Annotated in this window: 39 protein-coding genes (1 of these 39 cut by a window edge); 25 read left to right on the top strand and 14 right to left on the bottom strand. The window is 47.8% G+C overall.

Translation table 11 applies throughout. The features are described from left to right. Positions 1-103: 103 nt before the first annotated feature. Positions 104-1,279, bottom strand: a complete 1,176-nt coding sequence (locus H3001_RS00550; RefSeq protein WP_181213760.1) for a site-specific integrase — start codon at positions 1,277-1,279, stop codon at positions 104-106. A gap of 231 nt (positions 1,280-1,510) precedes the next feature. Here H3001_RS00550 and H3001_RS00545 point away from each other — a divergent pair, with 231 nt between their 5' ends. From H3001_RS00545 to H3001_RS00520, 6 genes are all read left to right on the top strand, one after another. Beyond that, on the top strand, positions 1,511-2,722 hold the full coding sequence (locus H3001_RS00545; RefSeq protein ID WP_181213759.1) for a site-specific integrase: 1,212 nt from the start codon (positions 1,511-1,513) through the stop codon (positions 2,720-2,722). Between the two features lie 16 nt (positions 2,723-2,738). Then, positions 2,739-3,122, top strand: a complete 384-nt coding sequence (locus H3001_RS00540) for a hypothetical protein (RefSeq protein WP_138273186.1) — start codon at positions 2,739-2,741, stop codon at positions 3,120-3,122. A gap of 341 nt (positions 3,123-3,463) precedes the next feature. Continuing rightward, positions 3,464-4,669 carry a primase-helicase family protein gene (locus H3001_RS00535; RefSeq protein ID WP_138273187.1) on the top strand — a complete coding sequence of 402 codons (1,206 nt, stop codon included), beginning with the start codon at positions 3,464-3,466 and terminating at the stop codon, positions 4,667-4,669. 259 nt (positions 4,670-4,928) lie between these two features. Then, positions 4,929-5,867 carry a toprim domain-containing protein gene (locus H3001_RS00530; protein ID WP_181213758.1) on the top strand — a complete coding sequence of 313 codons (939 nt, stop codon included), beginning with the start codon at positions 4,929-4,931 and terminating at the stop codon, positions 5,865-5,867. 175 nt (positions 5,868-6,042) lie between these two features. Beyond that, positions 6,043-6,408, top strand: a complete 366-nt coding sequence (locus H3001_RS00525; protein WP_138273189.1) for a MobC family plasmid mobilization relaxosome protein — start codon at positions 6,043-6,045, stop codon at positions 6,406-6,408. Further along, the gene (locus H3001_RS00520; protein WP_181213757.1) at positions 6,405-7,346 is read left to right on the top strand and encodes a relaxase/mobilization nuclease domain-containing protein; all 942 of its coding nucleotides are present in this window, start codon (positions 6,405-6,407) and stop codon (positions 7,344-7,346) included. Before H3001_RS00525 ends, H3001_RS00520 begins: the two co-directional genes overlap by 4 nt. Positions 7,347-7,379: 33 nt before the next feature. On the opposite strand, the gene H3001_RS00515 is transcribed toward H3001_RS00520, so the two are convergent. From H3001_RS00515 to H3001_RS00495, 5 genes are read right to left on the bottom strand one after another with little or no spacing between them, the layout of a single operon-like run. Then, complete coding sequence (locus H3001_RS00515; RefSeq protein WP_171030138.1) at positions 7,380-7,898, bottom strand: restriction endonuclease subunit S; 519 nt, start codon at positions 7,896-7,898, stop codon at positions 7,380-7,382. Then, positions 7,895-8,479 carry a restriction endonuclease subunit S gene (locus H3001_RS00510; protein WP_181213756.1) on the bottom strand — a complete coding sequence of 195 codons (585 nt, stop codon included), beginning with the start codon at positions 8,477-8,479 and terminating at the stop codon, positions 7,895-7,897. The genes H3001_RS00515 and H3001_RS00510 overlap by 4 nt, the downstream gene beginning before the upstream one ends. Then, the gene (locus H3001_RS00505; RefSeq protein WP_181213755.1) at positions 8,365-8,988 is read right to left on the bottom strand and encodes a restriction endonuclease subunit S; all 624 of its coding nucleotides are present in this window, start codon (positions 8,986-8,988) and stop codon (positions 8,365-8,367) included. The genes H3001_RS00510 and H3001_RS00505 overlap by 115 nt, the downstream gene beginning before the upstream one ends. Beyond that, the gene (locus H3001_RS00500; protein WP_181213754.1) at positions 8,981-10,909 is read right to left on the bottom strand and encodes an HsdM family class I SAM-dependent methyltransferase; all 1,929 of its coding nucleotides are present in this window, start codon (positions 10,907-10,909) and stop codon (positions 8,981-8,983) included. Before H3001_RS00500 ends, H3001_RS00505 begins: the two co-directional genes overlap by 8 nt. Positions 10,910-10,916: 7 nt before the next feature. Next, complete coding sequence (locus H3001_RS00495) at positions 10,917-11,117, bottom strand: helix-turn-helix domain-containing protein (protein WP_138273195.1); 201 nt, start codon at positions 11,115-11,117, stop codon at positions 10,917-10,919. Between the two features lie 624 nt (positions 11,118-11,741). On the opposite strand from H3001_RS00495, the gene H3001_RS00490 reads away from it, so the two are divergent. Next, the gene (locus tag H3001_RS00490) at positions 11,742-12,446 is read left to right on the top strand and encodes a TapB family protein (protein ID WP_178245865.1); all 705 of its coding nucleotides are present in this window, start codon (positions 11,742-11,744) and stop codon (positions 12,444-12,446) included. Positions 12,447-12,559: 113 nt separating this feature from the next. On the opposite strand, the gene H3001_RS00485 is transcribed toward H3001_RS00490, so the two are convergent. From H3001_RS00485 to H3001_RS00470, 4 genes are all read right to left on the bottom strand, one after another. Further along, positions 12,560-14,212 carry an AMP-binding protein gene (locus H3001_RS00485; RefSeq protein WP_181213753.1) on the bottom strand — a complete coding sequence of 551 codons (1,653 nt, stop codon included), beginning with the start codon at positions 14,210-14,212 and terminating at the stop codon, positions 12,560-12,562. 11 nt (positions 14,213-14,223) lie between these two features. Further along, the gene (locus H3001_RS00480) at positions 14,224-14,802 is read right to left on the bottom strand and encodes a helix-turn-helix domain-containing protein (protein ID WP_181213752.1); all 579 of its coding nucleotides are present in this window, start codon (positions 14,800-14,802) and stop codon (positions 14,224-14,226) included. A 313-nt stretch (positions 14,803-15,115) separates the two neighbouring features. Continuing rightward, positions 15,116-17,581, bottom strand: a complete 2,466-nt coding sequence (locus tag H3001_RS00475) for a bifunctional UDP-N-acetylmuramoyl-tripeptide:D-alanyl-D-alanine ligase/alanine racemase (protein ID WP_178245859.1) — start codon at positions 17,579-17,581, stop codon at positions 15,116-15,118. Beyond that, entirely contained in the window at positions 17,557-18,543 is a 987-nt protein-coding gene (locus H3001_RS00470) for a GSCFA domain-containing protein (RefSeq protein WP_181213751.1), read from the bottom strand. Before H3001_RS00470 ends, H3001_RS00475 begins: the two co-directional genes overlap by 25 nt. A gap of 90 nt (positions 18,544-18,633) precedes the next feature. Here H3001_RS00470 and dxs point away from each other — a divergent pair, with 90 nt between their 5' ends. From dxs to H3001_RS00405, 13 genes are all read left to right on the top strand, one after another. Further along, on the top strand, positions 18,634-20,541 hold the full coding sequence (dxs, locus tag H3001_RS00465; protein WP_178245854.1) for a 1-deoxy-D-xylulose-5-phosphate synthase: 1,908 nt from the start codon (positions 18,634-18,636) through the stop codon (positions 20,539-20,541). Further along, the gene (trkA, locus tag H3001_RS00460) at positions 20,538-21,878 is read left to right on the top strand and encodes a Trk system potassium transporter TrkA (protein WP_178245852.1); all 1,341 of its coding nucleotides are present in this window, start codon (positions 20,538-20,540) and stop codon (positions 21,876-21,878) included. The genes dxs and trkA overlap by 4 nt, the downstream gene beginning before the upstream one ends. A 147-nt stretch (positions 21,879-22,025) precedes the next feature. Next, positions 22,026-22,421: a hypothetical protein gene (locus H3001_RS00455; protein ID WP_181213750.1), complete on the top strand. Its 396-nt coding sequence runs from the start codon at positions 22,026-22,028 to the stop codon at positions 22,419-22,421. 113 nt (positions 22,422-22,534) lie between these two features. Then, positions 22,535-22,885 carry an NADH-quinone oxidoreductase subunit A gene (locus tag H3001_RS00450; protein WP_178245847.1) on the top strand — a complete coding sequence of 117 codons (351 nt, stop codon included), beginning with the start codon at positions 22,535-22,537 and terminating at the stop codon, positions 22,883-22,885. Further along, positions 22,876-23,487 carry an NADH-quinone oxidoreductase subunit B gene (locus H3001_RS00445; RefSeq protein ID WP_178245844.1) on the top strand — a complete coding sequence of 204 codons (612 nt, stop codon included), beginning with the start codon at positions 22,876-22,878 and terminating at the stop codon, positions 23,485-23,487. The genes H3001_RS00450 and H3001_RS00445 overlap by 10 nt, the downstream gene beginning before the upstream one ends. A 100-nt stretch (positions 23,488-23,587) precedes the next feature. After that, positions 23,588-25,129 (top strand): NADH-quinone oxidoreductase subunit D-related protein, encoded by a 1,542-nt coding sequence (locus H3001_RS00440; protein ID WP_394367778.1) that lies wholly within the window; start codon positions 23,588-23,590, stop codon positions 25,127-25,129. 23 nt (positions 25,130-25,152) lie between these two features. Further along, a complete protein-coding gene (gene nuoH, locus H3001_RS00435; protein ID WP_178245840.1) occupies positions 25,153-26,244 on the top strand; it encodes an NADH-quinone oxidoreductase subunit NuoH in 1,092 nt (363 codons plus the stop codon). Between the two features lie 25 nt (positions 26,245-26,269). After that, the gene (locus tag H3001_RS00430; RefSeq protein ID WP_178245837.1) at positions 26,270-26,737 is read left to right on the top strand and encodes a 4Fe-4S binding protein; all 468 of its coding nucleotides are present in this window, start codon (positions 26,270-26,272) and stop codon (positions 26,735-26,737) included. A gap of 8 nt (positions 26,738-26,745) precedes the next feature. Further along, positions 26,746-27,261, top strand: coding sequence for an NADH-quinone oxidoreductase subunit J family protein (locus tag H3001_RS00425; RefSeq protein WP_178245835.1), 516 nt, complete (start codon positions 26,746-26,748; stop codon positions 27,259-27,261). 13 nt (positions 27,262-27,274) lie between these two features. Next, positions 27,275-27,592 carry an NADH-quinone oxidoreductase subunit NuoK gene (gene nuoK / locus H3001_RS00420; protein ID WP_178245833.1) on the top strand — a complete coding sequence of 106 codons (318 nt, stop codon included), beginning with the start codon at positions 27,275-27,277 and terminating at the stop codon, positions 27,590-27,592. A gap of 29 nt (positions 27,593-27,621) precedes the next feature. Beyond that, the gene (nuoL, locus tag H3001_RS00415) at positions 27,622-29,511 is read left to right on the top strand and encodes an NADH-quinone oxidoreductase subunit L (protein WP_178245831.1); all 1,890 of its coding nucleotides are present in this window, start codon (positions 27,622-27,624) and stop codon (positions 29,509-29,511) included. A gap of 18 nt (positions 29,512-29,529) precedes the next feature. After that, positions 29,530-31,011, top strand: a complete 1,482-nt coding sequence (locus H3001_RS00410) for a complex I subunit 4 family protein (protein ID WP_178245829.1) — start codon at positions 29,530-29,532, stop codon at positions 31,009-31,011. 33 nt (positions 31,012-31,044) lie between these two features. Further along, positions 31,045-32,463, top strand: a complete 1,419-nt coding sequence (locus tag H3001_RS00405) for an NADH-quinone oxidoreductase subunit N (protein ID WP_181213748.1) — start codon at positions 31,045-31,047, stop codon at positions 32,461-32,463. A 101-nt stretch (positions 32,464-32,564) separates the two neighbouring features. Here H3001_RS00405 and H3001_RS00400 read toward each other — a convergent pair whose 3' ends face one another. From H3001_RS00400 to H3001_RS00390, 3 genes are all read right to left on the bottom strand, one after another. Further along, the gene (locus tag H3001_RS00400) at positions 32,565-34,043 is read right to left on the bottom strand and encodes an arylsulfatase (protein WP_394367777.1); all 1,479 of its coding nucleotides are present in this window, start codon (positions 34,041-34,043) and stop codon (positions 32,565-32,567) included. A gap of 220 nt (positions 34,044-34,263) precedes the next feature. Next, positions 34,264-35,724 (bottom strand): aminoacyl-histidine dipeptidase, encoded by a 1,461-nt coding sequence (locus H3001_RS00395; protein WP_181213746.1) that lies wholly within the window; start codon positions 35,722-35,724, stop codon positions 34,264-34,266. Positions 35,725-35,860: 136 nt separating this feature from the next. Next, on the bottom strand, positions 35,861-36,868 hold the full coding sequence (locus H3001_RS00390) for a lysylphosphatidylglycerol synthase transmembrane domain-containing protein (RefSeq protein WP_181213745.1): 1,008 nt from the start codon (positions 36,866-36,868) through the stop codon (positions 35,861-35,863). Between the two features lie 102 nt (positions 36,869-36,970). Here H3001_RS00390 and rsmA point away from each other — a divergent pair, with 102 nt between their 5' ends. From rsmA to H3001_RS00370, 4 genes are all read left to right on the top strand, one after another. Beyond that, a complete protein-coding gene (gene rsmA, locus H3001_RS00385; RefSeq protein WP_178245821.1) occupies positions 36,971-37,777 on the top strand; it encodes a 16S rRNA (adenine(1518)-N(6)/adenine(1519)-N(6))-dimethyltransferase RsmA in 807 nt (268 codons plus the stop codon). Between the two features lie 70 nt (positions 37,778-37,847). Continuing rightward, the gene (gene mgtE, locus H3001_RS00380) at positions 37,848-39,188 is read left to right on the top strand and encodes a magnesium transporter (protein WP_178245819.1); all 1,341 of its coding nucleotides are present in this window, start codon (positions 37,848-37,850) and stop codon (positions 39,186-39,188) included. Between the two features lie 440 nt (positions 39,189-39,628). Continuing rightward, positions 39,629-41,434 carry a DUF349 domain-containing protein gene (locus H3001_RS00375; protein ID WP_181213744.1) on the top strand — a complete coding sequence of 602 codons (1,806 nt, stop codon included), beginning with the start codon at positions 39,629-39,631 and terminating at the stop codon, positions 41,432-41,434. A gap of 119 nt (positions 41,435-41,553) precedes the next feature. Then, entirely contained in the window at positions 41,554-42,054 is a 501-nt protein-coding gene (locus H3001_RS00370; protein WP_178245815.1) for an NUDIX hydrolase, read from the top strand. 203 nt (positions 42,055-42,257) lie between these two features. On the opposite strand, the gene H3001_RS00365 is transcribed toward H3001_RS00370, so the two are convergent. Next, on the bottom strand, positions 42,258-42,725 hold the full coding sequence (locus H3001_RS00365; protein ID WP_178245813.1) for a nucleoside deaminase: 468 nt from the start codon (positions 42,723-42,725) through the stop codon (positions 42,258-42,260). A gap of 268 nt (positions 42,726-42,993) precedes the next feature. Here H3001_RS00365 and H3001_RS00360 point away from each other — a divergent pair, with 268 nt between their 5' ends. Continuing rightward, positions 42,994-43,160, top strand: partial view of an efflux RND transporter periplasmic adaptor subunit gene (locus tag H3001_RS00360; RefSeq protein ID WP_181213743.1) — the 5' portion only. Its footprint extends 865 nt past the window's final position; only the first 167 of its 1,032 coding nucleotides appear in the window; it begins with the start codon at positions 42,994-42,996; its stop codon lies off the right edge, out of view.

Raw genomic sequence — 43,160 nt, 5'->3', positions numbered from 1 at the left:
AATCAGTATGCTACACTCCCCATCGGGTTTCCCCTTTGGATAAACTGATTGACGATAGGATTATATCGAACCCAATCCTAACTTCTTGCTAAAGAAGTATTTATTAAGCGACCATTCTGGGCGCACTTGCGTAAATCTGCGTCGTCTTTATGCTCTTGTGTCCGAGCATGGAGCTGACCGTTTCGATGGGAACACCGTTGGAGAGGAATATCGTCGTGGCTGCCGTGTGGCGGCTCTGATGCCACGTGATATGCTTGGTGATGCCGCAACGCTTGGCGACGGCACGGATACCGGCAAGGCACGTGTTATAATGCGGAACGGGAAATATCCTGCCGTCCCCGCACAGTCCCCGGTATTTGCCGATTATGCGGTTGGCGATGTCGAGCAGGCGGATGTTGGACACCACGCCCGTTTTCTGGCGGTTGATGTTTATCCACTCGTGTTCGTCGAAGTAGGTGCGGATATTCTCTTCCGTAAGGTTGCGCATATCCGCGAACGACAGCCCCGTGAAGGCGCAGAACAGGTAGAGGTCGCGGTACAATTCCTGTTTGGCGTTTTTCAGTTTCCCCTCCATCAGCAGGCGGATCTCATCTTTGGTCAGGAAACTGCGTGTTGTTTCCTCCTTCTTGATTTCATACTCGCGGAACGGGTCGCGCGTCAGCCACTCGTTGTTGATGGCGATGAATACCATCGTCCGTAACGGGCAGACGTACAGCCACACGGTATTGGTGCAGCAGTGCTTGTCCGTGCGCAGGAACATCTCGAAGTCGGAGATGAAAGCCGGGGTAAGCTCTTTTAGGGCGATGTCCTTCACATGGTAGCGGATGTCGAGGAACTCTTGCATGTGCTTGTAAACGGTGCGGTACTTCAGCAGCGTGCCTTTGGCTTTCATGCCTGCCTCCACCTGCTTCTCGTAGTCCTCGTTGTGCTGGCGGAACACCTGCATCAGCGTGTGGTAGCGGTGTTCCAGTCCGAGAAAGGCGTTCTTCACCTTCTCCGCCGTGACGAAGTTGTCACGCTCCATGATTTCCTGATAATGCCTGTTGATGCGTACCCGCATCTTGTCAAGCATACGGTTCGTTTCGAGTGCCGCCGTGCTTCTGCCCGTGACACGTCCACCTTTGGTGTCCCACAGTTTCGGATCGACAGTCAGTTTGCAGCTGAACTGTGTCTGGCTGCCGTCCACCGTGATGCGTCCCATGACGGGAACTGTCCCGTCCTTTTTCACTACCTGACGCTTGAGGTAGAATAAACTCCGATTTACGCCACTTGAAGACACACAAGGACAAATGTTTGTGTACCAGTGATTTTATCTATGTTTCTCTTAGCTTTGCAGAATAGCAAAAATGCAAAATTACGCAGATTACAGAAACAGTTGAGTTTCCAAATCGTAACCCCGAAAAATCTGCAATTTTACAGACAGATGTAAATTTTGCGCCGTTCTGCTGAGGTTTGCTTACAGCCATTTAGCGCAGGTGAAACTAATTTTGCAACCAAAAAGCAGACGAGTATGAGAGCAACATTCAAGGTGCTGTTCTTCGTGAACAGAAGTAAAGAGAAAAACGGTATTGTCCCAATCATGGGACGAGTGACAATCAACGGAACGCAGGCACAGTTCAGTTGTAAGTATTCCATTGCTGTGGAACAATGGGACACTAAAGCCAACAAAGTAAAAGGTAAGAGCAAAGAGGCGCGGGACATCAATTTTGCGCTTGACAACATCAGGGCACAAATTATCAAACATTACCAACGAATTTCCGACCGCGAGGCATACGTGACAGCAGAAATGGTACGTAATGCCTATCAGGGTATCGGCACGGAATATGAAACATTGCTACGTGCTTTCGATAAGCATAATGCGGACTTTGCCAAACGTGTAGGCAAGGACAGAACAAAAGAGACCTTATACAAGCACTCCATTTCCCGTACCCATGTGGCAAATTTCATCAAGTATTATTATAAGCGGAACGACATCAGCATGAACGAGCTTACAGGGGACTTTCTCGACCAGTTCTGCATCTACCTTCGCAATGAGGTAGGTGTGCAGCAGTCCACAATCAGATTGTATTGTACCCCGTTGAGGTCTATTGTGACTCATGCACACAAAAACGGACTGATACCGAGAGACCCTTTTGCAAACTGCTATGTCAGCGGTGGCACGAAGGAACGGGAGTTTCTCACGGAGGAAGAAGTGCGGACACTCATGGCGCATCGTTTTGATGACCCGGCAATGACGGTGGTTCGAGACCTGTTTGTTTTTGGATGCCTGACGGGTATATCGTTCATTGACATCAAGAATCTTACCACAGATAACCTTGTCACTATAAACGGTAGTTTGTGGATTTCATCGGTACGGCAAAAGACGAATATCCCGTTCCGTGTGAAGTTGATGGAAAGTGCCTGTAAAATCATTGACCGTTACGAACCGTTTCGCAGAGGAAACCGTTTGTTCAATGTTTACAGAAATGGTTGGACGAATGTCCTGCTGAAACAGATTGCTGCAGAGTGTGGAATAAACAAGAATCTGACGTTTCACATGAGCCGCCACTCGTATGCGGTGATGGCTATCTCAAACGGTATGCCGATAGAAAGCGTAAGTAAAGTATTGGGGCATACAAAAATTACCACCACGCAACATTACGCCAAGATAACCACGGAGAAGTTGGACAAGGATTTTTCCATGCTGGAAAGTAAAATCAGTGACAGAATGAAACTTGTATAAACTTGAAAGCGCAGACATGAAAAGAAATATCATAACAATAGGCAAATCCGGCAATATCGCCATGCCGGAGAATGTCGCCAGCATTTGGATGAGCGAACCGGAATTGGTGGAGTTGTTCGGGATAATCGCCCCGACACTCCGTTCTGCCATCAGAGCCATATATAAAAGTGGAGCATTAAAAGAGTATGAGGTGCAGAAATATGTCCGGCTGGAGAACGGCTATAATGCTGATGTATTCAGTTTCCCGATGATAGTCGCGCTTGCTTTCCGTATTGACAGTTTCGGAGCGGAGCAGGTGCGTAATGCCTTACTTAAAAGGCTGTACTTGCGAAAAGAGAAAACAAGTATCTTCTTTTCGCTGGGCAGTAACGGTGCGAAAGTATTTAATTATCAGGCATGAGGGCTAATCATGTGCAGTGAAACTGACAATTCTTTATATATCAAGCCATTGCCGATAAAACGTATTGCTGATAAAACGTATTGGTGGTCAGTTGAACAAACGTATTACTGTTTTATCAACAATACGAATGACCACGACAAGCCCGAAGGAGCAAACCTATAATGGATGCTTTTTCGGGCTTGTTTTTATTTGCTCCATTCTTGTTTCCCGCGCAATTCACAGCAAGTTTTTCCTGCCGTGTAAATTTTGCGCCGTTCTGCTGCGATTTGCTTATCAGGCTTTCGCGTCACTTGCCGTAGCTTTGCACACGGTTAATTATTAACGGTTTAAGCAAAATGTAAATGGCAAAGACAAAGAATGAGAAGGAGGAGTTTATCCGGGTGGGTACGACCCTCTACAAGTTAGTGAACCAGCCCCGTCTGAACGGCGGCTATGTGAAAAAGCGCATCGTGTGGAACAACGAGACACTTCGGCAGGACTATGGCAAGGACTATCTCGCCACCGTGCCGAAGTATGACGGTTTCTGCACCATTCCCGACCATGTGGAATACCGTCCCGTGGTGGACAAGTTCCTGAACCTCTACGAGCCGATAGGCCATGTACCAAAGGAGGGCGATTTCCCGCATATCCAATCATTGGTACGCCACATCTTCGGGGAACAGTACGAGTTGGGAATGGACTATCTGCAACTGCTTTACCTGCAACCCGTTCAGAAACTACCTATCCTGCTATTGGTATCGGAAGAACGCAACACGGGCAAGAGCACGTTCCTGAACTTCCTGAAAGCCGTGTTTCAGAACAATGTAACCTTCAATACCAACGAGGACTTCCGAAGCCAGTTCAATTCCGATTGGGCTGGCAAGCTGCTCATCGTGGTGGACGAGGTGCTGCTCAACCGCAGGGAGGACAGCGAGAGGTTGAAGAACCTCAGCACCACACTCTCCTACAAGGTTGAAGCCAAAGGCAAAGACCGTGACGAGATAGCGTTCTTCGCCAAGTTCGTGCTATGCTCCAACAACGAGTATCTACCCGTAATCATAGACGCGGGGGAAACACGCTATTGGGTGCGCAAGATAGACCGCCTGCAATCCGATGATACCGACTTCCTGCAAAAGCTGAAGACGGAAATCCCGGCTTTCCTGTATCACTTGCAGCACAGGACGATGGCAACGAAAAAAGAAAGCCGTATGTGGTTTGCTCCCTCGTTGCTGCATACCGAAGCCTTGCGGAAGATTATCCGCAGCAACCGTAACCGGTTGGAGATAGATATGCACGAGCTTATACTTGATATCATGGAGAGTGTAGGCACGGACACCTTCTCGTTCTGTTATAACGACATTCTTCTTTTGCTGGTACACTCGCAGGTAAAGGTGGAGAAGCATCAGGTACGGAAAGTCTTGCAGGAGTGTTGGAAACTCACTCCTGCCTCCAATGGGCTGACCTATACCACCTACCAGTTCAACTACAATCGGGAGTGCAGGTATGAGCCTATCAAAAGGGTCGGGCGTTTCTATACCGTCACAAGGGAGCAGCTTGATTCCCTATAATATCTTTCTCTTTTTGTTGAATTGTTGAACAGGTATATAACCATGCTGAAAACAAACAACATACGCTCTCAACAAATGCTCAACAATCGAAAAATGATGTTGAGGGAGGAACGGCAACCGTTTGTTGGATTCCCTATTTGTGAGTGATTTGTTGAGAAGATGTTGAGCGGTCATAATATTGAATATAAACAGATTACACCAATTATTCATCAAATCAACGTTTTTACAGTCATCATCAAATCCGTAGAAACAATATATCATGAACATCCAAGAAGCAACACAAATCAGAATCGCAGACTATCTGCAAAGTCTGGGCTACACGCCCGTAAAGCAACAAGGCAACTGCCTTTGGTACAAATCCCCGTTCCGTCAGGAAACGGAAGCCTCGTTCAAGGTGAACACCAACCGTAACCTGTGGTTCGATTACGGGCTGGGCAGAGGTGGCAACATCATCGCGCTGGCAGGGGAACTATATGCCTCCGACTATGTGCCTTATCTGCTCAATAAGATAGCGGAACAGGCTCCACACATCCGTCCCGTATCTTTCTCTTTTCGCCAGCAAGCATCCGAACCGAGTTTCCAACAGTTGGAGATTGGAGAACTTACCCATCCTGCATTACTCCATTACTTGCAGGAACGGGGCATAAACACCGATTTGGCGAGGTCGGAATGTAAGGAACTGCACTTCATCCATAACGGCAAGCCCTATTTCGCCATCGGCTTCCCGAATGTGGCGGGAGGATATGAAGTGCGCAACCGTTTCTTCAAGGGCTGCATTGCTCCGAAAGACATCAGCCATATCCTTCAGCAGGGAGAGCCGAGAGAGAAATGCCTCGTGTTCGAGGGCATGATGGACTACCTGTCCTTCCTCACGTTGCGGATGAGGAACTGCCCGACCATGCCGAACCTTGACGGTCAGGATTACATCATCCTCAATTCGGTTGCCAATGTTCCAAAAGCCATAGATGCGCTGCACGGGTACGGGCGCATCCACTGCCTGCTCGACAATGACGGGGCAGGAAGAAAGGCGTATTGGGAGTTGGCAAGGGAGTTCAGCGGACGCATCCGCGACTTCTCCGATAACTACAGCGGACACAAAGACCTGAACGATTACCTCTGCGGAATCCGTCGGAATTTAACAGTTAATCCACCTCCAAGAACTATCGTAAGACCCAAGAAGAAAGGGATTGGATTATGACTTCCCGAATGGGAAAAACGGGAGTTGCTCAAAACTCATTCCCTAAGGATTTGGAGGTAGCAAGTTTGTGTTTCGGGTGTACCGAAACCGCCTGCTACCCACCATCCATGTTGAAGGAGGTGGCATCCCGTTGGTCTATACAGTATAATCACTAACGTAATGGAATAAATGAAATATGGAACAAGATAAGGAACACAAGGAACGTAATAAGGGAGGTCGCCCCAAGAAGGAAGCGACCGAGAAACTGAAATACCGTGTCGCGGTGAAGATGGCGGCTGCCGATTACTTTCGTCTGCTGACACGGGCGTATGAGGCAGGCGTACCGCCGAGCGAGTACATGAGGGAATGTTTCCGCAACGGTCATGTGAAGGAACGGCTGTCGGAGGAACACGCCGGATTCATCCGCCAGCTCTGCGGCATGGCGAACAATCTCAACCAGCTTGCGCACAAGGCAAATGCCGGAGGTTTCCATGATGAAAAGTGGGATTGCAAGGTGGCGGTGGCAAGGATTCACGAACTGATAACCAAGATAGGGATATGATGGCGAAAATCGTAAAGGGAAGCGACTTCAAGGGTGTGGTGGACTACATCCTTGACAAAGGCAAAAATGCCCAATTTGTCGCATACAAGGATTTGTTCATGGAAAACAGGGAAACCATCGCTATGAGTTTCAATGCGCAGTCGCAGATGAACGGCAAGGTAGCCAAACCTGTCGGGCATATCGCTTTGAGCTTTTCCAAAGAGGATGAGCCACGACTGACGAACCGTGTCATGGCAGGGATTGCACTTGAATACATGGAACGGATGAGGATTAAGAACACGCAATTCTTTATCGCCCGGCACTTTGACAAGGAACATCCGCACGTGCATATCGCCTTCAACCGCATAGACAACAACGGCAATACCATTTCGGACAGGCACGAGCGTCTGCGCAGTACCCGTATCTGCAAGGAACTGACCTTGAAATACGGCTTGCACATGGCAAATGGCAAGGATAATGTCAAGCGCAACCGCCTGAAAGAGCCGGACAAGACGAAGTACGAGCTTTACGACATTCTCAAAGCCGAAGTCGGTAGGTGCGGCAACTGGGACGTGCTTGTCGCCAACCTGAAACGGCAAGGTGTGGAAGTGCATTTCAGCCACAGAGGACAGACCAATGAGATACAGGGCGTTGTCTTCACCAAGAACGGCTATCGCTTCAACGGCTCCAAAGTGGACAGACGTTTCAGCTATTCCAAAATAGACAATGCTTTGCAGCACAACAGATGCAAGGAACGTATGGGAATGACTGCCAAAGCACATGAAGCGGTTATACCAAGTGCACCATCCGGCACGGCACAAAGCGAGTTGTTCAACGGTTCATTGGGACTGCTGAATGGCAGTGGCTCATCTTACAATGCCGCTGATGCGGAAGCCAATCAGGAAATGGCGGAGATACTTCGCAGAAAGAAGAAATGCAAACGGGGTATGAGGTTATAAAGCATTTAACTCATTGATACGGAATCCTAATCTCTAAATTTGAGAAAAGTCATTCCGTATCATTTTTAGATACGATAATATTTGTTCGCTTTCGATATTACGCATATAGTTCTCCATATATTCCCAATCGGGAGAGCCATTATTATCAACAGGAAGCGTAATGATTTCTTTGGATAAACGATTGGCACTTCGTTTGTATCCAAAATTATATTTCCCCCTGACACGGTCTGCAATGGTTGTAATGAATGTACCTGTATATCTATTAAGGTGGTTGTTATAGCCTAATGTCATATCGGAGGTTGCTATGAAATCTTCAGCTTTGTACACAGAATAGCCCATTGACCCCTCTCCGTTACGAATAAAGGCTATACAGTTGCCTTTTTGAATTGTCGCTTTATCTCTGCTTACAAAACATAGTACACCATTATTCTGATTGGTTGCACCAAGATAACTAATACCTCTATCTGATTTTTCAATATGGTTAAGTCCTTTCGATTTTCCTGCAATGAGAGTAGGGAATAGTTCACACAAGAGGAAGTTCTTCCAAATCACCCCCCCGATTTGGATTTATTAACACTTATTCTGTCCTTGAAGACATTAAGCGTGGTGTTGAGTATATTGTACTCAACATCTTTCATGAATGCTGACATGAAATCAAAATCTATTTCGCCTTTATCGGTGGCAGGTAAATATACGCGACTTTTCCTTAATCTCGTAAGTGTTGCTCCATAACTTCCCCAGCTGAACTTTTCCACGAGTTTCTTTATTGCAACAATCAAGAACATCGCATTGTATCTGTCCAGCTTCGCGTGTCTGATAATCTGTATGTTCTGCCCTGTATAAAAAGAAGTGGGCTGATAGAATACTGTTTGTGTGTCCAGACCGATGGTTATTACGTTACCTTCATCAACTTTATAGCGAGATGACTGTTCTGTTACAAACATATCCATTCCGTTATTCAAGTCAGACCGAGTAATATACGGAATAACTCCTTCCTTTTGGTTAAGTTTATTCTTGTCTATGCCGCTATTAGTGGATTGAATAGAAAATTCTTCACCAAAGACAAACTCTTTCCAATTGGAGTGTAGCGATTTACCCCCCCCAGTATATTGTTGATTATCAGTTGTTTGCATAATCTTTCTATTGTAGGTTTCAATATCTGCTGTTCTTTTTGCTTCATGTAGGCTTCCATAAAAGCCCAATCCGGTGCTGTACCATCTTGGTTTAATGGCAACATTAGTTTGAACGACCTTAACCTGTTGCTGTTCAATGAATATCCATGCCCGAACCGCTCACGTTGTTTGGTGATGCACATTGCCACGAATAAGAGTATATGCCTGTTCATCGGCACTAATGGAATAAGCGCAGTTACATGACTATCTAAAGCCATTTGGTATGGTTGATAGTATGCGATACCAGCTCCACCATCTCCGTCATTGTTCAAGGTAATAATATCTCCCTGAAATTGTTTTTTCCCGTTAGGAGCTACAAAATCTTTATATCCGTTATCACATTTTTTTGCTGAAACCAAAGGTATGTCGCCTGTCTGCAATGATGCCATATTGTTTTGATTTCCTTTCTCACAGCAGAAAAACTCTGACAGATAAAAGTCTTTCCAATTCTTATCTTCAAACTTATTCATGCTCGTTTACGGTTGGATTTACAGAATTTTCAAACAAATACCCCCTGCCGTGAGTTATCATATTGAACTCAAAGGTCAGATAGTCGGCCATAGTATTCTCAAAATCCTTTTCCGAGGGTATCTCGTCATTAAAGTAGTAGAAAGCATGAAGCCACTCGTCCTCCGCTTCAATAGTAGTTTCCACGCAGAACTTGGTTTCTGCTTCAATCCGTCCAAACCATACATCAAGCAAATGCTGACGCTTGTCTTTGGCACTTGCGGTCTCTTCCAAGCCGATATGCTTGCTCACTACAAATCCGTCATCTTCAAAATTGATGAATCTGCAGAGATGTTTCTTGTCGTGCGGTATTCCTGCCGTAAATACTGCTATACATGGGTTTGTTCCAACTCCATAGAAAGTGTTTTTATTCAAGGTAATAACACCTTCCAAGGTATGATGCTTCAGTATGCTGTTCTTGATATTTTGTTCTTCTTTGCTTTTGCCGGTAACAGAAGATTGTGGTACAATGACAATAGCCCTCGCACCCTCTGTCAATGAGTCGAGCAAATGCTCGGTAAAGCTAATCTCATACAAATCAGGATTAGCTTTAGAGCCTTGGGAATAGGGAGGGTTCATCATGCCGACTGTACATCCTTTCAGTTGTAGCTGTTTGGGATTCTCTTTCAAAAAATCTTTATTGTGCAGGTTGCTTTTTCCATCGCCACGCAAAATCATATTGGTTGTCGCTATCGTGAACATATACGGCTGTAGCTCAATGCCAAATAGTTGGTCACGTTTAATGCTTTTTTGTTGGTTTGTATCCTCTGTCATCTTCACCATTTTGTGCATTGCAGCAATGAGGAATCCTGCCGTTCCGCAACAGGGGTCAAATACCTTATCTGTCGGTTCGAGTTGTGCCAATTCACAAAACAATTCCGTTATATGCTTTGGCGTAAGCACTATACCCAATGTCTGCCCATCCCCACCCGAATAGGACATAAACTCGCCATAAAACCGTCCTAAATAGTCTTCTGACGAATTATGGTACCTGATGTTCTTGAATATGCTGTTATACAGGAACTCGGCATAATGTCTCAATGGCGTTTTACCCAATGTGGCATCTTTCTCGTTTATTTTTGTTGTGTCTCTTATGACAGAGAATTGGCTGAGTAGTTTATCTCGTTTGGTATCAGGCGTAACATTAACCCTCTTCAAATTGCTTTCAATAGCTTCATATATCTTCTGGCCGTCTGTTTTTATCGGGTCGCCAATCAGGGATTCGATGGAGAATGTTTTTTCCTCTATTTCCCTCAATGCCAGCATTATTCCTGACACGACCAGCGGTTTTTGTTCTGTTGTCAGATTTCCATAGTTACGCAAGTCGTTATGCAGCTTCTCGGCATCTTTTAGAATTTCAGCCGTTGTTTTTTCTACATCGGTTTCTTCTTGCAGTATTTCTTTCAAGTAGTATTCATTGATGTTGGCTTCATTGAAAGAAATGAATGTTTCCACATCGGGCAACTCTTGATAATCGCCGCGCTCATTCACAAAAAGGGGTGTGATTTTATGATGCTTTTCATTCCCCGACACGCCAAAGGCTAAGACTTTGTTGTATGAAGTGTTGGCTGCTAAATGCAAAGCATAATACAGAGCACCATTGACAGCATAATCCTTAACAAACTTTACATCTTGGGAGAGCAAGCCATTTTCATCCTTGTAGGCGTGTTTATCAAGAGATGCCTTATCCTCAATCACAAGAACAAAATCCTTGACCACCCCACAGTATTCGGGATAGCCTGCATGACCTGTTTTTGATTTTGAAGCTGTTTTTAAAGCTTCGTCTATTTCTTTTATATCACACCCTTGTGGCGTTAAATAAATATCTGCTTCTTGCAATAATTCATAAACCCAAAGGTCTGTCTTAACCTCTTTCTTCGCCATATAGTGATTACTCTTCGATTTTGTTGGGAACGAGTAAAACTCGCACATCAATATTCAAAATGTCTGCAATTTGATATAGCACAGGAATAGGAGGTTGTACTTTGTTTGTGGCATATAAATTGACCATATTAAAAGTCTTTCCAAGCCTGTTCGCCAATTCTGTTTGGCTAATACCCTTGGCTTCCAATTCCTCTTTTATCCGATTCATGCACACATCATTCTTGATTAACGACTGCAAAAATACAAAATTTTATTTGGTAATGCGCTATATATTCAGCAGAAAGTAGTACCTTTGCCCAAAATACAAGCGTTATTTGAAAAGCAAATTTGAGAAATACGATGAAGTCTGCAAGTTGGCAAATCGTAACCTGTTAAAATGTAAAATCCGTGTAAGTTATTCTATATCAGAATGTAATTTGATATAAAAATCTTTTGAGGTAGTAGATTACTGAAAATGTACTCTTCATTGTCCTTAATTTTTGGGTTTCAAAATTAGTTGGTGAAGAGTCCGGTGTTGGTACGCAAAACGGGGAGGAACGGCGCAATCTTTTTCCGTAACCTGATTTTTCGCATGAGTTATGGATAACTCACTATTCCTTAGAGCCTTGTTTCGCTATTCGTACCCGTTTGTCGCATTTTCGGGCATGGTTACGAACAAGTAACGTAGCGGCGTCAGGATTTGGCTTCGGCAGGGATTGTAATGGCTTCACGGATTATCGCCACTTCAACCAAAACCCTTGTAACTCAATTCTATCACTATATCTTTCCGCATTTCACTTTTTTGTAGTAACTTTGCAGCGTGAATAAGAAAATAAATAAACAAAATAGCACAATGAAAAAGAGCCTTTTCTTAGTCGCAGCCCTGTTGCTGTGCACTGCCGTACGGGCACAATACTTCTGTACGGCCAACAAAACGGAACTTCATTATGTAAATTACGATGAAGCCGGACAGAGTATCTCCAACGAAACCACTACTGTATACAATGCCGGAAACAAAGACGGAGTCACTGTGGCACAATATCTGACCAAGATTGTGACCAACAAGACCAAAAACAATACTTCTTATACGCTGCACAACTGGAGCTATGACGGCAGTCAGACGGTTTGCCAGGAGGACCTGATGTACGGACCGTACATCAAATCGGATTCCGACCCTGCCAAATACGATGCCAAGACCCGTGAAGCAATGGCCGAAGAAATCAAGTTCAAGGGTGACAACACCTTCATCATCAAAGACGGTGCACGTGCCGGAGTCACCATTCCCGACTATTCATACTCATACATCAACAACATGCTGAAGAATGAGGTAAATATATCGGGAGCTGCTTACATGGGAGAAGAACGTATCAGCACAACTGCCGGTAAATTTGACTGTACCAAGATCTCTTACCTGAAACGTACCAAGATTCTGCTGAAAACAGAAACGTTGCGGATTACCGAATGGTATGCTAAAGAGGTAGGACTGATCAAATCGGAAGCATTTGATACTAAAGGAAAGCTTCACGGAAAGAAACTGCTGGTGAAAATCATTAAATAAAAGACAAAACCACACAACGGGAAAAGCAAGTCTATCCCCTTGCCTGAAGACGAGAGGGTTGGTCCGATATCCACAGACCAACCCTCTCGTTCTTATATATATAAGCATCAGGCTCAGATAATTTCAATTCCCTGTTCCAGGCACATCTCCAGTCCGATATCCTTCAGCTTGAACTTCTGGATTTTTCCACTACCTGTCATCGGGAATTCCTTGACAAAGAAGATGTATTTCGGGATCTTATAGCGCGCAATCTTTCCCTGGCAGAAATCACGCACATCAAAATCGCTCATCGACACACCTTCGTGCAGAATGATAAAGGCTCCCACCGCCTCCCCGTATTTCTTGGACGGGATTCCGGCCACCTGTACATCCTTGATTCCAGGCATCTGATACAAGAACTCCTCTATCTCACGCGGATAGATATTCTCTCCACCGCGGATAATCATGTCCTTGATACGTCCCGTAATCCGGTAATTACCGTTTTCATCCTTCACACCCAGGTCACCGGAATGCAGGAAACCGTTGGCATCAATCACTTCGGCAGTCGCCTCCGGATTCTTATAATACCCCTTCATGGTATTATATCCCCGGTTGCACATCTCTCCCTGTACCCCCACCGGACACTCCTCACCGGTTTCGGGGTCAATGACCCGGACTTCCGTAAACTCAAAATCACGGCCTACGGTTGTAAAACGCACCTCCTCAGGGTCATCAATGCGCGTATGCGTCATGCCCGGAGATGCCTCCGTCAGCCCGTACACGCTGGTTACCTTCATAAACATCTTCTCCTCCACCTGTTTCATCAGTTCCACCGGACACAAGGCACCGGCCATGATACCGGTCCGCAGACTTGACAGGTCGAAAAGGTCAAACATCGGATGATGCAATTCGGCAATAAACATGGTAGGCACCCCATAAAGTGCAGTACACCGTTCCTTATGCACCGATGCCAATACTACCAACGGGTCGAACCGTTCTACCATTACCTGAGTACAACCGTGTGTCAGACAGTTCATCGTAGCCAGTACAATACCGAAACAATGGAACAGAGGTACACAGACACAGAGTTTGTCGTCGGCAGTGAACTTCATGTGCTCACCCGTCAAAAAGCCGTTGTTGGCAATGTTATAATGCGTCAGCATCACTCCCTTCGGGAAACCGGTGGTACCTGAGGTGTATTGCATATTGACAGTATCGTGACAACTAACCTTCTTCTTGGCTTCGAGCAGTGCCTCATCCTCCACATGATTGCCCAGCAATAAAATCTCTGCCGTATTGTACATTCCACGGAATTTCTCCTGACCGATATAAATCACGTTGCGCATCTTCGGGAAGCGCTTGCTCTTCATATAGCCACGCTCAAAGGTCTTCAGTTCGGGAAGCATCCGGTAGGTCATTTCCACGAAATTATTATCCTTCTCCGTATCTACAATACACAGCGTATGCATGTCCGAATTCTGACACAGATACTCCAGCTCAGCCTGTTTGTAATTGGTATTGACCGTAACCGCTACCGCACCGATCTTGGCACAAGCATACAGGAAAGTCAGCCAGTCGGGGACATTTCCCGCCCAGATACCGACGTGCGTACCGTGTGTGATACCGATGGCAAGCAAGCCCTTGGCCATATGGTCCACCCGCTTGTTGAACTGGCTCCACGTAAACCGGAGGTTGCGGTCTGAATAAACGATATATTCCTTATCGGGGGTAACGGCGGCCCAATGCTCCAGCCAGTCGCCCAACGTACGTTCTGATAATTGTAACATAAGCCGAAAAATTAAACCGGTGTATAAATGACAGCCAGGATCTGGGCTCCCTGCCCTTCAAAAGCATGCACATGATGAGGCACAATGGAGTCGTAATAAATGGTATCTCCCTGTTCCAGCACATAAGTATGCTTGCCGTAACTGATTTCCAACAGTCCTTTCAATACCATGATAAACTCTTCTCCCTCGTGGGCCGAAAGATGGAACTGCTGTTCCTCCTGAGCATCAATATCAATGATAAAAGGTTCCATATGACGGTCGGTCTTGTTGCGCGACAACGAATGATAATGCATATGCTGGCGCGCATCTACCGCATTGTTCGAAAAACTGATGGTATTGTCGGCCTCTCCGCGACGGCATACCACCGGGGCTGCCTCATCGGCCTGATCATCCAGGAAAGTACCCAAACGCACTCCCAGTACACGGGCAATCTTCACCAGCGGTGCCAGCGAAGGAATGTCCGTATTGTTCTCAATGCGGATAATCTGCTCCACCGTCAGTCCCGTACGTTCCGACAAAGCCTCTATGCTGATTTCCTTAACGGTTCTGAGTACATGTATTTTTTCACCGATAATATAAGTATGATCCATAATATATCCATTTAAAGTTATTGGAATGTGTTTTTCTTCTACTTCGATATTTTCATTATGCAAATATAATTATTTTTTAAAATACAAGGGGATTTTAATTACGTTTTGCAACCCTTCCGCCACACTGCAGCTGCCTCATCCAAATTCCGGAGCAAGAAATACTGTCAAAAAAGAAGAGCCATGACCGACTTTGAAGCAATCCCACGGCCCCAACGTCAGTCATGACTCTTATTTATGTAATACTGAACGGAAACAATCCCCGAAGCAGCCGAAATGATACAGCTTTTTGCAGAATCGTTCTTCCGTTCGCCGACTAATCCTGATAATAAATCCGTTTTACACGGGCTGACACCCCTGTAAGCACCTCATAAGGAATAGTATTCAACTGTTCCGCCAATACCGTAACCGGCAGATCATCCCCGAAGATAATGACAGAATCTCCCTCCTTGCAATCAATGTCGGTCACATCAATCATACATACATCCATACAGATGTTGCCCACATAAGGCGCCTTCTGTCCGTTAACCAGACAGTATCCGTGACCGTTGCCCAGGTGACGGTTCAAACCGTCCGCATATCCGATAGGCAAGGCTGCAATCCGCGAATCCCGGTCCAGATGACCTTTGCGGCTGTATCCCACCGTATCTTCGGCCGGCACATCATGAATCTGCAGGATGGTTGTGCGGAGGGTACTGACATTACGGAGCATCTTGTTGGTAAACGGATCCACCCCATACAGACCGATACCCAGACGGACCATCTCAAACTGTGCTCCCGGATAGCGTTCAATACCTGCCGTGTTGCAGATATGACGGAGGATCTTGTGACTGAAAGCTGCCTGAAGCGCATCGGCCGCTGCCTCGAAGGTCTCAATCTGACGGCGTGTAAACGAATCAAAAGTAGCAGAGTCACTACCCACCAGGTGTGAGAAGATTGAGCGGGGAATTACGGCAGTCTGACGCTGCAGCCGGTCAATCAGCTGCGGAATGTCCGAAGGGGCAAAGCCCAGACGGTGCATACCCGTATCAATCTTGATATGAATCGGAATACTGGAAGCCCCTTCCCTGCCGACAGCCTTGATCAGTTCATCGAGCAGATGGAAACTGTAAACCTCCGGTTCCAGTTTATAGTCGAACATGGTCTTGAATGCAGTCAGTTCCGGATTCATGATCATGATGGAACTGTTGATACCTGCCTTGCGCAAGTCAGCACCTTCATCGGCCACCGCCACAGCCAGATAATCCACCCGATGATCTTCGAGCGTCTTGGCGATTTCAAACGAACCGGCTCCATAGGCCGATGCCTTGACCATACACACCATCTTGGTTTCCGGTTTCAGTTTGTTGCGGTAATAATTGAGGTTGTCAACCAATGCATTCAGGTTGATTTCCAATATAGTTTCGTGTACCTTCTGCTCCAGACGGTCGGAAATCTCATCAAAATGGAAGGCGCGTGCCCCCTTGATCAGCACCACTTCATTGCGTAAAGAAGTGAGCAGTCCCGATTCCAGCAATTCAGAAGTTGAACGGAAAAACGCTTTTTCAATCTCAAAACGGGAAGCCGCAGCCGAAATTTCCTCTCCCACTCCGATGATGCGGTCTACCCCACGGCTGTGGACCAGTTCGGCCACCTGACGGTAAAGCAATTTGCTGGGCTGTCCGGTTTCCAGTATATCCGAAAGAATCAGGGTCCGTTTCCGTCCCTTATCTTCTGTTCTGCGGGCCATGAAGTCGAGCGCAATATCCAAAGAAGCAAAGTCAGAATTATAACTGTCGTTAATCAGTACACAACCGTTCTTTCCCTCCTTGACTTCCAGACGCATGGCTACCGGTTCCAGGTGGGCCATCCGTTCGGCAATGCTTTCAGGTGAAAGCATCAGGTACAGACACACCGCCAGACAGTTCAGTGAGTTTTCAATGGAAGCATCATCGATGAACGGAATACGGTATTCCTTATTGAAGCCCAGGTAGCGGTACTTGACTGTCGTACCTTTATCATCCTTTTCAATCCGTTCAATATACAACGGGCGTTCATTATCCTTCATTGACCAGGCTATCTCACGCGAAGTAAACAGACTCTTGGCTACACAACTGCTGATCAGTTCATTGTCTCCATTGTATACTATCACGTCGCAGTCCTTGAACAACTGGAGTTTCTCCATACACTTGTCCTGCAACGAAGCAAAGTTCTCCTGATGTGCCCCCCCTATGTTGGTAATCACTCCAATCGTAGGCTGTATGATGGGCTGCAGTGCCTCCATCTCTCCCATTTCAGAGATACCGGCCTCAAAGATACCCAGTTCCGTATGCTCATTCAGCAGCCATACAGACAACGGCACTCCAATCTGCGAATTGTAACTCCGCGGAGAACGGGTAACGGTGCGTTCCGGACTCAGCAACTGATACAGCCACTCCTTTACGACTGTCTTTCCGTTACTTCCCGTAATGCCCACTACCGGAATCTGAAAATGCTCGCGGTGCTTGGCTGCCAGCCGCTGCAAGGCCCGGCGGGTATCGCCTACCTGCAGGAAGTTGGCATCGGAATAATCACCGGGCTTCTCCGGCAATTCAGATACCACAAAATTACGAACCCCACGGACGTAAAGTTCCGGGATATATTTATGCCCGTCATTGCGCTTGGTTTTCAGGGCGAAAAACAACGTTTCTTCCGGAAAACACAAGGAACGACTGTCGGTCAGTATCCAGTCAATAGTTGAGGGATGGTTTCCTAATCTTTTGGCTCCCAAGATGGAAGCTATTTCTTCAATCGAGCTTGACATATTTCTATTTCATTTTGCACGTCTAAATACGGAAATTTTTCTTTTAGCTGCTCTATTTTTAACAGAATTTGACTTAAAAAGCGATGATATGCTTCCGATTCTGCATCAAAAGGGCGGTGGGCAATCCCCTTACGGATGTCTTCCCAGGCTTTCATCACAGTTTCTGTCTCCTTTGTAATGTAGGAAGAACAGAAACATTCCCAAATGTATTTTACCGCCAGAGGGGAAGGATGAAGCATGTCGTCGGCATAGAAACGGTAATCGCGCAGTTCATCCATCATGATTTCGTAAGAAGGGAAATAATGACAGTCGCTGTACCGGCTGCACAGATAATCGGCGGCCAGCAAGAGAGTTGCCTTACTAAGCTGATTGCCATGCATCCCGTCCTTGGCATGCCGGATCGGACTGACCGTAAACAGAAAGCGGACACCGGGATTGACCTGCCGGATACGGTCCAGCAGAGGGGTATACAACCGGGTGATTTCGTCCACTTCCAGCAGACGGCGGGAAAACAGGCGGTCGGGCAACTTGTGGCAGTTTCCTACCACTTCTCCATTTTCTTTCCATTCGTATACGCGGGCCGTTCCCCATGTAAAAATCATCCAATTTACCGTTTTCAGCGAACGGGCAGCCGATTCCAGCCGTTCATTGATGCACTGCAACGTCTGCCGGCTGTCGGCCGAAGAAAAAGAAGTATGATGCATCAGGCTGAACCATTGACCGTTACGGTACTCCAAATCCGAAAGTTCATAAACCTTCTCCTCAAGCAACTGCTGCAAGGCTTTGGCGATGGACAAAGGATTGTACAAGATTCCAAACGGATTGACATCACACGAAAACTTGTTGTCGGTCAACAGATTGCCCACATTTTCCGCAAAACACGATCCCCACAGCATCAAACTGTCGGAATGCTTGATTTCCGGTCCCTTTTCCGGTAATTCTACCCTAGTTCTAAATTCCATACTCCAACACAATACATTATTTTTGATACAAATGTAAACACATTACATATATTTATCGTATTTTTGTGCAATTAATATTTGAGAAAACGGATGGAACAGCCTACATCATACGAACTGTTAAACAAAATTGATAGCCCAGCAGACTTGCGCCACATGGCAGAAGATGCATTGCCTGAGGTTTGTCAAGAACTCCGGCAAAAGATCATAGATGAACTGTCACGTAACCCTGGACATTTTGGTTCCAGCCTGGGGGTCATTGAATTGACCGTCGCACTTCATTATGTATTCCACACCCCGGAGGACCGTATTGTATGGGATGTGGGACACCAGGCGTATGGACATAAGATTCTGACCGGACGCCGGGACCGTTTCTGCACCAACCGCAAGTTAAACGGATTGTGTCCTTTCCCCTCACCGGCTGAAAGCGAATACGATACTTTTACCTGCGGACATGCCTCAAATTCCATTTCCGCAGCATTGGGTATGGCAGTGGCCGCTGCCCAGAAAGGGGAAATGAACCGTCATGTAGTGGCCGTCATCGGAGACGGTTCCATGAGCGGGGGACTGGCTTTTGAGGGACTGAACAACGCTTCTTCTACCCCAAACAACCTGCTCATCATACTGAATGACAACAACATGGCAATCGACCGGAGCGTGGGAGGCATGAAACAGTACCTGCTCAATCTGCAGACCTCGGAAGGATATAACCGGATGAGATACAAGTTGTCCAGACTGCTCCATCAGTGGGGATGGCTGAATGAAGAGCGGAGAAAGAGCATGATCCGTTTCAACAACAGCCTGAAATCAGTAATCACCCAGCAGCAGAATATTTTTGAGGGACTGAATATCCGTTATTTCGGACCGATAGACGGACATGACGTACATGCCCTGGTAAAGGTACTGAAAGAAATCAAGGACATGAAGGGCCCGAAGCTGCTTCATATACATACCAAAAAGGGAAAAGGATTCAAGCCGGCCGAAGAAGCCGCTACCATCTGGCATGCACCGGGAATATTCGACAAGGAAACAGGAGAACGTATCGTCAATGATACCCAGAACCTGCCGCCTTTGTTCCAGGATGTATTCGGTACTACCCTGGTGGAACTTGCCGAAAAGAATGACAAGATCATAGGAGTTACCCCGGCCATGCCGACAGGCTGCTCCATGAGCATGCTTATGAAGGCATACCCCAAACGGGCTTTTGACGTGGGAATTGCCGAAGGACATGCCGTTACATTCTCCGGAGGTATGGCCAAGGAGGGGCTGGTGCCTTTCTGCAACATCTACTCTTCTTTCATGCAACGGGCATACGACAACATCATCCACGATGTGGCTATCCAAAAGCTTCATGTGGTATTGTGTCTGGACCGTGCGGGACTGGTAGGAGAAGACGGACCGACACATCACGGAGTGTTCGACATGGCGTATCTGAGAGTGATTCCCAACCTGACCATTGCTTCCCCGATGGATGAAAAGGAATTGAGACGCCTGATGTATACGGCCCAACTGCCGGATATGGGACCTTTTGCCATCCGCTATCCGCGTGGCAGAGGGGTACTGACCGACTGGAAGTGTCCGCTGGAAGCCATTGAAGTCGGTAAAGGAAGGAAACTGAAAGACGGAACCGACCTGGCTGTCGTCACCATCGGACCCATCGGAAACGAAGCCGGAGAGGCCATCAGACGGTGTGAGGAGGAAACCGGAAAGAGCATAGCACATTACGACCTGCGCTTCCTGAAGCCTCTGGACGAAGGTATGCTGCACGAAATCGGACAGCGTTTCAAGAAAGTCATTACCGTAGAAGACGGAGTGCTGAAAGGCGGAATGGGAAGTGCCCTGCTGGAGTTCTTCTCCGACAACAACTACTGTCCGTCTGTCAGACGCCTGGGCATCCCCGACAAGTTTGTCCAGCACGGACCGGTCAAGGACCTTTACAGGATTTGTAAAATTGACAAAGAAAGTATATATAATACATTAACTGATACACTGAATTCATGAAAATAATTATTGCAGGAGCAGGAGAAGTAGGTACCCACCTGGCAAAACTGCTGTCCGGAGAGAAGCAAGACATCATTTTGATGGATGAAAATGAGGAGAAGTTGGGGAAATTGGGAAATAATTTCGACCTGATGGCAGTCAACCTGTCGCCCACCTCTATTTCCGGCCTGAAAGAAGCAGGAGTGGCTGGAGCGGATCTTTTCATTGCCGTTACTCCCAACGAAAGTCAGAACATGACTGCCTGCATGCTGGCTACCAGTCTGGGAGCCAAAAAGACCGTTGCCCGAATTGACAACTATGAATACCTGTTGCCCAAGCATCAGGAGTTTTTTGCCCGACTGGGAGTGCATTCGCTGATTTATCCGGAAATGCTGGCTGCCAAGGAAATTGTAGATGCAGTGAAAATGAGCTGGATCAGACAATGGTGGGAGTTTGCCGGAGGAGCACTGGTGCTTCTGGGAACCAAGATGACCGATACGGCAGAAATTCTGAACGTACCGCTTCACGAACTGGGAGGCCGGAACATTCCGTTCCATATCGTAGCCATCAAACGGAACAACGAAACCATCATCCCGCGAGGAGACGATACCATCCGGCTGAATGACGTGGTGTATTTTACGACGACCAAGAAATACATTCCGTACATCCGGAAAATCTCGGGAAAAGACAACTACGCCGACATCCGCAATGTCATGATCATGGGAGGAAGCCGGATTGCCGTACGTACCGTACAGTACATGCCGGAGTACATGCATACCAAGATCATTGAGAATGATTTCAACCGCTGCAACCGACTGACCGAACTGGTAGACGATGATGTGATGATCATCAACGGAGACGGCCGCGACATCGAACTGCTGATGGAGGAAGGCATCAAGAATACCGAGGCATTTGTGGCTCTGACCGGAAGTGCGGAGACCAATATCCTGGCCTGTCTGGCAGCCAAACGACTGGGAGTAAGCAAGACAGTGGCCGAAGTAGAGAACATCGACTACATCAGTATGGCGGAAAGTCTGGATATCGGTACCGTCATCAACAAGAAGTTCATTGCCGCCAGTCACATCTATCAGATGATGCTGGATGCGGATGTATCGAATGTAAAATGTCTGACATTCGCAGACGCCGATGTGGCAGAGTTTACTGCCAAGGCCGGTTCCAAGATTACACGCTCACAGGTGAAGGACGTAGGACTTCCCAAGGGGGCGACCATCGGTGGACTGATCAGAAACGGCGAAGGTATCCTGGTAACAGGTAATACCACCATCCAGGAAAACGACCATGTGGTAGTATTCTGCCTGGGTATGATGATCAAAAAACTGGAAAAATTTTTCAACTGATCCGTTACGGATTTCAGAAATACAATAAAATGGCAGTTGTCGCAAATTGACCGTGTGCGATAACTGCCATTTAATTTTTTATGGGGATAAGCGTACCTTACTTAAAATAAATATGTTATATTTGCAGCGTTTTTCAGTAGGTAGGGTATGGATAAGTGGATAAAAACAATTACAGTTATCTTCTTTTTTCTTATAACACAGGTTATAGGAAGTGCATTTTATACCCTTTCCGAAGAAATTGCGAATCAAGAAATTATCCCCGACAGCAAGATGACCGAGCAGGTTACTGCCTCTCATTCCGAAACAGATATCCTGATTAATTTTCTGTTGAATTCGGACAATGCCAACATTCCGGTTTCGCTGGCTTTTCACAGCGGAAGCAACAATGACATGAAATGGGCCTTGCGCTGCACCATCCTGCCCCTGGGCCATCATTCCGAATATGGCATGTACAAGAACATGCTGCCGGGAAAATACAACGGGCTGCCTGCCTGTAAAAGAATTGACTACTACATTTATACCCTCGAGAAAATTCTCATCTGAAAAATTCCTTGATAATAAGGAATTTACCCCTTATTGTATCGGATAAAGAGCGTTTTATCCGACGTTGCTCATTTTACATATAGGGTGTCTATTAAAAATTAAATTTTATATATATGTTTTTTACATTCATTATTGTCGTTATTCTGACAGCTATAGCCCTGGTGGTAGCCGCAATGACCATTGCCAAGCTGATAGCTCCCCGCTCATTCAATCCACAGAAAGGAGAGCCTTATGAATGCGGTATTCCGACACGCGGAGGATCTTGGGTACAGTTCAAGGTAGGATATTACCTGTTTGCCATCCTGTTTCTGATGTTCGACATCGAAACGGTATTCCTGTTCCCATGGGCTGTAGTGGTTTCAGAAGTTGGAGCCTACGCACTGGTTAGTGTCGGTTTCTTTTTAGTGATATTAATTTTAGGTCTGGCTTATGCCTGGAAGAAAGGAGCATTGGAATGGGAGTAAAAGAAAAGACGGAGATCCGCTCCATGAAATACGAAGAGTTCAAGAACAATGACTATCTGGAAAGACTGGTCAAGGAACTGAACCGCGACGGAGCCGGAGTAATTCTGGGAACAGTGGACGATCTGATTAACTGGGGACGCAGCAATTCCCTCTGGTCACTGACCTTCGGTACCAGCTGTTGTGCCATCGAGTTCATGGCGCTGGGAGCTGCCCGCTACGATATGGCCCGTTTCGGCTTTGAGGTTACGCGAAACTCTCCCCGTCAGGCGGACATGATCATGGTGTTGGGAACCATCACCTATAAAATGGCTCCGGTACTGAAGCGTCTGTACGACCAGATGGCAGAGCCCAAATACGTAGTGGCTGTAGGAGGATGTACGATTTCGGGAGGACCTTTCATCAAATCGTACCACGTAGTGAACGGTATTGACAAAATCATTCCGGTAGACGTATTCATCCCGGGATGTCCTCCAAGACCGGAAGCTTTCTACTACGGAATGATGCAGCTCCAGCGTAAGATTAAGGTGGAAAAATTCCTCGGAGGAGTGAACCGCCAAGAAAAAGAGCCTAAAGAAAACGAAACCGAACAGCACGTTCGTTAACGCATAAACTATTAAAATCATGGATATAAAAGAAAAAATCTCCGGACTGGCTGCCGATATTACAATTTCTACGCAAGGCGACTGGATAGCCGAAATTCCGGTGGAGTCATTCCGTATGGTGGCCGAACGCGTCTGCCATGATCCCGAGGAACCGATGGATTACCTGCGCGACATCGTAGGTATGGACTGGGGAGAAAACGGACTGGGAGCTTTATATTATCTGGAGTCTACCCGGACTCATCAGCAGATTGTGCTGAAGACAAGCGTAAACAACCGCGAACAGGCATTCATTCCTTCGGTCTGTGATTTGTGGAAGACTGCGGAAATTAAGGAAAGAGAGGTATTCGATTTCTTCGGCATCCGCTTTCTGAATAATCCGGATATGCGACGCATCTTCTTGCGTGAAGACTGGAAAGGATATCCGTTGCGCAAGGATTACGACATGAATTCCAACCCGCTGAACATGGACAATGAGGAAAATGCCGATATCACCGACGAATATTACCTGAACCCAGACGGTACGATTGCCGACCGTAAAAACATTGTTTTCGACCAGAAAGACTTTGTGGTCAACATCGGTCCGCAGCACCCTTCTACTCACGGAGTGCTTCGTCTGCGTACCTCAATGGAAGGAGAAACCATATCCAAGGTTGATCCGATTTGCGGATACATCCACCGGGGAATCGAAAAGATGAACGAGAGTCTTACGTATCCTCAGACACTGGCACTGACCGACCGTCTGGACTACCTGAGCGCACATCAGAACCGCCATGCCCTCTGTATGTGTATCGAGAAGGCAGCAGGCATTGAAATCAGCGAGCGTGCCCAGTACATCCGTACCATCATGGACGAGTTGCAGCGTATCGACTCACACCTGTTGTTCTACTCTTGTCTGGTAATGGATATGGGTGGACTGACACCGTTCTTCTACGGTTTCCGTGAACGTGAAATGATTCTGGATATCTTCGAAGAGACTACCGGCGGACGTCTGATACAGAACTACAACATGATTGGAGGTGTACAGGCCGATATTCATCCGGACTTCCAGCGTAAGGTAAAAGAATTCATCAAGCACCTGCGCAGTGTCATCAAGGATTATCACGATATCTTTACCGGAAACGTCATTGCCACTACCCGACTGAAGGGTGTGGGACTGCTGCGCCGGGAAGATGCCATCTCACTGGGTGTGACCGGTGGTTCCGGACGTGCATCCGGATGGTCCAATGACGTGCGGAAGCATCATCCGTATGCGATGTACGGCAAGGTTGACTTCAAGGAAATCCTTTATACAGAAGGTGACTCCTTTGCACGGTACATGGTCCGTATGGATGAAATCATGGAATCCTGCCACATCATCGAACAGCTGATTGACAACATTCCGGAAGGCGAATACCGCGTAAAGACCAAAGCAATCATCAAACTGCCGGAAGGCAATTATTCGGCAGCCGTAGAAAGCAGCCGTGGTGAGTTTGCGGTAATGCTGGAAAGCCACGGAGACAAGTCGCCTTACCGTCTGCACTACCGTTCTACCGGACTTCCTCTGGTACATGCACTGGATACGGTATGCAAAGGAAACAAGATTGCCGACCTGATTGCCATCGGTGGAACGCTGGACTATGTGATTCCAGACATTGACCGTTAAGTATAACCCTTCAATTAGTAATTATGTTTTTAGATTATTATAACCTTCAACCTTTATTGACGGCCATTCATGCTGCATTATGCAGTATTATGCCCGAAGAGCTGGCCATTTTTCTGGAAGGACTGGCAGTCGGAGTCTTCATTCTGGTACTTTATGCCGTCTTGGCCATTATCCTGATCTACATGGAACGTAAGGTATGTGCGGCCTTCCAGTGCCGTATCGGTCCGAACCGTGTAGGAGGTAAGGGAGGATTGCTCCAGGTACCGGCCGACGTATTGAAAATCCTGACCAAGGAAATCATCGAACTGAAAAAGTCCGACCATTTCCTGTACAACCTGGCTCCGTTCCTGGTGATTCTGGCTTCCATCCTGACTTTCTCCTGTCTGCCATGGAACAAGGGAGGAGAAATCCTTCACATGAACATCGGTATTTTCTTCGTTCTGGCAGCTTCTTCCATCGGCGTACTGGGTATTCTGCTTGCCGGATGGAGTAGTAACAGCAAGTATACGCTGATCGGAGCGGTACGAAGCGGAGCGATGATCATCAGTTACGAACTGTCCATCGGACTGGTGGTACTCACCATGGTCATGATGAGCGGCACGATGGACATTCAGGAAATCGTAAACAACCAGGCCAACGGATGGAACATCTTCAAAGGCCATCTGCCAGCCATTGTAGCCTTCATCATCTACCTGATTGCCGGTAATGCGGAAGCCAACCGTGGCCCGTTCGACCTGGCAGAAGCAGAACAGGAACTTACCGCCGGTTACCATACGGAATATTCGGGTATGCATTTCGGATTCTTCTATCTGGCAGAATACCTGAACCTCTTCATTACCGCCGGTATCGCAACCACTCTTTTCCTGGGCGGATGGATGCCTTTGCACATTGCAGGCCTTGATGGCTTCAACGCCGTAATGGACTACATCCCCGGTGTACTCTGGTTTGTAGGAAAGACCTTCTTTATCGTCTTCCTCCTGATGTGGATACGCTGGACCTTCCCCCGTCTCCGTATCGACCAGGTACTGATTCTGGAATGGAAATACCTGATGCCGCTGTCACTGCTGGTACTGCTCGCCATGACAGTCTGCAAGGTATTCGGCTGGGTATTTTAATTAACTGACTAATAAATTTAAGACAATGAGTAGTTTCAATTCATATATCAAAGGATATGTTTCCGGAGTAAAGAGTCTGCTGACAGGTATGCGCACTTCCATGAAAGTATTCTGGCAGCCTAAGGTCACCGAACAGTATCCTGAAAACCGTCACACGACGCTCCACATTCCGGAACGCCACCGTGCCCGGCTGATTATGGTACACAATGCAGAGAACCAGCACCACTGTGTTGCCTGCGGACTGTGCCAGATGGCTTGCCCGAACGGCACCATCAAAGTCATCTCAGAAACCCGGGAAGATGAAGAAGGCAAGAAAAAGAAATATCTTGTCAAATACGAATACAACTTAGGATCATGCATGTTCTGCCAGTTGTGTGTCAATGCCTGTCCTCACGGCGCCATCGAATTCAGCAACGATTTTGAAAACGCCGTATTCGAGAAAGAAAAACTGGTTCAGACACTCAACCACGAAGGTTCAACACTTGCCAAATAAACAAGAAAATGGGAATAACACTTCAAGAAATCGCATTTTATGTAGTAGCTGCAGCCATTGCAGTCTGCTCTGTTCTGGCAGTCACCACAGGTAAAATCCTGCGCGCTGCCACCTATCTGCTGTTTGTTCTGTTCGGTACAGGCGCTCTTTACGGTATCCTGGGATACACTTTCCTGGGTGCGGTACAGCTGATGGTCTATGCCGGAGGTATTGTGGTATTGTATGTATTCTCTATCCTGCTGACCCAGTCGGACAAAGACATGAAATACAAAATCCGGAAGGCCAAGCTTGTCAGTGTACTGCTGACTACCCTAGCAGGTGCCGCACTGGTACTCTTCCTGGTATTCACCAACGGATTTGCTCTCAACATGATTCCGCAGGGAGTGGAACTTCCGGCACGTGAAATCGGTCTGGCGCTTATCGGCACCGGAAAACATCAGTTTGTTTTACCTTTCGAAGTAGTGAGCGTATTGCTGCTTGCCTGTATGATAGGAAGTATCTTAATCGCACGAAAAGAAAAATAAATCCCTCAGCATTATGGAATTAGAAATACACGTTATACATTATCTGGTGATCAGCACGGTCATGATGTTTTGCGGAATATATGGTTTCTTTACCCGCAAGAACCTGCTGGCACTGCTTATTTCAGTTGAATTGATGCTGAATGCCACCAACATCAACTTTGCCGTATTCAACCGTTATCTTTTCCCCGACCAGCTGGAAGGTCACTTCTTCAGCCTGTTCGGCATTGCCATCGCTGCAGCAGAAACCGCTGTGGCCATTGCCATCATCATCAACGTATACCGCAACATCAAGCAGGTACTTACGGATGACATTACAGATATGAAAGGATAACCCAGAACTCACGAAATTAAAAGATTATTATGGAATATACGATTTTAATTCTCTTGCTTCCGATACTCAGCTTCCTGATTCTGGGACTGACGGGTATGTATATGAAGCACCGGCTGGCCGGACTGATCGGTACACTTTCACTGACAGGAGTGACACTGCTCAGTTACCTGACAGCCTTCAACTACTTCACTGCACCGCGTACGGCCGAAGGAGTGTATGCAACACTCACTCCATGGAATTTCCAATGGCTGCCCTTCACCGAATCGCTGCACATTGACATGGGCATCCTCCTCGATCCGATTTCGGTCATGATGCTGGTAGTCATCTCTACCGTTTCTCTGATGGTACACATCTACTCATTCGGATACATGAAAGGAGAAAAGGGATTCCAGCGTTACTACGCTTTCCTTTCACTTTTCACCTTCTCCATGCTCGGACTGGTAGTGGCTACCAATATCTTCCAGATGTACGTATTCTGGGAGCTGGTAGGTGTTTCCTCTTACCTGCTCATCGGTTTCTATTATACCAAGCCGGAGGCCATTGCAGCCAGCAAAAAAGCCTTTATCGTGACTCGTTTTGCCGACCTGGGCTTCCTCATCGGTATTCTGATTTACGGATACTACATGCAGACCTTCACCTTTACGCCGGGTGAGGAACAGCTGATGAAAGCCGGCATGGTACTGCCGTGGGCTTTGGGACTGATGTTCGTGGGAGGTGCCGGAAAAAGTGCCATGTTCCCCCTCCATATCTGGTTGCCCGACGCAATGGAAGGCCCGACTCCGGTCAGTGCCCTGATCCATGCAGCCACCATGGTGGTAGCCGGAGTTTACCTGGTAGCACGAATGTTCCCGCTTTTCATCGGATTTGCTCCCCATACCCTGCATGCCATTGCCTGGGTAGGTGCGTTCACCGCATTCTATGCAGCTTCCGTAGCCTGCGTACAGAGCGATATCAAGCGTGTGCTTGCCTTCTCTACCATCTCACAGATTGGATTCATGATGGTAGCCCTGGGTGTCTGCACCGCCATGCACCCGCACGAAGGTGGTCTGGGATACATGGCCAGCATGTTCCACCTTTTCACACACGCCATGTTCAAGGCCCTGCTCTTCCTGGGAGCCGGATGTATTATTCATGCCGTACACAGCAATGAGATGGAAACCATGGGTGGTCTCCGCAAGTATATGCCGATTACTCACATCACCTTCGGCATTGCCTGTCTGGCCATCGCAGGTATCCCTCCTTTCTCAGGTTTCTTCTCCAAAGATGAAATCCTGACTGCCTGCTTCGCATTCAGTCCCGCCATCGGATGGATCATGACCCTGATTGCCGGTATGACCGCCTTCTACATGTTCCGTCTGTACTACTGTATTTTCTGGGGCAAGGAAAACAAAGAACTTCATGCACACCACACCCCGCACGAAAGTCCGCTCACCATGACCTTCCCGCTGATGTTCCTGGCGGCAGTCACCCTGGTGGCAGGATTCATTCCTTTCGGACATTTCGTATCGTCCAACGGAGAAAGCTATGACATTCGCCTGAACACTCAGGTGGCTGTTACCAGCATCGTTGTGGCCGTAGTTGCCATCCTGCTCGCCACCTGGATGTATGCACGCGAAAAACAGCCGGTAGCCGAACAGCTGGCAAGCCGTTTCAGCACCCTGCACCGTGCCGCCTACAAGCGTTTCTATATGGATGAAATCTGGTTGTTCGTGACCAAGAGAATCATCTTCCGCTGCGTTTCCACTCCGCTGGCATGGTTCGACCGCCACGTCATCGACCAGTTCATGAACTTCATGGCATGGAGCACCCACGCTGCCGGAGAAACGGTACAACCCATTCAGAGCGGAAAGATCCAGAGCTATACCATGTGGTTCCTGGGAGGCATCATCCTGCTGACACTCATCTTATTGTTGAACTAAGAATAGAGACATTATCCTATGAACTTATTAAGTCTTTTTGTTTTAATACCCTTGTTGATGTTGCTGGGACTGTGGATGGCCCGCAACGTGAACCAGGTCCGTGGAGTAATGGTGGCAGGTTCTTCCCTGCTCCTGTTGCTGGCCGCATATCTCACCGTATCCTACATCGGGCTGCGTAATGCCGGTGCTACGGAAGAGATGCTTTTTACTGACAGTATTTCCTGGTATGCACCCCTCCATATCTGCTACTCGGTAGGAGTCGACGGAATCTCCGTAGTCATGCTGCTGCTGAGTGCCATCATTGTCTTTACCGGAACCTTCGCTTCCTGGAAGCTGAAACCCATGACCAAAGAATACTTCCTTTGGTTTACCCTGCTGAGCATCGGAGTGTTCGGATTCTTCATTTCTACCGACCTGTTCACCATGTTCATGTTCTACGAAGTGGCTTTGATTCCGATGTACCTGCTCATCGGAGTATGGGGAAGCGGAAAGAAGGAATATGCCGCCATGAAGCTGACGCTGATGCTGATGGGTGGATCGGCCTTCCTGCTCATCGGAATCCTGGGTATCTACTACGGTGCCGGAGCAGAGACCATGAATATTCTTGAAATTGTCCACCACAAGATACCGACCGAGATGCAGCGCATTTTCTTCCCTGCCATCTTCCTGGGATTCGGTGTGCTGGGAGCCTTGTTCCCCTTCCATACCTGGAGCCCTGACGGTCATGCCTCAGCACCGACTGCAGTCAGTATGCTGCATGCCGGCGTACTGATGAAGCTGGGAGGTTACGGATGTTTCCGCATCGCCATGTTCCTGATGCCGACCGGAGCTGCCATCTGGGGAGATTTCTTCCTGGTACTCACCACGATTTCGGTAGTTTACGGAGCCTTCAGTGCGGTTGTCCAGACCGACCTGAAATACATCAATGCCTATTCTTCAGTGAGCCACTGCGGACTGGTATTGTTTGCCCTGCTGATGATGACCCGTGTCAGTGCCACCGGAGCCATCCTGCAAATGTTGAGCCACGGTCTGATGACTGCCCTCTTCTTTGCACTGATCGGTATGATCTACGGACGTACCCACACACGTGACATCCGCCAGTTGAGCGGACTGATGAAAATCATGCCTTTCCTGGCAGTAGGTTATGTCATTGCCGGTCTGGCCAACCTCGGTCTGCCGGGATTGAGCGGATTCGTGGCAGAAATGACCGTATTTGTAGGTTCATTCCAGCATCCGGACTTGTTCCACCGCACCTGTACGGTAATTGCGACAATGAGTATTGTCATCACCGCAGTCTACATCCTGCGTGTGGTAGGAAAAATCCTGTACGGTACCTGCAAGAATCCGGAGCACCTGAAGCTGACAGACGCTACCTGGGACGAACGCTTTGCCGTAATCTGTCTGATCATTGCCGTAGCCGGACTGGGACTGGCTCCTTACTGGGTAAGTCACCTCATCAGTGGCAGTGTGGAACCGATCATCAGCCAACTGGGACTCTAATTTAGTTATCGAATCAATTAAAAAAGAAAAACAATGGATATAAGCAATTTATTTTCCATGCAGGCAGAAATCAGTCTGGCGCTTATCCTGATCATCATACTGGTAGCCGACCTGATAATGAAAGCCCCTGCACACAAGCCTCTTCAGGTATTGGCCTGTGGCCTGCTGGTGGTTCAGATTGCCCTGAACCTCATACCTTCTACCGGAGAAGCTTTCGGAGGCATGTACCACAATACCCCGATGACTTCGGTGGTAAAAACCATATTGACTGCAGGTACCCTGCTCGTATTCCTGCAGGCAGATACCTGGCTCTCACGCCCGGACACCCGTCATAAGGCCGGTGAATTCTACCTGCTGACCCTTTCTACCCTCTTGGGTATGTACTACATGGTAAGTGCCGGCAGTTTTCTGATTTTCTATGTAGGCCTGGAACTGGCAAGTATCCCTATGGCCTGCCTGGTAGCCTTCGACAAATACCGGAGCCACAGCGCCGAGGCCGGAGCCAAGTTCATCCTCAGCTCCATGTTCTCATCGGCATTGATGCTCTACGGTCTGTCACTTATCTACGGAACCTGCGGAACCATGTACTTCAGTGATATTACTGCTCACATCAGCGGTACTCCACTTCAGATCATGGCCATGGTATTCTTCTTTGCCGGACTGGGATTCAAGCTGAGTCTTGTACCTTTCCATATGTGGACACCCGATACCTACCAGGGAGCCCCCACTACAGTGAGCGGCTACCTTTCAGTCATCTCCAAGGGAGCGGCTGCCTTCGCCCTGATGAACATCCTTCTCCGGGTATTTGCACCGATGGCAGACAACTGGAGTCTGTTGCTGGAAGTGGTAATCGTGGTAACCATCACCATTGCCAACATTTTCGCCATCCTGCAGAAAGACCTGAAGCGATTCATGGCCTACAGTAGTATCTCACAGGCAGGCTACATCATGCTGGCAGTATTGGGAGCCTCTACACAGGGTATGGCTTCACTGGTATACTACGTGGTAGTTTACATTGTAGCCAACCTGGCAGTCTTCGGTGTAATCAGCACCGTAGAACAGCATCACCAGGGAACTGTCGACCGGGATGCCTACAACGGCCTCTACCAGACCAATCCCCGACTGACTTTTGTGATGACACTTGCCCTCTTCTCACTGGCAGGTATTCCTCCGTTTGCCGGATTCTTCTCTAAGTTCTTTGTCTTTGCTTCGGCCTTCCATGCCGGACACTGGCTGGTAGTTTTCCTGGCATTGGTCAATACCATCATCTCACTGTATTATTACCTGCTTATCGTGAAAGCCATGTACATCACTCCGAACGACCAGCCGATTCCGGCGTTCCGCAGCAGCCTGCTTACCCGGGTTTCTCTTGCTATCTGTTTCGCAGGAGTCATCCTTTTCGGTATCTGCAGCAGCATCTACACGGTACTGGAACAGTTGGACGCACAATAATCACAGCGACATACAAGCAAAAAAATCCTCCCCCGCCGTACATTGGCGAGGGAGGATTTTTCATATCTACCGATACGGTCTGACACATTTGTGCCATGCAATTACTTTTTATTATAATTAGGTCCGTATAGCATCGTTTTCTGCCGGATAACCGGCTTTCCGTCTTTTACAAACTCCTCTCCCCTTTCCTGAAGATGAGCCACCAATGCCTGACGCATCACCTTGATCCGGCTTGAATATTTCTTGTTATCCACCACATTCTTCAGCTCCTGAGGATCCTTTTCCAGGTCGAAAAGCATTTCAGAACCGTTATTAAAATTCCAGATATACTTCAGTTTTCCGTCGGTCAGTGCCATCCAGTAATTATCGTCACTGTAGCAGGTAGCATGTTCCAGGTCCAGGAATTCTCTCCAGCCTCTGGTATCTCCCTTCGCCAACTGCAACACGGACTTTCCGTCCATCTGTGCAGGAACCTCTCCTCCAGCGATTTCCAGGAAGGTAGGCAGCACATCCCTGAGTTCTACCGGCTGCTCGACTTTTCCGAGAGCAATGTGCAAGGCTGCAGGCCATTTGACGATATAAGGAATATGCACGGAACCCTCGTACGGATATGTCTTCCGCCAGTGATAATGGTCGCCCATCATATCTCCATGGTCGGATACAAAGACAATCAGTGAGTTGTCATACATTCCTTTTTCTTTCAATGCCTGGATAATCTTACCGATTTCCTCGTCAATAAAGGTAATGCTGGCATAATAATGCCGCTTGGAATTCTTAGCATACTCATCACCGAAGTTGCCGTAAGGTGCATCAGTAGCCACCTGCTCCGGATTCAATAATTGCTCATAACGGGAACACCATTCTCCTTTTGCAGGCCCCGGAATATTTACCTTCTCATACATCTCATAAAACCGGCGAGGCGGGTCGTACGGACTGTGCGGACGTGCAAAGGACACTTTCAGGAACAAGGGAGACGCGTTGTCATAGTGCTGTATCAGCTGACAGGCCATTTCAGAAGTCCAGCGGGTAGGATGCAACTCTTCCTTCAGCTTATATATCCCTGCCTGATGATCGTTCCATCCGATTCCTGTCGTATCCGGATTTCCTCCGGGGCAGTTCAACTGGAACCATTTGCGATAGTCGCTCTCAAAATTCTCATCTTCAATACGGCCGCTTTCGTCCAACAAAACTTCATGGAAACCGTGTTTGATTCGCTGAGGATGCCAATGCATCTTACCGATGCCAAACGTATAGTACCCCAGATCGCGCAGCATCTGCGGCATTTCATACTGACAGTTTACAGGCACATTTCCATATCCCAGCAATCCGGTGTGCCACGGCGACTGTCCTGTCAGCAGGCAGGCCCTTGCCGGTGTACTGCTCGGGCAACTGGAATATCCTTTCGTATAAAGTGTTCCTTCGCTCGCAAGCTGATCCAAGTTCGGTGAGATTACCGGATTCCCCATACAGCCCAAGGCATCCCCACGATGCTGGTCGGTCATGATCAATATAATATGAGGAGGTGTCTCCGCCATTGCAGCCGACAAACTCAAGTACCCCATTATCCCCAAAGAAATCATGTTTGCATTCATAGTAAAATCATTAACAAATAACTTTTTTCAAATATATGATAAAAATAGGAGAGATTGAAATCTTATTGACCAACCGTTCCATTCACAAATAAAAAATCTTTTGGCAGATGAGAAAATACCACTCACCCACCAAAAGATTTGTTCAAGCCAGCCAGAGAGTCAGGAAAATCCCCCCCCTCTCAAGCCGGGTTTATAATATCCAGCCGGATTATTTCTTTTCCGGTGTATTTTCCAATGTAGCTACCAGGAACTCGTAGAACTTAGCCACAGTCGGGATGTTGCAGCGTTCTTCCGGAGTATGCGGACACTGCAGTGTAGGACCGAATGAAATCATGTCAAGTCCCGGAATCACTGCTCCGATGATACCGCATTCCAGACCGGCATGGATGACCTTCACAGCCGGCTCTACACCAAACTGAGCCTTGTAAGAGGCCTTCATGGCGTGCAATATCGGAGAGTTGACGTTAGGTTCCCAGCCTGAGTAGCTGCCTGAGCGTTCTACGTGCATACCTGCCATAGAGAAACAGCTTTCGATGGCCGTATTGCGATAATCCTTCATTGAGTCGCGTGAGCTGCGGGTAAGTACCTTGATGGCAGCCTTTCCATTGGCGATTTCCACGATGGCCAGGTTAGAAGAAGTCTCTACCGTATCCGGAATGGTCGGGATGAAACGTTCCACACCGTTCGGACAAGCATAGATTGCATCTACCAGGTTGTCGCGGATTTCTTCCGGAACCATGTATTTCGGCAATTCCACCTTTTCAGCAGTGAAGCTGAGGTTGTCTTCGATGGTATCGAACTCATCGCGCCATACCTGTTCACATTCGCCTACAAAGGCCAGTACATCTTCCACTTCAGTCTCAGGTACGGTAATCACCACCTCACATTCACGTGGAATGGCATTACGCATGTTACCGCCTTCCCAAGATACCAGACAAGCCTCATCATAAGCAATCACCTGGTTCATGAAACGGGCCATCAGCTTATTGGCATTGGCATGTCCCCAGCCAATCTGAATACCTGAATGACCGCCTCTCAATCCTTTCAGTGTCACTTTCAGTGCCACGTCTTCCGGATCGGTTTCTTCTTCGCGGTATTCCAGGGTAGCAGTCAGGTCTTCACCACCGGCACAACCGATGTAAAGTTCACCTTCGTCTTCCGAATCCAGGTTCAGCAGGATATCTCCTTCCACCGTACCCGGCTTCAGTCCGAACGCACCGTACATGCCTGTCTCTTCGTCGGAAGTAATCAAGGCTACCAGCGGACCGTGCTTCAAGGTCTTGTCTTCCATTACTGCCATGATTGCAGCCACACCCATACCGTTGTCGGAACCCAGTGTAGTACCTTTGGCCTTCACCCATTCACCGTCCACATAGGTCTGGATAGGATCGTTTTCAAAGTCATGCACCGTTTCCTTGTTTTTCTGAGGCACCATGTCCATGTGAGCCTGCAGGATCACCGTCTTGCGGTTCTCCATACCCGGAGTAGCCGGTTTGCGGTAAATTATATTTCCAGCTTCGTCCTGAAACGCTTCGACACCTACACTCTTGCCGAACTCCAGCAAAAATGCCTGTATTTTCTTCAGATGTCCTGACGGACGAGGAATCTGAGTCAACGAATAGAAATGCTTCCACACATTCTGTGGAGCCAGAGAAAGAATTTCACTCATACGTTTATTTTTAAAGATTGTAATTTGTCAAGTTCATAAGTCTGAATGAAACTGATTCACTTAAGAACTGATATATTCTAAAATATATATTCTAATCCCAATTAATGCCTTCTTGCCGGCCCGTCCTCCTTCCGGTTCAGGCCGTTTTCTGCTTTTTGTTGGTCAGCGGCAGAGCCACCAGACCGTATATCCCTAACAAAATTAATAAAAAGGTTTGAATACCATGCACTAAAAGTGCAAATATTCCTGCTTCTTCTTTACTGATGCCATACATCATCATCATGGTGATGACAGCAAAGTGCCACGGACCGGCCCCGTTGGGGGTAGGAACAATGACGGCGATACTTCCCACCACAAAAATCACCAGTCCCGCTACCCAGTCGAGGTGTTCGGAAAATCCGAAGCAGAAGAAGGTGAGGTAAAAATGCAGGAAGTAGCAAACCCAGATTCCTAGTGTATAAAACAGATACAGGTAAGGATGATCCAGGCGTCGCAGCGACAGACATCCCTGCCATACGTTCCGCAGGATTCCTTTCACCTTGGTGAAAAAAGCCAGCCGCCTTATGAGCCATACCGCCAATATCAGTACCGCCAGAATGCAGACCGCCGAAATATAAAAGTTGACAGAGGTAAACAGGTGAAGGAAAAATGCCCCGTCGGTACCCGTAATCCGGAAGAAAGTGGCGAACGTGCCCGACTGCAGCAGCAGTGTCATCAGGGTAATCAGCATCACGCACACCGTATCAATGAGCCGTTCGGAAATGACGGTTCCCAGCGATTTCGAAAAAGAAACCCCATTGTATTTGGCCAGAATGCCGCAGCGGGAAACCTCGCCCACACGAGGGAGCACCAGATTGGCGGCATAAGAGACAAAGATGGCATAGACGCTGTTCGAGGCCTTCGGATGCTCATCCAGCGGAGCCAAAGCCAGCAGCCAGCGCCACCCTCGGAGCAGGTGTGACAGCACACCGAAAAAAAGCGACAACAACATCCACGAATAATTGATTCCCCCGCTGAGTACTTCCCCTATACTCCCAAAGTCAAAACCATGATAAGTCCATATCAGGATTGCGCTTCCCAATAATAGCGGAAAAGCAATCTGAATTGCCCTGCTCATCAGTTTTTTTATATCAGTTCGTTCCAAAACCTAATCATTTATTAAAGATTAATGCTTAACTTTGCACGATGCAAAGATAATATCTTGCCCGAATAAATCTTAGTTTACATCAAGAAAATACATTGAGGAATGAAATTAGTTAAACCGAAAAAGTTCTTGGGACAGCATTTTTTAAAGGATTTGCAGGTAGCAAGCGATATTGCCGATACGGTAGACAGCTGTCCGGAACTGCCGATTCTGGAGGTAGGACCCGGGATGGGTGTACTCACTCAGTTCCTGATTCCCAAGCAGCGGGAGGTCAAGGTAGTGGAACTGGACTTCGAATCGGTGGCTTATCTGCGTGAGCATTTCGCCCAGCTGGGAGACCACATCATCGAACAGGACTTCCTGAAGATGGACCTGTCGAAGCTTTTCGACGGCAAGCCCTTCGTACTGACGGGAAATTATCCATATAATATTTCCAGCCAGATTTTTTTCAAGATGCTGGACTATAAGGACCTGATACCTTGCTGCACGGGCATGATACAGAAGGAGGTGGCCGAACGCATCGCTGCCGGACCGGGAAGCAAGACGTACGGTATCCTGAGCGTGCTGATACAGGCATGGTACCGGGTAGAGTACCTGTTTACGGTGCATGAGCACGTGTTCAACCCTCCCCCCAAGGTAAAAAGTGCGGTCATCCGCATGACCCGCAACGAGACGCGGGAACTGGGATGCAACGAGAAGCTGTTCAAGCAGATTGTGAAAACGACTTTCAACCAGCGGAGAAAGACCCTGCGCAACTCCATCTCGACCATCCTCGACAAGAATCATCCGCTCAGTGCCGACCCTATCTTCAACAAGCGGCCGGAGCAGCTGTCGGTACAGGATTTCATCGAACTGACCAACCGGGTGGAGCAGGCACTGGCAGAGAGTGCGGATGCAGCGCAACAATAATCAGTCTTAAATTTGAGTAAAAACCATGCTGCGGATACGCTTCCGCATGCATTTAAATATCGGGATCAGTATGGAAAATGAAGTATTGAAGAATGTTTCGGAACTGATTGAGAACAAGGAGTCGGAAAAGCTGAAAACGGTGCTCGAAGGAATGCACCCGGCCGACATCGCCGAATTGTGTAATGAACTGGATGCCGAGGAGGCCCGTTCGATCTACCTGCTGCTCGACAACGAGAAGGCGGCCGATGTGCTGATTGAGATGGACGAGGACGCCCGAAAGAACTTCCTGGATATTTTGCCGTCGGAAACCATCGCCAAGCGGTTTGTGGACTACATGGATTCGGACGATGCGGTAGACATTATCCGTGAGATGGATGAAGACAAGCAGGAAGAGGTGCTTTCGCACATCGAGGACATCGAGCAGGCGGGAGACATTGTCGACTTGCTGAAGTACGACGAGGATACGGCCGGTGGTATCATGGGTACGGAGATGGTGATCGTGAACGAGAACTGGAGTATGCCCGAGTGTCTGCGCGAGATGCGTATCCAGGCCGAGGAGATGGACGAGATCTACTACGTGTATGTGGTGGATGACGACGAGCGTCTGCGGGGCGTATTTCCGCTGAAGAAGATGATTACCAGTCCGTCGGTTTCGAAGGTGAAGCACGTGATGAAGAAGGACCCGATATCGGTACACGTGGATACCGAACTGGAAGAGGTGGTTCAGATTATCGAGAAATACGACTTGGTGGCCGTTCCGGTAGTGGACAGCATCGGCCGCCTGGTGGGACGTATCACGGTAGACGACGTGATGGACGAGGTACGTGAACAGGCCGAACGCGACTACCAGTTGGCTTCGGGTTTGTCACAGGACGTTGAATCGCACGATAACGTGTTCCGTCAGACCACCGCCCGCCTGCCCTGGCTGCTCATCGGTATGCTGGGAGGTATCGGAAACTCCATGATTCTGGGCAACTTCGATGCTACTTTCGCGGCGCACCCGGAGATGGCACTGTACATTCCGCTGATCGGTGGTACGGGAGGAAACGTGGGAACCCAGTCGTCGGCCCTGGTGGTACAGGGACTGGCCAACAGTTCGCTCGATGCCGGAAACACCCTGCAGCAGGTCATGAAGGAATCGGTGGTAGCCCTGATCAATGCCACCATCATTTCCATGCTGGTTTACATTTACAACTTCATCCGTTTCGGCGCACACGCAACGGTCAGCTATTCGGTTTCCATCAGTCTGTTTGCCGTGGTGATGTTTGCCTCCATCTTCGGTACACTGGTGCCCATGACGCTCGAGAAGCTGAAAATCGACCCGGCCATTGCGACCGGTCCGTTTATCGCCATTACCAATGACATTATCGGTATGCTTATGTATATGGGAATTACCGTGCTGCTTTCGTAATCAGATACGCCTGACGACAGATACTTTACCCCGCGTACGGAAGTCGTACAACCTCCGTACGCGGGTCGTATGACCCGGGCTGCAAGGTTGTCCGACCTTGCAGCCCGGGTTTCCGTTTAAAAAACCGTTCTCCACAGAACCTCAGGGCGTTCTTCCACATCTTTTCCTTTATCCGTTTTTCTTTCTTTCCCCGCCCGGCAGACAAAAACTCCCTGAGCCGAAAGCAAATTCCTCCACGGATAAAAATATGAAACCTAAAAGGAAAAAAAATTGGCAAAAAAATATGAAAATCAGATTTTATTCCTTTAATTTGTATCTATTGAATATAATCAAGATACTATATCGAACAAGAAAGTTGAGCATGACATCCTGATAATCCCCTTCCTTATCCGATATAAAAGCCTGTTAATAAAAATATTATTCTTTAAAATCTACATACGATGGAAGTAAATGAAACAAACCGCCCATTAACCGAAGCTACAGCCATGAACGAGTCTGAAGTTTCAGTTCCTACTGCCGGCACTACTGAGAACACCAGTAGCTATGTACCTAAGCAAACAAAAGAAGAGGTCATAATACGCTTGCAAGAAATCAGTCTGGATCCTTGCCAGGCAGATAAACAGGAAATAGACTTACTTAAACAGACCTTTTACAAACTGCACAAGGCAGAGCAAGAGGCCGCACGCAAAGCGTTCATTGACGAGGGTGGAAATCCGGATGAGTTTACTCCTGTAAAAGATGACAAAGAAAATACGTTCAAGGAAGTGATGGCCGTCATCAAGGAAAAACGGAGCAAGATGGCTGCCGAACAGGAGCAGGAAAAAGAGGAAAACCTGCAGAAAAAACTGGACATTCTGGAGAAGATGAAGGCCTTGATCGACAACACGGAGGATACGGGAAAGATTTACAACGAATTCAAGCAGTTGCAGCAGGACTGGAATGAAATCAAGCAGATTCCGGTAGGCAAGGTCAACGAACTGTGGAAAACGTATCAGTTGTATACCGAAAAGTTCTACGACATGGTGAAACTGAACAACGAGTTCCGCGAATACGATTTCAAGAAGAACCTGGAACAGAAAAACCGCCTGTGTGAGGCAGCCGAAAAGCTGACCGAGGAACCGGATGTGGTGTCTGCCTTCCATCAGTTGCAGAAACTGCACCAGGAGTTCCGGAACATCGGACCGGTGGCCAAGGAATTGCGCGAAAGCATCTGGGCACGCTTCAAGGTAGCTTCTACCCTGGTCAACCGCCGTCATCAGCAGCACTTCGAGGAACTGAAGGAAAAAGAACAGCATAATCTGGACCAGAAGACCGTTATCTGCGAAATTGCGGAAGCCATGGAATACGATACGTTCAAGACATTTGCCGACTGGGAAGACAAGACACAGGAAATCCTGGCCCTGCAGGCCAAATGGAAGACCATCGGTTATGCTCCGCAGAAAATGAACGTGAAGATATTCGAACGTTTCCGGGCTGCCTGTGATGAGTTCTTCAGAAGAAAAGCGGCTTTCTTCAAATCGGTGAAGGAAAACATGGCCGAGAACCTGGAGAAGAAAAAGGCACTTTGCGAAAAGGCTGAGGCACTGAAAGACAGTACCGACTGGAAGGAAACGGGTGAGATATTGACCAAGCTGCAGAAGGAATGGAAGACCATCGGTCCGGTGGCCAAGAAACATTCGGATGCGGTATGGAAACGCTTCATCGGAGCTTGCGACTATTTCTTCGCACAGAAGAACAAGGCGACTTCTTCACAGCGTTCGGTAGAAGTGGACAACCTGGCAAAGAAGGAAGAGATTATCAAGCAACTGGCTGCCCTGGATGCTTCGGGCACTACGGATGAGGCTACTGCAGAGACTACCCGCAACCTGATCAAGGAGTGGAACAACACGGGACATGTGCCTTTCAAGGAAAAGGACCGTCTGTACAACGAGTTCCACGGACTGGTGGACAAACTGTTCGGCAAGCTGAATATCTCGGCTTCAGAAAAGAAACTGAACAGCTTCAAGTCCAAACTGGGCAAGGGAGACAATCTGTATCGCGACCGTGAAAAACTGGTGCGGACGTACGAGGGATTGAAGAATGACATTCAGACATATGAGAACAACCTGGGCTTCCTGAACTCGGCTTCGAAGAAGGGAAATACGCTGGTGATTGAAATCAACCGGAAGATTGAACGTCTGAAGGGAGATATGGAACTGGTGCTGAAGAAGATTGCGGCAATTGATGAGAAACTGGAAGAAAAATAAGTATTTGACTGCATATTGTATTGTTTAGTTAAGGGATAGCGAAGAACGTGTGGCAGTCTCCCCCTGGGAGGTTATCACTGTTCTTCGCTTTTCTTGTATCAGTAAAAAACATGTTGGAAATGATGACAGATAATCAAGAGGAAATGTTTCCGGTAGTGGATGAAGAGGGTAATATTACGGGAGCGGCAAGTCGCGGGGAGTGTCACGGAGGCAGCAAGCTGCTTCATCCGGTAGTGCACCTGCATGTGTTCAACAGCAAGGGGGAACTGTACCTGCAGAAGCGTCCGGAATGGAAGGATATTCAGCCTGGAAAATGGGATACGGCCGTAGGAGGTCATGTAGACCTGGGTGAGAGTGTGGATATGGCCCTGAAACGGGAGGTGCGTGAGGAACTGGGAATTACGGATTACGAGCCTACTCAGCTGACGCATTATGTATTTGAATCGGAAAGGGAAAAGGAACTGGTGTTCTGTTTCCGTACCCAGTATGACGGTCCGGTTGCTCCCAGTGACGAACTGGACGGAGGGCGTTTCTGGCCGTTGGAGGAAATCAGGGAGAACCTGGGAAAGGGTGTCTTCACTCCGAATTTCGAACAGGAGTTCAAGCGCCTGGGCTTCTGATTCCGGCAATACTGCGGAAACGTGCATGAATCGTAGAAACAATAAAAAATCCATGACAGACTGTCTGAAGGCAGTTGCCATGGATTTTTCTTTATCCAGAAGGAATAACCGGTCCGAACGGTTTCCCGGATTTATCTTTACAAACGGAACGGTGACAGCCGACCAACCGGTACTGTGGCCTCACCGCAGACGGAGAAAAGGCATCAGTATTCTACCTTATCTTCCTTCGCACTCCAGTCGCGGAAGGCCTTGATGGCCTCTTCGGGCAACAAGGCTTCCGATTTCAGCTTCCGGTCTTCCGGTTTCAGATCCAATTCTTCGTAAATAAACGCATCGTCGAAACCGATGGCAGCCGCATCGTGCTTGTTGTTTCCATAATACATACGGTCCAGGTGCGCCCAATAGATGGCTCCCAGGCACATCGGACAGGGCTCGCAAGAGGTATAGATTTCACATCCGCTCAGATCAAAGGTACCCAGCACCTTGGCGGCAGTCCGAATGGCACTCACTTCGGCATGTGCCGTAGGGTCACAGTCGGGAGTCACACGGTTCACCCCCATCGCTATAATCTCACCGTTGCGGGCAATGACTGCTCCGAACGGTCCGCCGCCTTCGGCTACATTCTGTACCGAAAGTTCAATGGCCTTGCGCATCAACTCTTCTTTTGTCATAGTCAGTCTAATTTTATTAATAGAAATTACCGGGTCTCAGCCGCTGTCGGAATTACTTTCCACTTCGCCGGACACAGGGGCGTCCGGTCCTGACAACCCATATACGAAGATAAGAAAAAACTTTGAAAATCAAATACTCCCGCACAGGTTTTCAGCTACAGCCGGCACTTTATACGGTTGGGTAGAGGAATCTGACACTTCGGAAAAGTATTTCGCACCCGGCAGAAAGGAAAACCTACCTTTGTGTACATCAAACAGAAAGAAGCGTATGAAAAAGGTATTATTGATCGGAGCATGCTGCGGCCTCGTAGCGTGCGGTCCAAAAGAAGAAAAGGTAAAAGAGGTTATACCCATACAGACCGTTGAGGCTCAGGCTGGAGACTTCAATGGCGAAAGGAGTTATTCGTTTATCTCACAGCCTTACCGCACTACCAA

Source organism: Phocaeicola faecicola (assembly GCF_013618865.1).
GTDB lineage: Bacteria > Bacteroidota > Bacteroidia > Bacteroidales > Bacteroidaceae > Phocaeicola > Phocaeicola faecicola.
The sequence above is the reverse complement of the archived record's forward strand: the minus strand, read 5'-3'. Positions and strand labels throughout refer to the sequence as shown.

Bases quoted from the DNA above. Each gene is read 5' to 3' on its own strand.
- H3001_RS00545 (WP_181213759.1), top strand. From the start codon at position 1,511: ATGAGAGCAACATTCAAGGTGCTGTTCTTCGTGAACAGAAGTAAAGAG.
- H3001_RS00540 (WP_138273186.1), top strand. From the start codon at position 2,739: ATGAAAAGAAATATCATAACAATAGGCAAATCCGGCAATATCGCCATG.
- H3001_RS00535 (WP_138273187.1), top strand. From the start codon at position 3,464: ATGGCAAAGACAAAGAATGAGAAGGAGGAGTTTATCCGGGTGGGTACG.
- H3001_RS00530 (WP_181213758.1), top strand. From the start codon at position 4,929: ATGAACATCCAAGAAGCAACACAAATCAGAATCGCAGACTATCTGCAA.
- H3001_RS00525 (WP_138273189.1), top strand. From the start codon at position 6,043: ATGGAACAAGATAAGGAACACAAGGAACGTAATAAGGGAGGTCGCCCC.
- H3001_RS00520 (WP_181213757.1), top strand. From the start codon at position 6,405: ATGATGGCGAAAATCGTAAAGGGAAGCGACTTCAAGGGTGTGGTGGAC.
- H3001_RS00510 (WP_181213756.1), bottom strand. From the start codon at position 8,479: ATGCAAACAACTGATAATCAACAATATACTGGGGGGGGTAAATCGCTA.
- H3001_RS00505 (WP_181213755.1), bottom strand. From the start codon at position 8,988: ATGAATAAGTTTGAAGATAAGAATTGGAAAGACTTTTATCTGTCAGAG.
- H3001_RS00500 (WP_181213754.1), bottom strand. From the start codon at position 10,909: ATGGCGAAGAAAGAGGTTAAGACAGACCTTTGGGTTTATGAATTATTG.
- H3001_RS00495 (WP_138273195.1), bottom strand. From the start codon at position 11,117: ATGAATCGGATAAAAGAGGAATTGGAAGCCAAGGGTATTAGCCAAACA.
- H3001_RS00490 (WP_178245865.1), top strand. From the start codon at position 11,742: ATGAAAAAGAGCCTTTTCTTAGTCGCAGCCCTGTTGCTGTGCACTGCC.
- H3001_RS00485 (WP_181213753.1), bottom strand. From the start codon at position 14,212: ATGTTACAATTATCAGAACGTACGTTGGGCGACTGGCTGGAGCATTGG.
- H3001_RS00480 (WP_181213752.1), bottom strand. From the start codon at position 14,802: ATGGATCATACTTATATTATCGGTGAAAAAATACATGTACTCAGAACC.
- H3001_RS00475 (WP_178245859.1), bottom strand. From the start codon at position 17,581: ATGTCAAGCTCGATTGAAGAAATAGCTTCCATCTTGGGAGCCAAAAGA.
- H3001_RS00470 (WP_181213751.1), bottom strand. From the start codon at position 18,543: ATGGAATTTAGAACTAGGGTAGAATTACCGGAAAAGGGACCGGAAATC.
- dxs (WP_178245854.1), top strand. From the start codon at position 18,634: ATGGAACAGCCTACATCATACGAACTGTTAAACAAAATTGATAGCCCA.
- trkA (WP_178245852.1), top strand. From the start codon at position 20,538: ATGAAAATAATTATTGCAGGAGCAGGAGAAGTAGGTACCCACCTGGCA.
- H3001_RS00455 (WP_181213750.1), top strand. From the start codon at position 22,026: ATGGATAAGTGGATAAAAACAATTACAGTTATCTTCTTTTTTCTTATA.
- H3001_RS00450 (WP_178245847.1), top strand. From the start codon at position 22,535: ATGTTTTTTACATTCATTATTGTCGTTATTCTGACAGCTATAGCCCTG.
- H3001_RS00445 (WP_178245844.1), top strand. From the start codon at position 22,876: ATGGGAGTAAAAGAAAAGACGGAGATCCGCTCCATGAAATACGAAGAG.
- nuoH (WP_178245840.1), top strand. From the start codon at position 25,153: ATGTTTTTAGATTATTATAACCTTCAACCTTTATTGACGGCCATTCAT.
- H3001_RS00430 (WP_178245837.1), top strand. From the start codon at position 26,270: ATGAGTAGTTTCAATTCATATATCAAAGGATATGTTTCCGGAGTAAAG.
- H3001_RS00425 (WP_178245835.1), top strand. From the start codon at position 26,746: ATGGGAATAACACTTCAAGAAATCGCATTTTATGTAGTAGCTGCAGCC.
- nuoK (WP_178245833.1), top strand. From the start codon at position 27,275: ATGGAATTAGAAATACACGTTATACATTATCTGGTGATCAGCACGGTC.
- nuoL (WP_178245831.1), top strand. From the start codon at position 27,622: ATGGAATATACGATTTTAATTCTCTTGCTTCCGATACTCAGCTTCCTG.
- H3001_RS00410 (WP_178245829.1), top strand. From the start codon at position 29,530: ATGAACTTATTAAGTCTTTTTGTTTTAATACCCTTGTTGATGTTGCTG.
- H3001_RS00405 (WP_181213748.1), top strand. From the start codon at position 31,045: ATGGATATAAGCAATTTATTTTCCATGCAGGCAGAAATCAGTCTGGCG.
- H3001_RS00400 (WP_394367777.1), bottom strand. From the start codon at position 34,043: ATGATTTCTTTGGGGATAATGGGGTACTTGAGTTTGTCGGCTGCAATG.
- H3001_RS00395 (WP_181213746.1), bottom strand. From the start codon at position 35,724: ATGAGTGAAATTCTTTCTCTGGCTCCACAGAATGTGTGGAAGCATTTC.
- rsmA (WP_178245821.1), top strand. From the start codon at position 36,971: ATGAAATTAGTTAAACCGAAAAAGTTCTTGGGACAGCATTTTTTAAAG.
- mgtE (WP_178245819.1), top strand. From the start codon at position 37,848: ATGGAAAATGAAGTATTGAAGAATGTTTCGGAACTGATTGAGAACAAG.
- H3001_RS00375 (WP_181213744.1), top strand. From the start codon at position 39,629: ATGGAAGTAAATGAAACAAACCGCCCATTAACCGAAGCTACAGCCATG.
- H3001_RS00370 (WP_178245815.1), top strand. From the start codon at position 41,554: ATGATGACAGATAATCAAGAGGAAATGTTTCCGGTAGTGGATGAAGAG.
- H3001_RS00365 (WP_178245813.1), bottom strand. From the start codon at position 42,725: ATGACAAAAGAAGAGTTGATGCGCAAGGCCATTGAACTTTCGGTACAG.